The sequence below is a fragment of the Citrobacter sp. XY323 genome (assembly GCF_025106035.1).
Lineage (GTDB): Bacteria > Pseudomonadota > Gammaproteobacteria > Enterobacterales > Enterobacteriaceae > Citrobacter > Citrobacter braakii.
The window spans coordinates 114,457-170,419 of record NZ_JANYUK010000002.1 but is presented as its reverse complement, the minus strand read 5'-3'; the positions used below and the strand labels follow the sequence as shown (position 1 = coordinate 170,419).

The following is a 55,963-nucleotide window of genomic DNA, read 5'->3' as shown; positions in this document are numbered from 1 at the left end:
CTTGGATTAAACGGGGTCTTCGTTGGCACCTTGTCAGTGGAGTTCAGGTTGATCTGCATTGACGCAGTCGTGGTGGTTTTAGCCGCCATCAGCGTATTCGGGATAGTGATCGGCGCCGGGTTAGCACCTTGCTGTATCGTTGGCGGTGTACCGGTAGCCGGATAGCCCGTCAGCTGTAGCCCCTGCATGTTGACGATATTGCGGTTTTCATCGAGCTTGAACTGACCGTTACGGCTGTAGAAAACGGAACCGTTGCTGTCTACCATGCGGAAAAAACCGTTCTGGCTGATAGCGACATCCAGCCCGCGACCGGTGTTGGTCGTGGTACCGTCGGTAAAGTCCTGGGTAATGCCCGCAACTTTAACGCCCAGACCTACTTTAGAACCGGCGAACATATCGGCAAAAGAGGCCGTACCGGATTTAAAACCATAGGTGGCGGAGTTGGCGATGTTGTTACCAATGACATCGAGGTTGGTCGCTGCAGCGTTCAGACCGCTGACCGCTTGTGAAAAGGCCATGACTTACTCCTGATAAGTGTGAAGGCTTAAATGATCTGCCGTACTTCGTCGAGGGTGGTGGTTCCATAGGTGCCCAGATCCAGCGTATTACCGCCGTTGCTGCGAATAACGCCCTGCACCAGCGCAAACTGAAGCGGCTGAGCCACCAGTTGTGTTCCGCCATTACTGGCAGCAATTGACACGTTGTAAGAACCGCTTGGCGCATCCGTGCCATCGGTCATGGTGCCGTCCCAGGTAAAGGTATGAACGCCCGCTTTCAACCCACCAATATCAATGGTGCGTACCACCTTGCCGTCTTTATCGGTAATGGTTGCGGTAACCTTATCTGCCGGTTGCTGCAGTTCAACGCCAAACGGCGTAGTGGTGGTTTTTGCGCCCTCTTCCGTACCTTTACCGGTAAGGATGGTGGTACCTGGGATCATGACACCGTGGCCAATCAGCGTACTGGCCTGCAGCGACTGACTGTTGTCGATCTGCCCGGAGATCGATCCCAGCGTGGTGTTCAGTTTCTCAATTCCACTCACGGTACTGATTTGCGCCAACTGGGTGGTCAGTTCGTTGTTTTGCAGCGGGTTGGTTGGATCCTGGTTTTTCAGCTGTGCAACCAGCAGCGTAAGGAAGCTGCTTTGCAGGTCCGCGGCGTTGCTGCCCGTCAGCGAACTCTTCCCCGTTGCGTCATTCACACCCGTCGTGCTCGGGTCATTCATTTTTACAGCAATAGACATGTGCGCCTCCTTTTACTGGCCTAGCGTCAGCGTTTTGAGCATCAAGCTTTTCACCGTATTGAGCACTTCAACGTTTGCCTGGTAGCTACGCGAGGCTGACATGGTGTTGACCATTTCGCCGACGACGTCCACATTCGGCATTTTTACGTAACCGTTCGCATCGGCCAGCGGATTACCGGGTTCATAAACCAGCTTATCCGGCGCCTGGCTTTCAATGACGTCAGCGACTTTTACGCCACCGGTTGCCGCACCTGGCGCGGCATCAACCTGAAAAACAACCTGCTTCGCGCGATACGGCTGACCGTCAGGTCCGGTGACGCTATCCGCATTCGCCATGTTGCTGGCCGCCACGTTCAGGCGCTTAGACTGAGCCGTCAGCGCAGAGCCTGCGATATCAAAAATATTTAACAGCGCCACGAATTAGTTCCCTCCTTGCAGCACGTTCATCATGCCTTTGATTTGTCCACCCAACGCGGTCAGCCCCATTTGATACTTGAGGCTGTTGTCTGCAAATTGCGTACGCTCCCGGTCCATATCTACCGTGTTGCCATCGAGAGACGGCTGATCAGGAATGCGGTAGAGCAGTTCCGTAGAAGGAGCGGAAACGGTCTGGGCCGGAATGTGTTGTGCAGAGGTCAGCGTCAACGAGACACCGCCGGTTTCTTCCCGTCCTCGCACCATGACTTTTTTTAATTCACTGGCGAAATCCAGGTCGCGCGCCTGATACCCCGGCGTGTCGGCATTGGCTATGTTGGCCGCCAATACTTCCTGGCGTTGGGCGCGCAAATTCAGCGCTTCCTGTTGAAAACGTAAGGCGGCGTCGAGCTTATCGAGCATATCTCCTCCGCAAATGACAAAATTCAGCCGACAGCTTAAATCCCATTACGCGCGCGTTATCGCCGGAATAAACGCAAAATGCGTCGCTATTTGTTGCGTTGATGACTGCGTCACACAGGTAGAATCCTGTCACTACCTGAAAAAGCGCGAGGTTTTGATGCAAACGTTTAAACGTGGAGTCGTCGTGGCAGCACTGCTGTTCAGTCCTATGACGCTGGCGCAAGACCTGAATTCACAGTTGACGGCATGGTTTTCCCAGCGTCTGGCCGGATTTAGCGATGAGGTCGTCGTTACTATCCGAACGTCGCCAAATTTATTGCCGAGCTGCGAACAACCAGCATTAAGCGTGTCCGGGAGTGCAAAATTGTGGGGTAATGTGAACGTGCTGGCGCGCTGCGCCAACGAGAAACGTTATCTGCAGGTGAACGTGCAGGCCACGGGAAACTACGTTGTTGCCGCCGCGCCCGTCGCTCGGGGTAGCGCCCTGACTTCGGCCAGCGTAACGCTAAAACGAGGTCGACTGGACCAACTCCCTCCGCGCGCCGTGCTGGATATGAATCAGGTGCAGGATGCCGTAAGCTTGCGCGATCTGGTGCCAGGTCAGCCGATACAGCTTTCCATGTTGCGCCAGGCATGGCGAATCAAGGCCGGTCAGCGCGTCCTGGTTATCGCCAACGGAGATGGCTTTCGGGTGAATGCCGAAGGTAAAGCGCTGAACAATGCCGCCGTCGCCCAGAATGCCCGAGTACGGATGATTTCAGGCCAGGTGGTGAGCGGTGTCGTCGATTCTGATGGGAATATTCTTATTAACCTATAATAGGTTAAAGATTTTTTAGCGTGTGCCGATAGATAAACAACCAATGATTACAGCGGGCCGCTATAGCGTAACCCCTCGATGAGGATAAACAAAATGAGCATTGATCGTACCTCACCATTGAAGCCAGTAAGTACCGTTCAGCCACGTGAAACCAGCGATGCGCCGGTACAAAAAACGCGGAAGGAAAAAACCACCGCCACCACCAGCACCAGCGTCATGCTGAGCGACGCCCAGGCCAAACTGATGCAGCCCGGCACCAATGACATCAATATGGAACGCGTGGAAGCACTCAAAACCGCAATCCGTAATGGCGAGCTGAAAATGGACACCGGAAAAATTGCCGACTCGCTGATCCGCGAGGCGCAGAGCTACTTACAGAGTAAATAAAGTATGACTCGTTTGTCAGAAATACTTGACCAGATGACGACCGTCCTCAATGACCTGAAAACGGTAATGGATGCTGAACAGCAGCAGCTTTCCGCAGGATATATTAACGGCAGCCAGCTACAGCGTATTACAGAAGAAAAAAGCTCTTTGCTGGCAACCCTTGATTATCTGGAGCAGCAGCGCCGTCTGGAGCATGACGCCACACGCAGCGCCAATGATGAAATTGCCGAGCGTTGGCAGACCATTACCCGGAAAACGCAGGACCTACGCGAACTCAACCAGCACAACGGTTGGCTGCTGGAAGGGCAGATCGAGCGCAATCAACAAGCGATTCAAGTGCTGAAACCGCACCAGGAACCGGCGCTGTATGGCGCAAACGGTCAAACCTCTGCTGCGCACCGCGGCGGGAAAAAATTCTCTATCTGATGCTAGCCTGATAACGTTTTGCTTATCAGGCCTACGCGTTTGTAGGCCGGATACGGCGTCATGCCGCCATCCGGCATTAATCTGTTACGCCGTCCGGCGCACAAACTCTTTCACTTTAAAGCCCAGCACCGCGAGCGCAGCGAAGTAAGCAGCAATACCGGCCACCACAACGGCCATCAGACGCAGCAGACGCCATAACATCGTTCCCTGCGACCAGTCCGGCATGATGTATAGCATCCCAACCAGCGCCGCCGACATCACCAGCACAGAAATCACCAGTCGCGCCAGGAACCAGGCCCAACCCGGTTGTGGGGTAAAAATTTTCTGTTTACGCAGTTGCCAGTACAGCAGTGAGGCGTTCAGACACGCCGCCAGACCAATCGACAGCGACAGCCCGGCATGTTTCAGCGGTCCAATAAACGCCAGGTTCATTACCTGGGTCATAATCAGCGTGACAATGGCAATCTTGACTGGCGTTTTAATATCCTGGCGCGAATAAAAACCAGGGGCCAACACTTTCACCACGATCAAGCCAATCAAACCTACCGAGTATGCCACCAGCGCGCGCTGCGTCATCGCGGCGTCAAAGGCGGTAAATTTACCGTACTGGAACAGAGAAACCGTCAGCGGTTTGGCCAGAATCCCCAACGCCACGGCGCTCGGTAATGCCAACAGAAAACACAAACGCAGGCCCCAGTCCATCAGACGGCAATACTCATCATGATTACCGCTGGAAAAACTTTTGGACAGCGAGGGCAGCAGGATAGTCCCCAACGCGACGCCAAGTACGCCAGACGGAAACTCCATCAGACGGTCAGCATAATACATCCATGACACTGAGCCAGAGGCCAGAAATGAAGCGAAAATCGTATTGATGATCAGTGAAATCTGGCTGACAGATACCCCAAGGATCGCCGGGCCCATTTGCTTAACGACGCGCATCGCCCCCGCATCACGGAAGTTCACGCGCGGCAGCACCAGCATGCCAATTTTCTTCAGGTGCGGAAGCTGATAAATCAGCTGTAGCACGCCGCCAACGGTAACGGCCCACGCCAGCGCCAGCACCGGAGGGTGAAAATAAGGAGCAGCAAACAGCGCGAAACCGATCATGCTGATATTCAGAAAGGTCGGCGCAAACGCCGGAATGGAAAAGCGATTCCAGGTATTCAGGATCGCACCCACCAGCGAAGCCAGCGAGATCAGCAGAATATACGGAAAGGTGATCCGTAGCAGTTGAGTGGTCAGCGCAAATTTGTCCGCGGTGTCGGCAAACCCAGGCGCGGTGACTAAAATCACCCACGGGGCAGCCAGCATCCCGGCGACCGTCACCACGGCCAGCGCCAGGGTCAACAGCCCGGAAACGTAAGAGACAAAGACGCGGGTCGCATCCTCACCCTGCTTACTTTTATATTCGGCAAGAATAGGCACAAACGCCTGCGAAAAAGCGCCCTCAGCAAAGATTCGGCGCAGCAGGTTAGGAAGTTTGAACGCCACAAAAAAGGCATCAGTCGCCATCCCTGCGCCAAAGATTCTGGCGACAATCGCATCACGCGCAAAACCCAGCACACGTGAAAACATCGTCATCGAGCTGACGGCTGCCAGCGACTTTAATAAATTCATCTATGTTGTATTCCAGACTCTGAGGCAAAACCCCGACAAACCTGCTCGTAGGTCGGATAAGGCATGATCGCCGCCATCCGGCACTTTTGCTGTGCCTGATGGCGACGCCGTAGCGTCTTATCAGGCCGACAAACCAGCCTATGGTTGAAAAGAGGTGTTATTTTTGAGTTGGCATATAGTACCTGGATTACAATGAATTACTACCGCCAGATGTTACAGGGGGTTATTCAGCCATTGCCTCCCGCCACAGCTTTTCGACAACGCGCTGGGCCAGGAGCGCCTGCTCACCTGCCGTCTGGGGAACCGTCTGATTTTGCACGCACTCAATGAAATGACGTGCGCATCCGGCAAAACCACGCTGTTCCAGGGTAGTTTGCCAGCCTGCTACCGGCTTGTGCACCACACCTTGCCCGCGCTCTTCCCGCCATTCCCGCATATCCGTGACGTCAATCAGGCCACCATCCGTCACCGCCTGCACGCTCTCGCGCTGGCTACCGGCGCGGCGATGCATACTGGTCGTTATCTGCATTTGCCCGGCAGAAAAATGGTGCTCCGCATAGAGCATCGCGCCGGATTCATTGGTTAACAGCGTACCGTTATTTAACTGCACTTTCTCTCCCGCCAGCCACAATGCGGTATCGACAACGTGCAGGTAGTCGTCCAGCAGAGTGAAGCGCAGATCGTGCGGCCCGACGCTGTCCGTCCGGTGCTTATCCATGCGTACGGACGCCGCATTGCCCAACTGGGATTTGAGATCCTGATACAGCGGCGCAAATCGACGGTTAAACCCCACCATCAGCGTCAGCTTTTTCCTCTCGGCCAGCTCCACCAATTGTTCAGCTTCGTGCAGGTTTTCCGCCAGCGGTTTATCCACGCACACGTGAACCCCTGCATTCAGCAGTTCGCTGACCACCGCATAGTGCGTTGCGGTACTGGAATGGACGAAAACCGCATCGCAGGTTTGCGCCAGATTAACCAGTGAATCAACGTAGGGTATCCGCCAGGTATCACAGATACGCTGCGCTTTTTCACGCGAAGGTGAAAATGCCCCTTCCAGCGTCCAGTCTGCACTAGCGCCCAGCACGGGCAGCCAGGCCTTTTGCGCAATCCCGCCGAGCCCGACAACGCCGATACGTAATTTATTCACATTAGTCTCCCAGGTGCGCCAGCAAGGAATCAAGCCGCTGCTTAAGCTCCGCGACGTCTGTTTCCAGCGCTTCAACGCGCGCCTGTAGATCGCCCGAAGCTGCCGGAAGTTCATCTGTGGTGGCCATCGCTTCATCAACGTCACCGCAAAACAGGTGCATATAACGGCTTTCACGTTTGCCCGGCTCACGCGCCAGGCGAACGACATAAGGACCATCTTCCCGGGTTGCCAGTTTCTCCAGTGTCGACTCTACTTCGGCCATGTCGCTGAATTCGTACATCCGGGAGGCGCGGCTACGTAGCTCACCTGGTGTTTGAGCGCCGCGCAGCAACAGCGTGGTAATGAGCGCGACTTCCCCCGCGCTGAGCTTAAGATTGCCAAACTCAGAGTTGCAGAAACGCTGCTCATATTTCGTGACGCGATTACCAAAGCCACTCACCGTACGCAGGAAATGCCGTTTCACCAGGTTATCAAGCTGATCCTGCACGTCGGATTCCGACAGGTTCATCACGGGTTCACGATTCGTTTTTTGATTGCAGGCGGTTACGACTCCGTTAACGGAGAGCGGATACTGTTCAGGTGTAGTCACTTGTTTTTCTAATAAACAGCCAATCACCCGTGCTTCGGTGGCGGTTAATTCGTATTTCATCGTCTTCTCCATTAATCATGGCTGCATCTGAAACTTAGCGGCCGGGGGTCCATTCTGATGTGGTCAACGCCGTCAGCACGTGATCGCGCCACTGCCCGTCAATCAGCAGGTAGTCTTTGGCATACCCTTCTTTTTCAAAACCCAGTCGCGCCAGCAGGTCACCGCTGCGTTTATTATGTGGCATGTAGTTAGCCATAATGCGGTGAATATGCTGCGTGCGCTGCATATAGCGGATAGCCGAGGTTAAGGCTTCATACATCAGCCCCTGCCCCTGCCACTTCTGTGCAATGGAGTAACCGAGATAACAGGCGTGGAAAGATCCCCGCACGACGTTCGAGAAGTTCGCGACGCCAATAATCTCTTTTTCTTCCGGATCGAGCAGCGCAAAGTAATAAGCGGTGCCCTGTTTATGAAACTCAGAGATCATGCTCAGACGCGCCTGCCAGCCTGACGGATAACAGTGGCTTTCATCGCGAATAGGCTCCCAGGGTTTTAAGAAATGACGATTTTCTGCGTAATAATCTGCCAGACGCCAGGCATCACGCTCATGCACTAAACGCACGACCAGGCGGTCCGTGGTTAAGCGCACTTTTGGCACGTTACTGCGATAGCCAAACATTCTATACCTACTCCTTCCCGTAACGTCTTCAATACGCTATTCGCATTACTATACCTGCGCAAATACGCCCTGTGAAAAGAGCAAAATGCCATTTTTTGAATTATTCACACATTTTGATGAAAACTCTCTATCAAGACGGACTTTTGATAAAAAAATATTGTCCCGCGAAGGGTGGGAAAAGCGATGACGACACCGCAGAATAGGAGATGCTTATCTTTTAAACTCTATCCAGAGTGACGAGTTTTTCCCTGGAGGGGAAATGTCGCAAGTCTCGCAGGCAAGGAACCTGGGTAAATACTTCCTTCTTATCGATAACATGCTGGTCGTGCTGGGTTTCTTCGTCGTTTTCCCGCTGATCTCAATTCGTTTCGTCGATCAAATGGGCTGGGCCGCCGTGATGGTCGGTATCGCGCTAGGATTACGTCAATTTATCCAGCAAGGTTTAGGTATCTTCGGCGGTGCTATTGCTGACCGTTTCGGGGCAAAACCGATGATCGTCACCGGCATGCTGATGCGCGCTGCCGGATTCGCCACCATGGGCATTGCCCATGAACCGTGGCTGCTGTGGTTTTCCTGCTTTCTTTCCGGGCTGGGCGGCACGTTGTTCGACCCTCCCCGCTCGGCGCTGGTGGTCAAACTGATCCGTCCGGAAAAGCGCGGGCGTTTTTTCTCTATTCTGATGATGCAGGATAGCGCCGGGGCCGTGGTTGGCGCGTTGCTCGGCAGTTGGTTATTGCAATACGATTTCCGTCTGGTGTGTGCCACCGGCGCAATTTTGTTCGTTCTGTGCGCGGCGTTTAACGCCTGGCTACTTCCGGCATGGAAACTGTCAACGGTGAAAATTCCGGTGCGCGAAGGAATGAGCCACGTGATGCATGACAAGCGCTTTGTCACTTATGTGCTGACGCTGGCGGGCTATTACATGCTGGCGGTACAAGTGATGCTGATGCTGCCAATAATGGTAAACGACATCGCTGGCTCACCGGCCGCTGTGAAATGGATGTATGCCATCGAAGCGTGCCTATCTTTAACGTTGCTCTACCCGATTGCCCGCTGGAGTGAAAAACGCTTTCGCCTTGAGCATCGCCTGATGGCCGGTCTGCTGGTGATGTCTTTAAGCATGATGCCCATCGGCCTGGTCGGGAATTTACAGCAGTTGTTCACCCTGATTTGCACGTTCTATATTGGCTCAATCATCGCCGAACCGGCGCGTGAAACCCTGAGCGCCTCGCTGGCGAATGCACGGGCACGGGGAAGCTATATGGGTTTCAGCCGACTGGGACTCGCCATCGGCGGCGCCATTGGTTATATCGGCGGCGGCTGGCTGTTTGACATGGGTAAAGCCCTGGCACAACCGGAGCTGCCCTGGATGATGCTCGGTATTATCGGCTTCATCACTTTCCTGGCGCTGGGCTGGCAATTCAGTCTCAAACGCCCAACGCGTGGTATGCTGGAGCCTGACGCCTGATAGCCAATCTGGCGTACGCGCATTTTTCAGTTTTTTCTGCTGTTACCCGCAGCGCTGGTGCTCGATGATGCTTTGTGTCACGATTACACCACAAGCATCATGTTGAGGAACCCCATGAAAAAGTTTTTTTTTGCCGCTGCACTAATTGTCAGCGGCCTGTTGGTTGGTTGTAATCAACTCACGCAATACACGGTTAGCGAGCAAGAGATTAATCAGGCCCTGGCGAAGAATAATAACTTTTCAAAAGATATCGGTTTGCCTGGCGTCGCTGAAGCACATATCGTACTGAACAATCTCGCCAGCCAGATAGGCCGTGAAGAACCCAATAAAGTGACGCTGACCGGAGACGCCAACCTGGACATGAACTCCCTGTTTGGCAGTCAGAAAGCGACCATGAAGTTGAAGCTAAAAGCCTTACCGGTTTTCAATAAAGAAAAAGGCGCGATTTATCTGCAAGAAATGGAAGTCGTGGACGCTACCGTCACGCCGGAAAAAATGCAGTCGGTACTGCAAACGCTGATGCCTTATTTAAATCAGTCGCTGCGCAACTATTTCAACCAGCAGCCGGCATACATTCTGCGGGATGACAGCAGCCAGGGGGAAGCGCTGGCGAAAAAACTGGCGAAAGGCATTGAGGTGAAACCGGGAGAAATCATTATCCCGTTCACCGACTAATATGACAGAGGGCGCCGATGCGCCCTTTTTTTTTCGTGCAAACGAAAACGTTTCCGCTTATCCTTTGTTTCCGGCAAAAAAGACTATCCTCAGCCGGAGCATATTGATGACTGCACCATCCCAGGTTTTAAAGATCCGCCGCCCAGACGACTGGCATCTTCACTTTCGCGATGGCGACATGTTAAAAACTGTCGTGCCCTATACCAGCGAAGTTTATGGCCGCGCCATTGTCATGCCGAACCTGGCTCCGCCCGTCACCACGGTGGACGCGGCTATCGCTTACCGCCAGCGAATTCTTGACGCGGTACCTGCCGGACACGACTTCACGCCATTAATGACCTGCTACTTAACGGATACGCTGGATCCCAATGAGCTGGAACGTGGATTCAACGAAGGCGTGTTCACCGCCGCAAAACTCTATCCGGCCAATGCCACCACCAACTCGACGCATGGCGTAACCTCTATTGATGCCATCATGCCAGTGCTGGAACGGATGGAAAAATTGGGTATGCCTCTGCTGGTGCACGGCGAAGTGACGCATGCGGATATCGATATTTTCGATCGCGAGGCGCGCTTTATTGAAACGGTGATGGAACCACTGCGTCAGCGCTTAACTGCGCTGAAAGTGGTGTTCGAACATATCACGACTAAAGATGCTGCCGAATACGTGCGCGACGGCAACGACCTTCTGGCGGCGACCATTACGCCACAGCACCTGATGTTTAACCGCAACCACATGCTGGTCGGCGGGATTCGCCCACATCTGTACTGCCTGCCGATCCTCAAACGTAACGTCCATCAACAGGCGCTGCGTGAGCTGGTCGCCAGCGGGTTTAACCGCGCCTTCCTCGGTACCGACTCAGCGCCGCATGCGCGTCATCGTAAAGAGTCAAGCTGTGGCTGTGCGGGCTGCTTTAATGCGCCGACCGCACTGGGCAGTTATGCCACCGTGTTTGAAGAGATGAATGCACTGGACCATTTTGAAGCCTTCTGCTCACTCAATGGCCCACAGTTCTACGGTTTGCCGGTGAATGAAACCTTTATTGAGCTGGAACGCGTGGAGCACCAGGTCCCAGAGAGCATTGCGCTGCAAGATGATACGCTGGTGCCTTTCCTGGGTGGCGAAACGGTACACTGGTCCGTGAAAAGCTAAAAAAAAGTGTAGCCAACTGGCGAGAATAACTGTATAAATAAACAGTATATTCCACAGGGGGCTACTATGCGTATTGAAGTCACTATTGCCAAAACTTCACCTTTACCTGCTGGTGCAATTGACGCGCTGGCAGGTGAACTCTCCCGCCGTATTCAGCACCATTTTCCGGATAACGAAGGTAACGTTACCGTCCGTTATGCCGGCGCAAACAATCTGTCGGTTATTGGTGCCACCAAAGAGGATAAAGAACGCATCAGCGAGATCCTCCAGGAGACCTGGGAAAGCGCGGATGACTGGTTCATCAATGAATAAATAATGATATGCAGTGATGTTTGTTTGCCGGGTCGCCCCGGCTTTTTTATACACACCATCTTTTAATCAATAGTTCATTCCTTCTGGCAAACTGATATTTTAATAATAAATTCCTGGCTATCTTTTAACCACAACACCAAAATAATTGTGCAACATGCTTAAAAAAAATGAATAACATGTCGGTTTGTTAGTCAGATAACGCTGAAAACGAAAATTTTATGTGCTTACCTCTTTAAATTTTCAATGAATACCCTTATTTATTGATATACTGAAGTTGCTTCAGAAAAAACGCATTGAACCTCGAAAACCGTTGTCTAGTAACACGAATTAGGGGGCATGATGGAAAAGAATAATGAAGTCATTCAGACTCATCCGTTAGTAGGATGGGACATCAGCACTGTTGATAGCTATGATGCGCTGATGCTGCGTTTGCACTACCAGACCCCGAATCGTCCAGACCCGGATGGGACTGAAGTTGGTCAAACGCTCTGGTTAACCACTGATGTTGCCAGGCAATTTATTTCGATATTAGAAGCAGGAATCGCTAAAATTGAATCCGGCGATTACCAGGTAAATGAGTATCAGCGACATTAAATCTGATACATCCAACCATCAAAAGGCACCTTTCCGGTGCCTTTCTTATTTCCAGGTTGAATATTCCGGGTCACTTATTTACCCTGCTACTATCGCGATTGCAGAGAGAAGCGGATGAAATACGACTTAATCATAATTGGCAGCGGTTCCGTGGGTGCCGCAGCCGGATACTATGCCACTCGCGCCGGTCTGAAGGTTCTGATGATCGATGCGCATATGCCACCGCATCAGCAGGGCAGCCACCACGGCGACACTCGATTAATTCGTCATGCCTATGGCGAAGGTGAAAAATATGTTCCGCTGGTGCTGCGTGCGCAAACATTATGGGATGAATTATCCACCCAAAATGAAGAGCCGATTTTTGTGCGCTCTGGTGTCATCAACCTTGGTCCGGCAGATTCAACCTTCTTAGCGACCGCGGCGCAAAGCGCAAAACAGTGGCAACTCAATGTTGAACAACTGGATGCAGCAGCCATTATGGCGCGCTGGCCAGAGATTCGCGTACCTGAAAACTATATCGGTCTGTTTGAAGCGGAGTCTGGTTTTTTACGTAGTGAGTTAGCGATTAAAACCTGGATCCGTCTGGCGGAGGAAGCAGGCTGTGCGCAGCTATTTAAATGCCCGGTCAGCGCAATTCGTCATAGTGATGATGGCGTCACGGTAGAAACCGCCGATGGTGACTATCACGCGCAAAAAGCGGTGATCAGCGCCGGAACTTGGGTACAGGCATTAGTCCCTGAACTACCGATACAACCGGTACGCAAAGTGTTCGCCTGGTATCAAGCCGATGGGCGTTACAGCGTTAAGAATAACTTCCCTGCCTTCACCGGAGAGCTACCAAATGGCGATCAATTCTACGGTTTCCCGGCAGAAAACGACGAGCTAAAAATTGGTAAGCACAATGGCGGACAGGTAATTCATTCGGCAGAAGAGCGCAAGCCGTTTGCCGCTGTAGTCAGCGATGGTTCTGAAGCCTTCCCATTCCTGCGCACAATACTGCCAGGCGTGGGCTGCTGTCTGCACGGTGCGTCCTGCACCTATGATAACTCACCAGATGAAGACTTTATTATTGATACTCTACCGGAGCATGACAACACGCTGATCATCACCGGGCTGAGCGGACATGGCTTTAAGTTTGCCTCTGTCCTCGGAGAGATTGCGGCAGACTTCGCCCAGGACAAATCGTCTGACTTTGACCTGACGCCCTTCAGGCTAAATCGTTTTAAGCGATAATAAATGAATGGCCTCGTTGGTGAGGCCATTTTTAATGACAGGAATAACGTTGATGCGCCGCATCTTTCACTATCTGGTTAATAATATTCGCGAGCATCTTATGCTCTACATTATTTTATGGTCGCTGCTGGCAATTATGGATGTGATATATATTATGTTTTTCTGAACCCGCAACGCTGACACTAATTGACATAAACTGATATTAACTTAATTTTCATTGCAATTAACTGAACAAGAAAAATACCTTAACCCCCCAGAAACCACGCCTTAATGTCATCCATCCCTACTAATTCCTTGATGATTACTTCACAATTCAATCAATTTTATTGAATAAAAAACAAATATCATCATTATTGTTATTTATTAGTTGCATTAATGTCTTTTACGCGCCATTTTCATTCACTTCTGAAATATCTAACGGTGCACTTATGCAATTCAATAATACTCCACAACGCTATGGCGTGGTGTCTGCCGCTTTACACTGGCTGATTGCGATTGCTGTATATGGCATGTTTGCGCTGGGATTGTGGATGGTCACACTCAGCTATTACGACGGCTGGTATCACCAGGCCCCTGAACTGCATAAAAGCATCGGCGTTATGCTCATGATGGGGCTGGTTATCCGCGTCGTCTGGCGGTTGATCTCCCCTCCTCCTCCTGCGCTGGCAAGTTATTCCCGTTTCACCCGCATCGCGGCGGCACTGGGTCACCTCGCGCTATACACATTGCTCTTTTCAATTGTCATCAGCGGGTATTTGATTTCGACCGCTGATGGCAAAGCGATAAGCGTATTTGGTTGGTTCGACATTCCTGCCACCCTTGCCAATGCGGGCGCTCAGGCCGACCTCGCCGGTAGTCTGCACCTGTGGCTTGCGTGGACCGTGGTGGTTTTATCGCTTCTGCACGGAGTGATGGCCCTGAAACATCACTTTATCGATAACGACGATACCCTGAATCGCATGTTGGGAAAATCGTCATCTGACTATGGAGCTTAAAATGAAAAAAAACCTGCTGGGACTTACACTCGCCTCTCTGTTATTCACCACCGGGTCAGCCGTGGCGGCAGATTACAAAATTGACAAAGAAGGACAGCATGCCTTTGTTAATTTCCGTATTCAGCACCTGGGTTACAGTTGGCTGTACGGCACATTTAAAGATTTCGACGGGACTTTTACCTTTGATGAGAAAAATCCCGCAGCCGATAAGGTTAACGTCACCATCAACACCAACAGCGTTGACACCAATCACGCCGAACGCGACAAGCACCTGCGCAGCGCAGATTTCCTTAACGTGGCCAAATTCCCGCAGGCGACCTTTAGCTCTACCAGCGTGAAGAAAGAGGGGAACGACCTGGATATCACCGGTAATCTCACCCTGAACGGCGTCACTAAACCGGTTACGCTGGATGCGAAGCTGATCGGTCAGGGCGGCGATCCGTGGGGTGGCACGCGCGCAGGTTTTGAAGCAGAAGGTAAAATTAAGCTGAAGGACTTCAACATCACCACCGATCTCGGCCCGGCGGCTCAGGAAGTCGATCTGATCATCTCAGTGGAAGGCGTCCAACAGAAGTAACGTATGAGTTGCCGGATGGGGCTAAAGCCGCCATCCGGCATGATGACTATTGCGCAGGGTCCGGAATACCCAGTTTGGTATTCAGACGACCGCGTGACTTATTAAATATTTTGTTGCCATTTTCACGTCCGGCGCGAAGACGACGTTGCTCTTCTTCCGGCAACTTACTCTCTTCGCTACACAATTCGCTACAGCAGCCGTTATACTTCTGCGCGCAGGCCGGACACTGGATAAACAACAGATGGCAGCCATCATTTTTGCAATTAGTATGGCTGTCGCACGCCGTTCCGCACTGATGACAATGCGCAATAACATCTTCAGAAATCCTTTCGCCCATACGCTCATCAAAAACGAAGTTTTTACCGACAAATTGCACAGGAAGCCCCTGTTCACGCGCCTTGCGGGCATATTCAATAATACCGCCCTCAATGTGCCAGACTTTGCTAAATCCGTTGTGTTTCATCCAGGCGCTGGCTTTCTCACAACGGATCCCGCCCGTGCAATACATAACGATTTTTTTATCTTTATGCGCCTGCATCATTTCAACGGCTTTCGGTAACTGGTCGCGGAACGTGTCTGCCGGGATTTCTAGCGCATTCTCGAAATGGCCCACTTCGTATTCATAGTGGTTGCGCATATCAATGAATACCGCGTCAGGATCGTCCAGCATGGCGTTTACTTCCGCCGCCTTCAGGTAATCACCTACGTTGCTGGCGTCAAATTGCGGATCGTCAATCCCATCCGCCACGATGCGTTCACGCACTTTCATGCGCAGCACCCAGAACGATTTACCATCATCATCCAGCGCGATATTCAGACGTAACCCGGCGAATGCGGGATCAAACGCATAAAGCTGCTGGCGGAATGCCTCGACGTTGCTTTGCGGTACGCTGATTTGCGCATTGATTCCTTCATGGGCAAGATAAACGCGCCCGAAGACGTTCAATGCAGTGAACATCTGGTACAGCGCATCACGCGTGTGCTGAGGATTAGCGATGGTGAAATATTTATAGAATGAGATCGTCGTGCGCGGCTCGGTCTCAGCCAACATTTTGGCTTTGAGCGCATCGTTCGAAATGCGGTTGTGTAACACTGGCATGGTGTACGTATCCTGCAAATAGGGAGAAAATGAAAATCGGCGGCATAATAAAGCAAACACCGCCAATTTACATCCACACATTTTACGCTACATTTCTTACTCCAATATAAAAGTGCAACAACAATTGCTGGTTTAATCACCGTTCTCCCGTCACAAATTTTTGATATGCGCGAAAAAATGCGACAATACAGGCAATTGGTCGTTTGAAGACAGGATAGACATGACGAATTTACCCAAGTTTTCGGCTGCGTTACTGCATCCACGTTATTGGTTAACCTGGCTGGGCATTGGCATCCTTTGGTTAATCGTGCAGTTACCCTACCCGGTTCTTTACAAGTTGGGCTGCGCATTAGGTCGTCTGGCATTACGTTTGATGAAACGTCGGGCAAAAATTGTTTCCCGTAATCTGGAACTGTGCTTCCCGCAAATGAGCGAGCAGGAACGCCAGCAGATGGTAGTCAAGAACTTCGAGTCCGTGGGCATGGGCGTGATGGAAACCGGAATGGCCTGGTTTTGGTCTGACAAGCGCATTTCACGCTGGACGGAAGTTATCGGGATGGAACATATCCGCGACGTTCAGGCGCAAAAACGGGGAATTTTGTTAGTGGGTCTGCACTTTCTGACCCTTGAACTGGGTGCGCGTCAGTTTGGTTTGCAGGAGCCGGGGATAGGCGTATATCGCCCTAACGACAACCCACTGCTCGACTGGCTACAAACCTGGGGCCGTATGCGCTCTAATAAATCCATGCTCGATCGTAAAGACCTGAAAGGAATGATTAAAGCGTTGAAAAAAGGCGAAGTGGTCTGGTACGCGCCGGATCATGACTACGGTCCCCGCGCCAGCGTATTTGTCCCGCTTTTTGCTGTTGAACAGGCCGCAACAACCTCCGGGACCTGGATGCTTTCACGCATGTCGAATGCCTGCCTGGTACCGTTTGTTCCCCGCCGCAAACCTGACGGTAAAGGTTATCAATTGATTATGCTGCCTCCGGAGTGTTCACCGCCGTTAGACAACGCGGAGACTACGGCAGCGTGGATGAATAAGATTGTTGAGCAATGCATCATGATGGCCCCAGAGCAGTACATGTGGCTACACCGTCGTTTCAAGACGCGTCCTGAAGGTTCACCTTCCCTGTACTAAAGCACGGTTGCAGTCCTGTGGACTGCAACACCTTCCCTGCCCGCTTTAGGTTTAACTGCTATCCGCATTGCAGCAACTATCAACCAGGCGCATAATTAGCCTGCTTCCTTATATTCAATCGATAGCGCAAACAGCGCGCCACACTGCGGAACGCTATGTCACCCTCAGATGCTCCCATAAACTGGAAACGTAACCTCACCGTTGCCTGGTTGGGTTGTTTTTTAACCGGTGCAGCATTTAGCCTGGTTATGCCCTTTTTGCCCCTCTATGTCGAGAGTCTCGGCGTCACGGGTCATAGCGCCCTGAATATGTGGTCAGGTCTGGTCTTCAGCATCACTTTTCTCTTTTCCGCCATCGCCTCTCCTTTCTGGGGTGGCCTTGCCGATCGCAAAGGGCGAAAAATCATGCTGCTGCGTTCCGCATTGGGTATGGCGATTGTGATGCTGCTGATGGGGCTGGCGCAAAATATCTGGCAGTTCCTGGTCCTGCGTGCCCTGTTGGGTCTGCTCGGCGGTTTCATTCCCAACGCCAATGCACTCATCGCCACCCAGGTTCCGCGCAATAAAAGCGGCTGGGCGCTGGGAACGCTTTCCACCGGCGGCGTCAGCGGCGCACTGCTCGGACCGTTGGCAGGCGGGCTGCTCGCGGATCAGTACGGACTACGCCCGGTATTTTTCATCACCGCCAGCGTACTGCTGCTCTGTTTTATCCTGACGCTATTTTTTATTCGCGAACGTTTCCAACCGGTGAGCAAGAAAGAGATGCTACACATTCGCGAAGTCGTGGCCTCGTTAAAAAATCCCAAACTGGTGCTGAGCCTGTTTGTCACAACGCTGATAATCCAGGTGGCAACCGGGTCCATCGCGCCAATTCTGACGCTGTACGTTCGAGAGCTGGCTGGCAACGTCAGTAACATCGCCTTTATCAGCGGGATGATTGCTTCCGTACCAGGCGTGGCTGCGTTAATCAGCGCCCCGCGACTTGGCAAATTAGGTGATCGAATTGGCCCGGAGAAGATCCTGATTGTTGCTCTGGTCATCTCCGTGCTGCTGCTTATTCCAATGTCGTTTGTACAATCGCCCTGGCAACTTGCCGTTCTGCGCTTTTTATTGGGGGCCGCTGACGGGGCTCTGCTCCCGGCTGTGCAAACGCTGCTGGTCTATAACTCGACCAATCAGATCGCCGGGCGTATTTTCAGTTATAACCAGTCATTTCGCGATATCGGTAACGTAACGGGACCGTTAATGGGGGCGGCAATATCCGCCAACTACGGTTTTCGCGCCGTCTTCTGCGTGACCGCGGGCGTCGTACTGTTTAACGCTTTCTACTCGTGGAATAGTCTGCGCCGTCGCCGGAACACTGAGGCCACTGGATGATTTTTGTGCATTCATACTTGCAATATCGGAGAATCAACTATTATTTCCCTGAATACTTCATTAAATCAAAGGGAGACTCTGATGACCATGTATGCCACGCTGGAAGAAGCCATTGATGCCGCTCGTGAAGAATTTCTGGCTGATAACCCTGACCTTGAGCCCGACGAAGCCAGCGTTCAACAGCTAAGCGTACAAAAATACGTGCTACAGGATGGTGACATTATGTGGCAGGCGGAATTCTTTGCTGATGAGGATGAGGGCGAGGGTGAATGCCTGCCAATGCTGAGTGGTGAAGCGGCCCAAAGCGTTTTTGATGGCGACTATGATGAAATTGAAATCCGTCAGGAGTGGCAGGAAGAAAACACGCTTCACGAATGGGATGAAGGTGAATTCCAGCTGGAACCTCCCCTGGATACCGAAGAGGGTCAGACCGCGGCCGATGAATGGGATGAGCGATAGCTACTCGTAAGGTCCGTGGTGAATGTCGAGCGGGAGCAGCAAGGTATCAAACACCAGCGAAAATGGCAGGTCTAGGATGGTGACGTAGCGCCACGCGGAGTCCCGGACATCCCATTGCACGCCAGGATAGTATTGGTTTCCGTGCCCTTGCCCTGGGATAGTTCGGCTAATAATACTGCCGCATCCGCTCAGCAAGCACACCATGATTGCCACTGCCAATATTCGCACCTGATACCTCACGGCTCTTTTATTTAGTATAAAAAAATACCGGCACCAGGCCGGTATTTTCACGTTACATAACGCTTACTTTTTCCTGAGCGCCAGCGGATTCAGGGTCAGTCCCTGGTAGTAATTCACCCACGAAGAATACTTATCAGGTGAATTCCAGACGCGATAGTGCAAACGCGCCATCGTCACCGGATCGCTCAACAGCACCAGACGGCGGTCACGGTTTAGTTTCTCCGGCGTTTCGTTCAGCGCCTGCTCCACATGGCGGTCACGGGCAATCTCAAGCACGTTACTCGCGCGGTGACGTGCAGTCGCCATTGCCGTTGCCAGTGCGTTAAATGACGGGTTAAACACCGCATGCATAAAGCCGTCGTCCAGTGTACGATTGCGGTTCATCACCAGATAGGTATCCGTATCCACCAGCACCTGCGGCGGAGAATACTCTTCCGGGATCAGGAACAGCTTCCAGCGCTTGGTACGTAACCCAACCGTGGAACGGCTGGAAATCACGGAAACAAACGGCGACAGGATCAGCGAGAAGACAATCGGCGCCAGCCAGAACAGGAAACGCAGATCCAGCCAGGCCATACCTACCGCCCACACCAGCCCCAGCAGTAACTGAGAACCGTGACGCATAAATGCTTCACCCCACGGGGTGGAATCGTCATCACGCTGTGGCGAATTCCACACCACTTCCCAACCGAGGAAGGCGCTCACGACAAAGACGGTATGGAACAGCATACGTACCGGCGCCAGCAGCACGGAGAACAGAACCTCCAGCAGCAGCGACAGCGTGACGCGGATAAACCCGCCGTACTCTTTCGTCCCTTTACACCAGATGAGCAAAATACTCAGCAGCTTCGGCAGGAACAGCAGCACCATCGTAGAAGCAAACAGCGCGATCGCCAGTTCAGGACGCCACTGCGGCCATACCGGGAACAGCTGGCGCGGTTGCAGGAAGTACTGTGGTTCCGTCAACGCATGCACCACCTGCAATGCGGTCGATAACGCGAGGAACATAAACCACAGCGGCGCGGACAGATAGGACATAACGCCGGTCAGGAACACTGCACGGTGAACCGGGTGCATCCCCTTCACCAGGAACAGACGGAAGTTCATCAGGTTGCCATGACACCAGCGACGGTCACGCTTGAGTTCATCCAGCAGGTTCGGCGGTAGCTCTTCATAAGAGCCCGGCAGATCGTAAGCAATCCACACGCCCCAGCCGGCACGACGCATCAACGCCGCTTCGACGAAGTCATGGGAGAGGATCGAACCCGCAAACGAGCCTTCGCCCGGTAACGGCGCAAGCGCACAGTGTTCGATAAACGGCTTCACGCGAATAATCGCGTTATGGCCCCAGTAGTGCGATTCCCCCAATTGCCAGAAGTGAAGTCCAGCGGTAAACAACGGACCATAAACACGGGTCGCAAACTGCTGACAGCGTGCATACAGCGTATCCATACCGGAAGCCTTCGGTGAAGACTGGATAATCCCGGCATTTGGATTCGCTTCCATCAGGCGCACCAGACCGCTCAGACAGTCACCGCTCATCACGGAGTCAGCGTCCAGCACCACCATGTAGCTGTACTGATTTCCCCAGCGACGGCAGAAGTCATCAATGTTACCGCTTTTACGCTTCACGCGACGACGACGACGACGGTAGAAAATCTGCCCTTCGCCTTGCACTTCGGCAATCAGCTCCATCCACGCTTTTTGTTCTGCTACGCAGATATCGGGGTTGTAGCTGTCGCTCAGGATGTAAACATCAAAATGCTCGGCGTTGCCCGTCGCTTTGACCGACTCCCACGTGGCGCGAAGTCCCGCGAATACGCGGTCAACGTCCTCGTTACAGATCGGCATAATCAACGCGGTCCGGTGTTCGGGATTTAACGGTTCGTCCCCAACCGTTGAGGCGGAGATACTGTACTTATCTCGCCCAATCAACAGTTGCAGGAAGCCCATCAGCGCGGTCCAGAATCCTGCTGAAACCCAACAGAAAAGCACGGCAAACAAAATGAGAATGCCGGTCTGGAGCATGTAGGGCAGCAGTTGCATAAAGGAGACCCATAAATCCTGCCCCATCATGTCAACAGGATTAATGAATGCCCAACCCTGATAAGGAAGGATCGTCTTCATATACCAGGTTGCGACGACCGTTTGCGCCAGCGTTAAGATTAACAACGTATAGCGGCGGATGGTGCCAACCGTACGCCATTTTTGCTCGCTCTCCTGTTCTTCTTTCGTCAAACGCGAAAGATAACGCGGAGTCACATCGCGCCCGCGCAGGCGATCCCAAAAGCGGCCAACCGGGTTGGTACGCCAGGGATCGGGGAACATAGAGGTACGCGTTGCTTTTGGCATCGCCTGCAGCTGATCGCGCCCCTCATCGTCCTTAACCAACTGCTCTTTGGCCAGAGAATCCGGCCACGCCTGCTCCAGGCGAGCTTTCACCGAACCCTGCGGTGAATCATCTTCGCGCGAGTACGTACGATGCTCGGCATCCAGCGCCTGATGAACGGCGCGGATGTCAGTTTTCGGCAGTGCCGCTTTTTCGATATCCGAAAGCGGCATTGCGTCAATATACTCAGTTGTCTTATTCATTGGCAGGTAACTGGTAGCTCCAGGTTTCACTCAGCGTCTGATCGGCATTGACCAAGGCAGCACGCATTTCAGTGGTTTTCTTCACGTCTTTCACTTTCACGCGCAATACCAAACGCCAACCTTTAGTTACCGGGTTGTAGCGCACAGTACTTTCAACGATCTCGCCGTTGTCGCCAATACTGGTTTGTGCGGTAACCGGGGTATCCTGCGGCAGCTTTTTCATATCCGTGCCGGTAAAGTCCACCACAAACGCGATGGTGCCATCAGGCTGACGAATGAGGTTAGACTGTTTTACATCACCGGTAGAACGACGAGTCTGCTGGACCCAGGCGCTATCAGGGGCATGAAGCTTGTCTTCGTCACGCGTGAACGTCAGGGTGTACTTGAAGTTCATCTCTTTGCCGGCTTCAGGCAGTTGATCCGGCGTCCAGTACGCAACGATGTTATCGTTCGTTTCATCGTTAGTTGGGATTTCAACTAACTCAATCTTACCTTTACCCCAATCACCTTTTGGCGTGATCCAGGCGCTTGGGCGCAGATCGTAACGATCGTCGATATCTTCAAAACGCGAGAACTGACGGCCACGCTGCAGCAGGCCGAAACCTTGCGGGTTTTCCATCGCAAAGCTGCTCACCGCCAGATGTTTCGGGTTATTCAGCGGACGCCAAATCCACTCGCCGTTGCCAGCGTGGATCGACAAACCGTTAGAGTCATGCAGTTCCGGACGATAGTTGGTCGCCGGAGAAGGCTGGTTTGGTCCGTACAGGAACATACTGGTTAACGGTGCCACACCCAGCTTGCCCACTTTGTCGCGCAGATAAACTTTGGACTGAACATCGACTACCGTGTCACGACCCGGAATGATGACAAAGCGATACGCTCCGGTTGCGCGCGGAGAATCCAGCAAGGCATAAATGGTCAAACGTTTGTCAGTCGGTTTCGGACGCTCGATCCAAAACTCACGGAAGCGGGGAAATTCTTCGCCAGAAGGCAGAGCGGTATCAATCGCGAGACCGCGCGCAGACAGACCGTAGACCTGCCCTGCCCCCAGAACACGGAAATAGCTGGCACCGAGCATGCTGACGATTTCGTCGTTTTTATCTTTGCTGTTGATCGGATACAGCACTTTGAACCCGGCGAAACCGAGATCTTTTACCGTGTCTTTATCATGCTGAACATCGCCAAAATTAAAATAATCCGGGCTGTATTTGATTCTTTTCACCGCTGTAGCGGTAACTTCGTTGATTTTGACCGGCGTGTCGAAGTACATACCCTGGTGGTAGAACTCGAGCTTAAATGGGGTCTTGAGATTGCTCCAGTAGGCTTTATCGCGGTTAAACTGGATCTGCTGATAATCCGCATATTTCATGTCGCGGAAAACGGAGGGCAAGTTACTTTTTGGCGCCTCATAGCCTTTACCGGCTAAGGATTGAGCTTGTTTTGCAACATCATCGATGCTGAACGCCCAGCTCGATGATGTGTACAGCGTTAACATAACTGCTGCACCCAACCAACGCATTTTCATCATTTGTAGTTTATGTTTCATAATTAGTAAGCACTTCCCCCTTTGTGTGCTTATATTGATCCGATCCATTTTAATGGATAATCGGGTATTCCGACAACTGAATCCCTGTATTGTTCGCGCGCTGGCTCATGGTTTAATCAGGTTCAACTACCTGTTTTCACTTTGCGTGCTTATCCTGGAGACAGGTTGTTGGACTTCGTGTAGGGTTGCCCTCGAATGTAACCATTATTCGTCTTAGGGATAAGACGAAAAGTCTGAGAATACATAACTGTCTATGAGCTCTGTATCACCACCACGCGAATATTTTCTTGACTCCATCCGTGCCTGGCTAATGTTGTTAGGGATCCCATTCCATATTTCATTGATTTACTCGACCCACACCTGGCACGTGAACAGCGCGGAACCGTCGTGGTGGTTGACCCTGTTTAACGACTTTATCCATGCTTTTCGCATGCAAGTCTTCTTTGTCATTTCGGGTTATTTTTCCTACATGCTATTTTTGCGCTATCCACTAAAGCGCTGGTGGAAGGTGCGTGTAGAACGCGTGGGGATCCCGATGCTGACCGCGATTCCATTACTTACGCTGCCGCAATTTATCATGCTGCAATACGTAAAGGGAAAAGCAGACAGTTGGCATACTCTCAGCGGCTACGATAAATACAATGCGCTGGCCTGGGAGCTGATTTCCCATCTGTGGTTTTTACTGGTTCTGGTCGTATTAACGACCGTGAGCATGTGGGTGTTCACCCAGATGAAAAACAGACTGACGCGTAGTGACGCCGCCAGCGCCCCGGCGGTGTCGATGACTAAATTATCGCTGATCTTCATCTTGTTAGGTGTCGGTTACGCTGCCGTCAGAAGGACAATTTTCATCCTCTACCCTTCGATTCTCAGCGATGGCATGTTCAATTTTATCGTTATGCAAACGCTGTTCTATGCGCCGTTCTTTATCCTCGGCGCACTGGCGTTTATCAACCCGAATCTGAAAGCGCTGTTTACCACACCGTCACGCGGTTGCACGCTCGGTGCTGCATTCGCATTTGTGGCATACCTGCTCAATCAGCGTTATGGCAACGGCGATGCCTGGATGTATGAAACCGAATATGTCATTACCATGGTCATGGGACTGTGGATGGTGAACGTCGTCTTTTCGTTGGGTCACCGTTTGCTTAATTTCCAGTCTGCCCGCGTGACCTATTTTGTCAACGCGTCGCTGTTTATCTATCTGGTGCACCACCCGTTAACGCTGTTTTTTGGCGCTTACATCACACCGCATATCACGTCGAATCTGCTGGGTTTTCTCTGCGGTCTACTGTTTGTGGTTGGGATTGCGGTAATACTGTACGAAATCCATTTACGCATACCGGTGCTGAAGTTTCTCTTTTCGGGTAAACCGCCCGTTAAGCAGGATAAAAACAAGGCCGTAGCCGGCTAGTTTTTCCCTCAATCATTGTGTGGTTCAAAGCAGCCATTCAATGGGTAACACGGACGCCAGCTTTACCAGAATCCGCTTCCAGAATCCTGTGGCGGGTTCTTTTTTCAGGACCTGTTCACTGCCAGAAAGTCGGTCGACCCAATTAATTCTCCCCCAACGGTCAAGGCGTAGCTGCCAGGCCATATCACGCTGGCTTTGCATAAACCGTTTATGAATCAATTCGGCCAGCACTTCACTCTCAATCACAAATCCCATTTCTGTATTGAGCAGCGTCGAACGAGGATCAAAATTAAGCGAGCCGATAAACACTTTGCGATCATCAATACTGAACGTTTTCGCATGCAGGCTGGACCCTGAATTCCCGGTTAATCCACGATCGTGAACGACCGAGACGCGATCGCGGGTCGGTTTAAGTTCGTATAATTCTACACCGTAGCGCAGTAGTTTTTTTCGCCAGCGCGCATAGCCCGCATGGACGATCGCCACATCATTCGCCGCCAGTGAATTGGTTAAAATGGCAATCTTGACGCCTTTTCTTACCAGTCTCAGGAGCTGCGCCACACCGGCACGCGTCGGCACAAAGTAGGCAGAAATAATATCAATACGTTCGGTCGGCGAGCCCATTACATCAAACAAACGCTGCGGTAATAGCGAGTGGCGCGGCGCTTTCCCTTCTCCTTTTGCAGGATCATCGCTCAGCAAACGCGTTTTGGCCCAAATCAGCGGCAGCGATCTTTGATCGAGACTGGACATAAACTGGCTGGTTTCCAGCTTATGCAGATAGCGGCGGGTAATATCATCGTTATACCAGGATTCGGGTAGCTCAATACGCTGCACAGAATCTGGCTCGGACATCTCAAGCACATTTTGTAACGTTGAAACCGAGCGGCAGTGCCAGTAACGCTCAAAATCATCCGCCACATCTTTGACAACCGGCCCGATAGCCATGACGTCCAGGTCGGAAAATAGCGGTTGCTCACCCGCGCCAAAATAGGCATCGCCAATATTACGCCCACCAACGAGAGTCACCACGCCGTCAGCGGTATAACTTTTATTGTGCATGCGCCGATTAAGCCGGGCAAAATCGGTTAAATAGCCCAGCGCGCGCAGGATGCGAAAGGAAAACGGATTGAAGAGGCGAACTTCTATATTGGGGTGCTTATCCAGCAGACGCAGCGTGTCGTCCAGACCCGGCGTGTTGTTATCATCCAGCAGCAAACGCACCCGTACGCCTCGCTTCGCTGCGGCCAGCAGTACGGAAAATAGCAATAACCCGGACATGTCGTTTTCCCAGATGTAATACTGCACATCCAGGGTACGTTCCGCCATTTCCGTTAACCGATAGCGAGCAGCAAACGCATCCAGGCTGTCATCCAACGCAAGAATGCCGCATTCTCCCGGGTGGTCTTCGCAAAGGGGCGTGATGGCACGCTCAAGTCGCGTCATATCAGTCCGAGTGATCATCACCTTGTTGTGTTAGCAATCTCTTATAAAGTTGAGCGTTTTCGTCATCAAAGCACACGAAGTATATCTGATCAGGAAGTGCGCGGCGGGTAATAAATTTCAGCACCGTTTTCACCGCTATTTCTGCCGCTGCGGCGCGTGGATAGCCATAAGCCCCAGTGCTAATCGCCGGAAAAGCAATGGAGTGATAACCATTGGCCAGGGCCAGTTGCAGGGTGTTTAAGTAAGCTTCTTCGAGGCGTTCGGCCTCATGATGACCTCCCCCTTGCCAGACGGGTCCTACGGTATGAATGACCGCTTTTGCCGCAAGCGCCCCCGCCAGAGTGATCACCGCATGCCCTGTCGGGCATTCTCCTTGTTGCTGGATAACCTGTTTGCAGGCCTCCAGCAATGCTGGTCCGGCAGCGCGATGGATTGCGCCATCGACGCCACCTCCCCCCAGCAGCGATGAATTCGCCGCATTGACAATCACATCAACAGCGACAGTCGTAATATCGCCATGTAACACATGAACACGTGATTGCATAAGTTCCCCCTGACAAAACACCATTCGTTAAGTGTACAGCAGGGTTTTCCCTTAAATCTCTCTTTTTAACCGTAAGTGTGCATATCTACGCCACAGCGAGTCATTTATATTCAATATTAAGAATCGCCATGTTTTTCTGTTCATTGAGGTAGTGCATTTTGACTGTGGCAATTTCCTGCACATTCTGAGGGGCTGTCGCGAGCTGTTGCGGGTTGTAAAGACTATTCTGGTTGGTGCCGTTGCGGATACATGACAATTCAATTTGCTGCTGCTGTCTGTTAACGTCGCAAGGTGATTCAACTATCGCTCCGCGAAAATGAATAACCCCGCCGGTTGTGATTTGCTGCGCAATTGCAGGGAGGGTTAAAAGAGAAAAAGAACATAAACTGGTACTTAAAATACGCTTTAATAATGTACACATAAGGGTTCCTCAATGATTAGCCATCTTTGAGGGATCGAAATGATCCTTCACCGCTACGATTAACGATCAAATACAAACGCTCACACGCTTCTATATTCATAGAACAGCAGCGCATTCCCAGCCACACCCTTAATGCAAATACAGCAAAAAATTATGGGTGACTGTTTGAGTCAGGCCATTGTTGCGACAGATGCAGAGACTGCCCATCTGAAACGGTAACGATAATTTTGACCGAGTCCTCAGATGAAATATTAAAGCTCAGTTTGGTTAATTCAATCGGTCGATTAGCAGGGACCGAAAGGCTTATTTTCTGCTGCGACTGGCTTTGTCCCCCCTGCCCTTTACGTATGGCAAGGACTTGTACCTCACATACGCACGGTTGGGTTAACGTCACCTGAGGAATAATGGTGTACATATCACCTTGCTGAGTTGTATTGAATGTTATTTGATTTGCCAGCGCGGCAATGAGTAATAGCGTATGCATCATATTCTCCCGAAAAAAAAACAGGGCTCACGCCCTGTTTATTATCAGTCAGAAAACTGAATTAGTGTTGGTTAGCTGTAGCGTTGTTGCCAAAGCCAACTTGCTGAATCAGCACATTGGAGTCAGAAGCGGTCTGATTAACCAACGCACCGTTACGGCCACCGAACTGGGTTACACTAATATCAGCATTTTTAGCATTCCACTGATCGATAGTGGCATTGTTCTGGAAGCCAGTCTGTTTCAGGCTAATGGTACTGTCATCAGCGCCCTGACCAACTACAGCCCCGTTACCGCGCCCCTGTTGTGTGATGGTGACATCTGATTTACGCGCATCACTTTGCAGAGCATTCGCAGCGTTGTTTGACCCATATTGGTAGATACTCAGTGAAGAGTCCGGGCCATAGTTACTACCGCCACCATGATGATTGCCGCCCCATTGCGGAACAACACCAGCCAGAGCACTGCCAGAAACTACGATTGCTGCGAATGCTGCCACTTTTAAAAGTTTCATGGTAAACCCCCATCGGATTGATTTAATCGTCGTTAATGGATTAGCGTTGAGTAACGCGAATTGCCATTTGCGACTGTCTCTGCACCACAACTGCTGTTTTTTGTGTACCGTACTGAGTAATATTGGCTTTATTACCAGAGCCTTTCTGGATAATTACCGCCGTATTACCGTATGAACCTTGTTTAATACTCGCGTCATTGGAACTACCCGTTTGATCAATATATGCAAAGTTATATGATCCCGTCTGGTCTGTTTTCGCTCGGTTACCAGAACCTTCTTGCGAAATAACCGACAATAACTTCGAGCCCCCCTGCCGAGTATTTGCACTGTTCGCAGTGCCAACCTGACCAATAATGGCTGCCTGATTAAATGAAGACTTACTTAATTCATTTACCGCAAAGTTATATTCTGAGTTAGCTAAATCATAACTTGTAGCGGATGCAATCCCAGGCACACCCAGCATTGTAAACATCATAAATAACAACTTGTTTTTCATGTTGTCACCCTGGACCTGGTCGTACATAAGGTTAAATTATTTACCACTCAAATTATTGTTAACGTGACTTACATTTGTTAACGCCACGTTACGATGAAGAGTATGTCCGTTGAAACATTTTAAATAACTCACCCACCAGTTGTATTTTTATATCCAGATTCACCCCAAAGTACTAATTAACCGCAATTAACACCGTTATAGCTCTGGATTTTATTTCTTTTGTAACCCAATGACTGAATTTCTATGCAGTAACAAAAAAACGCGTTTCCCGCGTTTTCTGGGCCTTGCAGACGGTAGTGGGATTGTCCTCGGTACAAGTCGTGACAAGTGTCATTTTTTTCTATCTAAAATTGTTCAACTTAAAGTGAGACCATAAAATCAAAATTCATTAGAAATCTAAAACCATCTAATTATAATTTTATCCCTTAAAATTCAATAAGATATTATAATTTGTATGATTTTTTAAATCTATGCAATAACGCTAAAATGTACAACTTTACTATCAAATCTAAACTCCACAAAAACGCAAAAATCACATTTTAATATATAAATTTACATTATGTAACATGTTTAACACTTGCTTTAAGATTTGTAATAGCTAGATTGAAATCAGTTGAAGTCCATTTATTTTAATATTTTCACCCCGTTGGGTTGAAGTTTTATTTCTACACAGCAGTGCAACATCTGTCAGTACTTCTGGTGCCTCTATTTTAGTAGAGGCAACTGTCAGGTGTGCGACTAAAAAAGTGGAGTTTCATCATGTTTAATGAAGTCCATAGTATTCATGGTCATACATTATTGTTGATCACTAAACCATCCCTGCAGGCAACTGCGTTATTACAGCATTTAAAGCAATCGCTGGCGTTAACCGGAAAACTACATAATATTCAACGTTCTCTGGATGATATATCCTCCAGCTGCATTGTTTTACTGGATATGATGGAGGCAGATAAAAAACTGATCCATTACTGGCAAGATAATTTGAGCAGAAAAAACAACAATATAAAAACTTTATTGTTGAATACCCCAGAGGATTATCCTTACCGGGATATTGAAAACTGGCCGCATATCAATGGCGTATTTTACGCAACTGAAGATGAGCAGCGTGTAGTCAGCGGTTTGCAGGGTGTGTTGCGGGGCGAATGTTACTTTTCGCAAAAGCTCGCCAGCTACCTGATCACGCATTCCGGGAACTACCGCTATAACAGCACGGAGTCGGCATTACTTACGCACCGTGAAAAAGAGATCCTTAATAAACTGCGTATCGGCGCCTCAAATATTGAAATCGCGCGTTCACTATTTATTAGTGAAAATACGGTGAAAACACATCTTTATAATCTTTTCAAAAAGATAGCTGTCAAAAATCGTACGCAGGCGGTCTCGTGGGCCAATGATAACCTCAGGCGATAAAGCCATGAAACGCTATTTGACCTGGATTGTGGCAGCAAATTTGTTCCTTGCTGCCGGGAATCTACACGCGGCTGTAGAGGTGGAGGTTCCCGGACTGTTAACCGATCACACTGTCTCTTCCATTGGCCATGATTTTTACCGGGCCTTTAGTGACAAGTGGGAAAGTAAGTACACAGGAAACTTAACCATTAATGAAAGACCCAGTGCACGTTGGGGAAGTTGGATCACCATAACGGTCAATCAGGACGTTATCTTCCAGACTTTTTTATTCCCGACGAAAAGAGACTTCGACAAAATTGTGGTCTTTGCATTGGCAGAAACAGAGGAAGCATTAAATCGTCGGCAAATAGATCAAACACTATTAAGCACGAGCGATTTAGCGCGCGATGAATTCTAAAACATGATTTTGTCCGGAGGCTTTCATGCGTGTCAAACATGCAGTGGTTTTGCTCATGCTGATTTCACCATTAAGTTGGGCCGGAAATATGACGTTCCAGTTCCGAAATCCTAACTTTGGTGGTAACCCAAATAACGGCTCTTTTTTACTGAACAGCGCCCAGGCGCAAAACTCGTATAAAGATCCGAGTGCCGGCGACTACGGGATTGAAACCCCAACAGCGCTGGATAACTTTACCCAGGCGATACAGTCACAAATACTCGGTGGCTTACTTACCAATATCAATACCGGTAAGCCGGGAAGGATGGTAACCAGCGATTTTATCGTTGATATCGCCAACCGGGATGGACAACTGCAACTGAATGTCACGGACAGGAAAACGGGGAGAACGTCGACTATTGAAGTGTCGGGTTTACAAAATCAGTCGACCGATTTCTAAATTATAGCCACGAAAGGAAAAAATCATGCAGCGCTTACTTATCATGGTGGCAGTAATTTTACTCAGCGGATGTTTAACAGCCCCGCCGCAAGAAGCCGCTAAGCCGACATTAATGCCCCGAGCCCAAAGCTATAAAGACTTGACGCACCTGCCCATGCCTACAGGTAAGATATTTGTCTCGGTATACAATATTCAGGATGAGACTGGCCAGTTTAAACCTTATCCGGCAAGTAACTTCTCAACCGCCGTCCCGCAAAGCGCCACGGCGATGCTTGTCACCGCATTGAAGGATTCTCGTTGGTTCGTCCCGCTGGAACGTCAGGGATTGCAGAACTTGCTTAACGAACGAAAAATCATTCGTGCGGCTCAGGAAAACGGCACAGTTGCCATTAATAACCGGATCCCTCTGCAGTCTCTGACCGCGGCAAACATCATGGTAGAAGGGTCAATTATTGGTTATGAAAGCAACGTTAAATCGGGTGGCGTTGGTGCGCGCTATTTCGGTATTGGCGCCGATACGCAGTACCAGCTCGACCAGATAGCGGTCAACCTGCGTGTGGTTAACGTTAGTACCGGTGAAATCCTCTCATCGGTGAATACCAGCAAAACTATTTTGTCTTATGAAGTGCAGGCTGGGGTATTCCGCTTCATTGACTACCAGCGACTGTTGGAAGGTGAAATTGGCTACACCTCTAACGAACCGGTTATGCTTTGTCTGATGTCAGCAATTGAAACCGGTGTTATCTTCCTGATTAATGACGGGATTGATCGCGGATTGTGGGATTTGCAGGATAAGAAACAAGTTGATAATGACATCCTGGTTAAATACCGCCATTTGTCGGTACCTCCGGAATCCTGAGTGGTCTGATACAGCATAAAAAGCGTGAGGAAAACCCTCACGCTTTTTTTATTTACTGGTCAGCGTCGACGATAGCCGATTCTCACGACGAGATGCCAGCCACAATCCGCTGTTTTTCATCGCATAGCCGAATACCAGCCCCAGCGCCAGAGAAGGCACGACCAACTGCCAGTCACCCTGCCCTGCAAACGTTGCGCATGCGCCAATAAAGGTACCCGGCACAAATGAAAGCAACCATTGCTTTGCCTGAATACACATTAGAAACGCGACAATTCCCGTCATGACATAACCAATAATGTCCATATGCGGGGCAAGCGCGCTACCGTTAATAATCACCAACGCCCACACCACACCGCTTAGCAGCGTACACGCCGAGATCCACAGCCCTTTCAGCCCACCCTGCGGACAGGCAAAATAGGCCGTGCAGCCCAGAAAGCCAGCCCAACTGAGTAAACCAAGAGATACGGCCACCCATCCCCAAATCCCAGAGAGAATGCCCGTTGTGATTGCAATTGAGAGAAGTATGTTCATGCCGCGTATCTTAGCAGAAAAACGGCATGGGAATGAGATCGTGCACACAATTCATGCAATGATGTAATTTGAGTTGCAGTTTAAAGTGATCTAAATCACATTTACTCTTCAGTATCTTCCTGCAATTCGTCCCACATCGCGCCAATGGCATCACGCGTTAACGGTGCCATGGTACGCCAGAACTGTGTGTTTGCATGCGCTTCAACTTTGCCAAGGAACGTGCCGCACCAGGGCAACAGGTATTCCACAAACAAGGTTTCGAGTGCTTCACTTTCATCTTCCGCAGACTGGTCTTCAAGCCATGAAGCCGCCAGCAACAGCGTGCCAATATGATCTGCAGGCGTATCTGCCAGCGGCATTCCGCGGGCAGAAAGAAAAGCACGAACATCGGATTCTTTCGCCCCTTCTACCCAGGCGCTACGATAAGGCGGCACCGCACACTCGTCGCCGACAAACAGCGCGTTGTAATCCGCAGCCAACTGAGGCATATCGCAGCTTTTCTGCAGACGAGTGAGCAGTTCGTCCTGTTCCAGCGGCCAATTGGCGGACAGTTTACCTTCACTAATCAGGGTAAACAGAGGAACCAGTAAAGGGTCTTGCGGTTGGCGGTAAAACAGCGAGCCCAGTACACGACACAGGATAGAAAACTCGTTCATTGATATATTCCAGTTAGTAACAATTACAGTTCAGCAAATTCCGCGATCGGCTCCATGCCTCGCGATTCCAGAAACGCCAGCAGGCGTTTAGGGGTGACGTTTAAAATTCTGTCTTCCGGGAAATTTACATCATCCAGAATTTTACGGCATTCACCAAATTCACCCAGTGTGAAAGCGGTATGTGAATCCGATCCTAACGCCACCCAGCCTCCGGCATCACGCACCGCCGCAGCGACCGCGCGACAATTGTCCTCACTCCCCTTACGCGAATGCAAAAACGAGGAGTTATTGATTTCCAGCGCGACCTGGTATTTTGCCGCCGCCTGCGCAATCGCTGTGATATCAACGGGATATTTAGGATTCCCCGGATGGCTGATGATATGCACGTGACCGCTGGCCATCGTGGCTATCATTGCCTGGGTATTGGTGTCTTTATCGTGAGGTGCAAAAACCGGCTCATGGAAGCCCGCAATGATGAGATCCAGGGAAGTAAACATCGGACCTGAACAGTCGATTTCGCCTTCAATATTCTTAATATTCGCCTCGATACCGCGCAGGATCCCTACGCCATCGACGATACGAGGCCAAATGCGCATATTAATAAAGTGCCAGTGATGAGGCGCATCCGCCATGTCCGGTCCATGATCGGTTATGGCAAACAGCTTGATGCCTTTGCGATGGGCTTCGGCGATGTAATCACTTAAGGTGCTGTAGGCGTGGGTACTGGCGACGGTATGCATATGCAGGTCAACGGGATACATAACTCTCTCCTGTAGTCATTTTCCGTCAAGGATAGCAGGTATCGTCGCCATTTATTAGCTCAAACCCGGCACTTGCCGGGTTACCATCAATATCCCCGAACGCGATCGACCTGACCCGTTACGGATTTCCCACTTTCCAGGTCCAAAATCGTACGGGAGATGTAGTCCACCGCCTCTGCCGGGCGTGTTACCGCGGCGATATGCGGCGTCATTGCCACACGCGGATGTTTCCATAGCGAGCTGGTTTCCGGCAGCGGTTCACGGCTATAGACATCCAGCATGGCACCTTTTACTTTGCCGCTGTCCAGCGATGCCAGAAGATCGTCTTCATTGAGATGAACGCCGCGCGCCAGGTTCAGCACGTAAGCGCCATCCTGCAATTGGCTGAGTAAATCAGCGTTAATAATGCCTACGGTTTCTGCCGTATTAGGCAGGAGGTTGATCAGCACGCGAGTTTGACTCAAAAACGCGCCCAGTTCCTCGGTACCGGCGAAGCTTTCCACACCAGACCAGGATTTACGCGTACGACTCCAGCAGCGTAGCGGGAGCCCCCATGCTTGCAGACTTTCTGCAACTTTTGCGCCTAAAACACCAGCGCCCATGATCCCGACGCTAAACTCATCGCGGGTATATTCTGGCAACGGTTGCCATTTCGCCTGGTTTTTTAATGCCTGGTAGTCATCAAAGCGACGGAACCAGTGCAATACCTGACTAACCGCATATTCCTGCATTTGCAGGCCCATCCCCGTATCTTCCAGACGGAAAAGCGGGATCGACGCATCCAACATTTCCGGATGAGCGTTTAGTTTACTGAGAATAGAATCGACGCCCGCACCCAGCGCAAATACGGCTTTTAATTTTCGTCCGGCGAGCATTTCAACCGGAGGATGCCAGACCAGCGCGTAGTCAGCATGCGCATTATCACCTGCCTTCCACTCACGGACCCGCGCGCCAGGTATGGCCTTTGTCAGCGCATTAAGCCACCAGGTTGTATCGAATGTTGGGTGATAGAAAATTATATCCATAGTGTCTCCTGAACATTGTTATGCGGAACGTACTCGCACTTATAATCATCATTTTTCGAGGGAACATCAGAGTAGCAAATTTTAGGGTGCTGGCAAAAAAAACAATTCCCGCTTATTTAAGCTGCATATTGATTGAAGTTTGTGTAAATGCACGTTTTTTTCAAAAAGTTGATTGACGCAGGAGCGGTATTTCCCTAAATTAGCGCCCGTTCCGGTAGCACAGGAACAACAATATGGTGAGGTGTCCGAGTGGCTGAAGGAGCACGCCTGGAAAGTGTGTATACGGCAACGTATCGGGGGTTCGAATCCCCCCCTCACCGCCATATTCGAGAAAGAGCTCGTACGTAAGTACGGGCTTTTTTTTTCGCATGTAAGCCGTTCTGAATAGCGTTAACCTGTAGGTCTGATAAGCAACGTGCTATCAGGCATCATCCCCCGCCCCGTTGCACATTATCTAAACCACTCTTATGCTGTAACTACCGCTTTCTCAAGCAATCAGGAAAATAACGGCATGTTAAACATAGAAGGAACTTTGCTTGATGAGATCATGTCGCAGGCAGACGAAGCAGGATTTATTCCGTTGAAGGTTTTCTCGCGAAAAATCCTCAAACGTACACCGAATGAAATAAATACGTTTTTCGATCCTGACAGCCGATTCTACGAAGAGTATCAGCGAACGGTTATTTGCAACGTCAGGCATAACGTCACCATTAAAAAAACCTACACCAGCAATGGGATCTTACGAAAAGAAACTACGGAAGGTGGGATTTATAAGGATGACCTACTGACCTTTCTGGCACAAGCGCTAAAGAAAATAGACCAAAATAATCAGTTGTTTGACCAGGCCTGCGCCAACTACTGGAGCAGCAAAAGAAAGTAATCTGCTGACGTCAAATAACAAAGCCCGGTTTCCCGGGCCTTGAAGACGGAGTACTTATCAGTTGTAAGCATTGAGCGCCCGCTGACAGAGTGCCGAACGGACGCAATCGTCTTTATTGAAACGAACAATCCCAACCATATCATCTTCTTCGAAACGGGCCAGCGCATCGCTTAGCCCTGAGCGAACGTGGGCGGGTAGATCGCACTGGGTCACATCCCCGTTCACAATCACCGTCACATTCTCCCCGAGGCGAGTCAAAAACATCTTCATCTGTGCTGCAGTAACATTCTGAGCCTCGTCAAGAATGACCACTGCATTTTCAAATGTGCGTCCACGCATATAGGCGAATGGCGCGATTTCCACCTTACCAATCTCAGGCCGCAGGCAATATTGCATGAAGGAGGCCCCCAGACGTTTCACCAGCACGTCATACACTGGACGAAAATAAGGCGCAAACTTCTCGGAAACATCTCCAGGTAAGAAGCCGAGGTCTTCATCAGCTTGCAGAACTGGACGGGTTACAATGATCCTGTCCACGTCTTTGTGGATCAGGGCCTCTGCTGCTTTTGCCGCGCTGATCCAGGTTTTACCACACCCGGCTTCACCGGTAGCGAAGATCAGCTGTTTACTCTCGATAGCATTCAGGTACTGGGCCTGAGCTTCATTCCGCGCCGTGATTGGCGTGGCGTCGCGACTATCACGCGCCATACCAATCGCTTCTACGCCGCCCATCTGCACAAGCGAGGTGACCGATTCATCTTCACGTTGTTTATGGCTACGCGAATCCCGCCTCAGCACACGTTTTGCTTCACGACGAGCTTTGATCACTGCTTTTTGTCTTCCCATGGATAGCACCTTGAGTTGTAGGTATACATCACACGCGCCGTTGGCGGCACGATTATGCGCACGAACATCTGAGGGTTGGCTTCCTTGTAAGCCATTGCTTGCTTTCGGATAAGACGCCACACACGGCTACGCGCACCGTACAAGGTGTCAGTTACGAAGATAAGAAGTGAAAGGGAGAGAGATTTAGCGGTGACGAGGTGGCTACCGGAAGAGAAACGTCCGCGTAACGTACTGCAGCTACTGTGAAAAATGTGTCCAATACAGGACTTTTCCATCGCGATCTCCATAGTGAACGACTATCACCGCCGGGAACTACCGCTGTTTCTTATAATTACATCATAATCTTTCGTTAATGCAACAATATTTTTACTTGTCGTTAACTTAAATTCTATCTAATCACCAAAGACAGTCTCTTGCAGAGAGATGACAGAATTATTTCAGTCTCGTACCGATCATAAAAAATAATTTGTTCATTCATACAGATGTCAGGAAAAGCCCCGCTGTACAACGGGGCGTAATCATCAGGCTTCGAGTAGAGACTGTCCCAGATATTGATCTGCGGTTTTGACACCCGGCAAAGCAAAGAAGTAGCCCCCACCAATTGGTTTGACATACTCTTCCAGCGCTTCACCGTTGAGGCGTTTCTGCACAGTCAAAAAGCCTTTTTCCAGATCGTGTTGATAGCAGACAAACAACAGTCCCATATCCAGTTGACCGGATGGGGTCACACCGAGCGAATAGCTGTAGCCACGTCGCATCATCAGGCTGGTCTCGGTCTCTTTCGTGCGCGGATTCGCCAGGCGGATATGACTGTCGAGCGCAATCACCTCACCCTCGGGATCGCTGACATAGTCAGGCACATCGTGCTCGTGCTGCATACCCAGCGGCGCGCCGGTGTGTTTATCTCGACCAAATATCGTTTGCTGCTCTTTCAGCGGCGTACGATCCCAGAACTCGACGCGAAACTGAATGAGCCTGACGGCCTGATAACTACCACCTTGCGCCCAGACTGGTTCGCCCTGTCCGTCCGTAACCCACACCACATCCTGCATCAACTTCGTATCCGTCGCGTCCGGATTCGCAGTGCCGTCCTTAAAGCCAAGCAAGTTGACCGGGGTCTCTTTGCCTTTGCTGCGCGCGGCATGGTCGGAAATAAACCCTTCACGTTTCCAGCGCACGCTAAGGAGATCGGGCGTATGTTTAATGATATCGCGCAGCGCATGGATAACGGTGTCCTGCGTGTTGGCACAAATCTGCAGCAGCAAATCACCATGGCACAGCGCCGCATCCAGCGAATCATTCGGGAAGCGGGTCATTTTTTGCAGCTTTTTCGGCATCTGCGATTTCAGGCCATAACGTTCATCAAATAGCGAGGCGCCGACTGACAACGTCATCGTCAGGTTGTCTGGCGCAATGTATGCGCCGAGGATACCGGAATCCATAGGGGGCAAACGCGGATTCGGCGTATCCGGCGCCGGCCCGCCCGTGGTCAGAAACGCAAATCGGGCGGTCAGCAAGCGGAACAAGCGTTCCAGATCAGCCTTATCGCTGGCGAGAACATCGAACGCCACCAGCATCATCGATGCCTGCTGCGGCGTCAGGATCCCTGCCTGATGCTGACCATAAAACGGCTGCGCTTCACTACGCGCATCGGGGGACAGCGTTCCCGGCGCGCTTTGTGGTTTTTGCGCGTGGGCAACCGGACATCCACCCGCCAGCGCCAGCGCCCCACCCAGGGCGCCCATCCCTTTCAGTAAACGTCGGCGTGAAGGTTCGCTCACGCCGTTTTCATTATCTTGCTGCATTTTGCTTAATCCAGACCCAGAACACCGCGTAATTGCGACAAGTCTTCCGCCAGCGTCGTGATTGGCCCTTTCAGCGCATTGCGATCGGCGTCGGTCAGTTTGTCATAGGTTTCAAAACCGTCTTTGGTACGGTACTTGCTCAGAATGGTATCGACTTTTTTGAAGTTCGCATCCACCTTCGCCAACAGCTCAGCATTGGATTTTTGTAACTGAGGGCGCAGGAGATCGACGATTTTCTGCGCGCCATCGATATTGGCCTGGAAATCCCACAGATCGGTATGGCTGTAGCGATCCTCTTCTCCGCTGATTTTGCTGGCAGCGACTTCTTCAATCAGTCCTGCTGCCCCGCCAACCACTTTTGACGGTGGGAAGGCCAGTTCGCTAATACGCGTTTGCAGGTCAAGAACATCGCGGTTTAATTGGTCGGCATACTTGTCCATGCCTTTGGTGGTGTTGTCGCCGAACAACGCTTTCTCCAGGCGGTGGAAGCCGGTGAATTTAGGATCGGCGGCTTTTTGCTCATAATCATCTTCACGCGCATCGATGCTGCCGTCGAGATCGGAGAACAGTTCAGCAATCGGTTCAATACGCTCATAATGCTGACGGGTTGGCGCATACAGCGATTTCGCTTTTTCCAGATCGCCAGCTTTAATCGCATCGGTGAATGCTTTGGTGCCCGCAACCAGTTGTGCAGTTTCGGCTGTCACATAGGCTTTGTATTCGGTAATTGCGCCACTTAGGCTCAGCAGAGCATCGCCCTGCGCGGCATCCGCCGTTGCGCTACCTTTTACAATGAGTTTGCCTTTCGGGTTAGTCAACAGACCGCAGGTCATATCATATTCACCTGGCTGCAGGTTAGCTGTCATTTTCTGGCTAAAGCCCGGCGCAATGTTTTCACGTTCTTCAACCACCATAACCCCTTTAAGGATCTCCCACTCCAGCGCTTTCTGGCTGTGGTTCTGGATGATGAACTGCGTTTTCCCAGCGTTAACCGTGATCGTCATCGGCTCACACTGTTTGTCGTTAACCGTGACTTTCACCTGCGGAATATCGGCGGCTTGTGCAGAAAAAGCGGAGGCAAACAGCGCGGCAATACCCAACTGCAGCGCACTACGGCGAAAATTAAACGTCATAACCTATCCCTATAAATAAGTATGTTGTAACTAAGGAGTGTTCTGCATCGCGTTTTTATCAGGGTGCGGTACGCGATGCCGTAGTGCCTGAACGCGGCGGCAGTGCAAACATAATCAATGCCGGAATCAGGTAGATAAACCAAATGGCGACTTCACTGACGCTCGGCGCTTCCTGATAGCCGAAAATACCTTCCATCAATGTGCCAAACAGCGAATGCGTTGAAAGCACGCTGCTCATGTCAAACGCCACATCCTGAAAATGATTCCATAACCCGGCTTCGTGGAACGCGCGGATGGCCCCAGCGGCAAGACCAGCGGCCACCAGCAAAATGAACAGGCTGGTCCATTTGAAGAATGCCCCAAGATTGAGGCGAATGCCGCCGAGGTAAATCAGGTAACCCAGTACCACCGCGGTGGCCAGCCCCAGCATCGCACCTAACGGTGGCCAAATGCCTACATCTTGCTGGAATGCCGCCAGCAGGAAGAACACCGATTCCAGCCCTTCACGGGCAACGGCAAAAAAGACCATCATCACCAGCGCCCAGCCGTGATGATTGCCGCGTTGCAACGCGTTATCGACAGCCTGTTCAAGCTGGACTTTGACGTTGCGCGAAACTTTACGCATCCAGAACACCATCCAGGTGAGGATCACCACGGCAATGACCGCCACGATGCCTTCAAACAGCTCCTGTTCCTTTTGCGGAAATTCACCGGTGGTTTCATTGATGAAAACGCCTAACGCCAGGCATAACGCCGCCGCCAGCAGAACACCAATCCACATCACACCAATCCATCGACCACGCTGAGTCCGTTTCAGGTAGCTGGCAATCAGGCTGACTATCAGCGCGGCCTCTAACCCTTCGCGCAACATAATAAGAAATGGAACAAACATGCGAAGAACCCTTAAACGTTATTCTCAGTCAATTGATGAAAAGAAAAGTAAATTACAGTGATAGTGATTATCATTACAGTAAAGAAAAACTCAAGCAGAATGTTTTGAGAATGATGACTTAATGTAAACAGTTAGGCGGGTAACGATTAGGGCGGTTTTGCAGCGGGGACAAATAAAAAAGCCCGCACGCGGCGGGCTTAAGGAGCGAGGCGGATTACTCTGCCTGTAAACGCGATGGCGGAGCTGTGTGATAATGTGCATCAGCCTCGGCAAAACGTTGCTGCATAGCGGCTGAAGGCGCTTTACCCAACAGGCTGAAGACCACAATACCGATGCTGCCGAAAATAAAGCCCGGGATGATTTCATACAGACCCAACCAGGCAAACTGCTTCCAGACGATTACCGTCACCGCACCGATGAGCATCCCGGCCAGCGCGCCGTTACGCGTCATACGCGACCACATTACGGAGAACAGAACCACCGGACCAAACGCCGCGCCAAAGCCGGCCCAGGCGTAGCTTACCAGACCAAGCACACGGTTCTCCGGGTTCGCCGCCAGCGCGATAGACACCAGCGCCACAACCAGCACCATGATGCGACCAATCCATACCAGCTCTTTCTGGCTGGCATTTTTACGCAGGAACGCTTTATACAAGTCTTCGGTAATTGCGCTGGAACACACCAGCAGCTGGCAGCTCAGGGTCGACATCACCGCTGCGAGGATCGCAGACAGCAGAATACCGGCAATCCACGGGTTGAACAGGATTTGCGCCAGTTCAATAAACACGCGTTCGGCGTTCTGGTTAACGGCACCGGCAAGCTGTGGGTTGTTGTTAAAGTAAGCGATACCAAAGAAGCCAACGGCAACTGCACCTGCCAGACACAGGATCATCCAGGTCATACTGATGCGGCGAGCATGAACAATGCTATGGTGAGAATCAGCCGCCATAAAGCGCGCCAGAATATGCGGCTGCCCGAAATAGCCCAGACCCCAGCCCATCAGGGAAATAATGGCAACAAAATTCAGCCCTTTGAACATGTCCACGTTCTCAATGCTCTTTTGTTTAATCACTTCCAGCGAATCGTCAAACCCACCCACGCCAATGACTACCATCACCGGCGTCAGGATCAGGGCGAAGATCATCAGGCTGGCCTGGACGGTATCGGTCCAGCTTACCGCCAGGAAACCACCGATAAAGGTATAAATAATCGTCGCGGCCGCCCCCGCCCACAGCGCTGTTTCGTAGCTCATGCCAAAGGTGCTTTCAAACAGACGCGCCCCTGCCACAATACCGGAAGCACAGTAGATGGTGAAAAACAGCAGAATAACCAGCGCGGAGATAATACGCAGAATTCGGCTTTTATCTTCAAAGCGACCGGTAAAGTAATCCGGTAACGTCAGCGCATTGTTATTGTATTCGGTATGCACGCGTAAACGTCCGGCCACCAGTTTCCAGTTGATCCACGCGCCTAAAATAAGGCCAATAGCGATCCAGCTTTCTGAAATCCCCGACAGGAAAATCGCGCCAGGCAGGCCCATCAGCAACCAGCCGCTCATATCAGATGCCCCGGCGGATAACGCGGTCACGAATGGACCCAGACTGCGTCCACCCAGAATGTAATCGTCAAAGTTTTTGGTTGAACGCCATGCAATAAACCCTATCAATATCATGCCGAAAATATAGACACAGAATGTCACTAACATCGGTGTGCTAATAGCCATCAAAACTCTCCAAAATTATGTATCAGCAATGCCGTGGCTTGCCGTTTTATTACCCTGCCGGAACGTGGCAAAGATATCTATGTTTACCAGGGCGACCGTATCCTGCCGGAAGCGATGGTCATTCACAATCGATTTAACACACCATTTACATCAAATTTGATCCAGAGTAGATAGCATTTTTCTGTAGGTTGCACTCTCTCACACTTTTTTCGGTTGCACCTTTTAAAAGTGTTAACTACCGCAGAGAAAAAGATTCGGCAACTTTTATAGCCCCCGTCAAAACACTCACGTTTATTAACATTTCATTCATTTCCAAGCTTGCAAACCAAGTCACATTTAACACGGTTGCACAAAGTTGCAACATAGTGGATATTTCTCGGTAACTATCAGACCCGTATTTCAGTACAACAGGAGTAAACGGCATGGGAACCACCACGATGGGGGTTAAGCTGGATGACGCCACTCGCGAGCGTATTAAAACAGCAGCATCACGAATCGATCGCACGCCACATTGGCTGATCAAACAAGCTATTTTTAATTATCTCGAAAGGCTGGAAAATGACGATGCGCTTCCAGAACTACCGGCCCTGCTGGCGGGTGCTGCGAATGAGGGCGATGAGTCGACCACGTTGCAAAATGAAGCGCATCAGCCTTTCCTGGAATTTGCCGAACAGATCCTGCCGCAGTCAGTTTCTCGCGCGGCAATCACTGCCGCATACCGCCGCGCCGAAACCGACGCCGTACCGATGCTGATGGAGCAAGCTCGTCTGCCGCAGCCTATCGCCGAGCAGGCGCATAAGCTGGCATACGATCTGGCAGACAAACTGCGTAACCAGAAGACCGCCAGCGGCCGCGCCGGGATGGTACAAGGTTTATTGCAGGAATTCTCCCTTTCTTCACAGGAAGGCGTCGCGCTGATGTGTCTGGCCGAAGCCTTGCTGCGTATTCCAGATAAAGCGACCCGCGATGCGTTAATCCGCGACAAGATCAGCAACGGTAACTGGCAGTCGCACATTGGCCGCAGCCCGTCTCTGTTCGTCAACGCGGCGACCTGGGGGCTGTTGTTTACCGGTCGTCTGGTTTCAACGCATAACGAAGCCAGCCTCTCACGCTCACTCAACCGTATTATCGGCAAGAGCGGTGAGCCGCTGGTGCGTAAAGGCGTCGACATGGCCATGCGCTTGATGGGCGAGCAGTTTGTCACCGGGGAGACCATCGCTGAAGCGCTGGCTAACGCGCGTAAACTGGAAGAAAAAGGCTTCCGTTACTCCTATGACATGCTGGGCGAAGCGGCCCTGACCGCCGCCGATGCACAGGCTTATATGGTTTCGTACCAGCAGGCGATCCACGCCATTGGTAAGGCCTCTAACGGGCGCGGTATCTACGAAGGGCCAGGCATTTCTATCAAGCTGTCGGCACTGCATCCGCGTTACAGCCGTGCGCAGTACGATCGCGTGATGGATGAACTCTATCCTCGTCTGAAATCGCTTACTCTGCTGGCACGTCAGTACGACATCGGCATTAATATCGACGCCGAAGAGGCTGACCGACTGGAGATCTCCCTCGATCTGCTGGAAAAACTGTGCTTTGAACCCGAACTGGCAGGCTGGAACGGGATCGGTTTTGTTATCCAGGCCTACCAGAAGCGCTGCCCGTATGTTATCGACTATCTGATTGACCTCGCCACGCGCAGCCGCCGCCGCCTGATGATCCGTCTGGTTAAGGGTGCCTACTGGGATAGCGAAATTAAACGTGCCCAGATGGACGGTCTGGAAGGTTATCCGGTCTACACCCGTAAGGTGTACACCGACGTTTCTTACCTGGCCTGTGCGAAAAAACTGCTTGCCGTACCGAATCTGATCTACCCACAGTTCGCCACCCACAACGCCCATACGCTGGCGGCGATTTATCAGTTAGCCGGTCAAAACTACTATCCGGGTCAGTACGAATTCCAGTGCCTGCACGGCATGGGCGAACCGCTGTATGAGCAGGTCACCGGCAAAGTTGCGGATGGCAAACTGAACCGTCCATGCCGCATTTATGCACCGGTCGGCACGCACGAAACGCTGCTGGCGTACCTGGTGCGTCGTCTGCTGGAAAACGGCGCCAACACCTCGTTCGTCAACCGCATTGCCGACACGACCCTGCCGCTGGATGAACTGGTTGCCGATCCGGTCGAGGCTGTTGAAAAACTGGCGCAGCAAGAAGGTCAGGCCGGTTTGCCGCATCCGAAGATTGCCCTGCCGCGTGATCTGTACGGTAAAGGCCGCGAAAACTCAGGCGGGCTGGATTTAGCTAACGAACATCGTCTGGCCTCGCTGTCCTCTGCCCTGCTCAACAGCGCGCTACAAAAATGGCACGCTAAACCCATTCTGGAGCACCCGGTTGCTGACGGCGAAATGACGCCAGTCGTTAACCCAGCCGAGCCGAAAGACATTGTCGGTTACGTGCGTGAGGCGACTCACGCTGAAGTAGAACAGGCGTTACAGAACGCAGCGAATAACGCGCCGATCTGGTTCGCCACACCGCCACAAGAGCGCGCCGCCATTTTGCATCGTGCCGCCGTTCTGATGGAAGGTCAGATGCAGCAGTTGATTGGCATCCTGGTACGCGAAGCGGGTAAAACCTTCAGCAACGCCATTGCGGAAGTACGCGAAGCGGTAGACTTCCTGCATTATTATGCCGGTCAGGTTCGCGATGATTTCGATAATGAAACCCATCGACCATTAGGACCGGTGGTTTGTATCAGCCCATGGAACTTCCCGCTGGCCATTTTCACCGGGCAGATTGCCGCCGCGCTGGCGGCGGGTAACAGCGTGCTGGCGAAACCGGCGGAACAAACCCCGTTAATTGCCGCCCAGGGCATCGCTATTTTGCTCGAAGCGGGTGTACCGCCGGGCGTGGTGCAACTGTTGCCTGGTCAGGGTGAAACCGTCGGGGCGCAGCTCACTTCCGATGAGCGCGTACGCGGCGTCATGTTTACCGGCTCAACGGAAGTCGCCACGCTGTTGCAACGCAATATTGCCACCCGCCTTGATGCTCAGGGGCGTCCAATCCCGCTTATCGCCGAAACCGGTGGGATGAACGCAATGATTGTCGACTCCTCCGCGTTGACGGAACAGGTCGTGGTCGACGTTCTGGCTTCAGCGTTTGACAGCGCCGGACAGCGCTGCTCCGCGCTGCGCGTCCTGTGTCTGCAGGATGATGTAGCCGACCATACGCTGAAAATGCTGCGCGGCGCGATGGCGGAATGTCGCATGGGTAATCCAGGTCGCCTGACCACGGATATTGGGCCGGTAATTGATGAAGAAGCCAAAACCAATATTGAGCGCCATATTCAGGCCATGCGCGCCAAAGGACGCCCGGTGTTTCAGGCCGTGCGCGAAAACAGCGACGATGCGCGTGAATGGCAAACCGGTACCTTTATTGCTCCGACGCTGATCGAGCTGGAAAGCTTCGACGAATTACAAAAAGAGGTGTTTGGTCCGGTACTGCACGTCGTGCGCTACACCCGTAACAATCTGGGCAACCTGATTGAGCAAATTAATGCCTCCGGCTACGGCCTGACGCTGGGCGTACACACTCGTATCGATGAAACCATCGCCCAGGTCACAGGATCGGCACACGTGGGGAACCTGTACGTTAACCGCAATATGGTCGGTGCCGTTGTCGGCGTGCAGCCATTCGGTGGCGAAGGCTTGTCTGGTACAGGGCCAAAAGCAGGTGGACCGCTGTATCTGTATCGCCTGCTGGCTAACCGCCCGGAAAATGCGTTAGGCATTACGCTTGCCCGTCAGGATGCAGACTACCCGGTCGATGCGCAGCTTAAAGCTGCACTCGTTCAGCCGCTGGAAGCACTCAGCGAATGGGCAACCGATCGACCCTCGCTGCATGCGCTCTGCCAGCAGTTTGGCGAACTGGCGCAGGCCGGTACTCAGCGTCTGCTGCCAGGACCCACTGGCGAGCGCAATACCTGGACGCTGTTGCCGCGTGAACGCGTACTGTGTATCGCCGATGATGAACAGGACGCGCTGGTACAGGTTGCCGCCGTGGCTTCCGTTGGTAGCTTAATCCTGTGGCCAGATGATGCGTTCCATCGTGAACTGGCAAAACGTCTGCCAACCGCCGTCTCCGGGCGCATTCAGTTTGCCAAAGCGGACAACATCACTACACAGCCGTTTGATGCCGTTATTTTCCACGGCGATTCCGATCAACTGCGTTCACTGTGCGAAGCGGTAGCTGCCCGCGAAGGGGCGATTGTATCAGTCCAGGGCTTTGCCCGTGGCGAAAGCAATATTCTGCTGGAGAGGCTGTACATTGAACGCTCCCTGAGCGTCAATACCGCCGCTGCCGGGGGGAACGCCAGCCTGATGACAATCGGCTAAGGCTGTGGTTAATTAAGGCTCCGGTTAGGGGGTAATGCCTGTCAATTAAGCATTACGGCGAACATGTGATTTCGGCTCAGGGTTCCGTTCACCTCAGCAATATCAATTCTATGAGGCTCAGACACCCGTGAACGTGCAAGAGAGGCTCACCGCCGCCTCCCTTGCATCCCTGGCTCCCGGCGGGAAAATCGTCGCTGCGCGATTCATTCGTCTTATGCCGTCTGCCTTCGGGTCGGGGCCGGGCCTGCGTCCCTGCAGGCCGCCCCCTCTGCCCGCATCCCTGCGGGCAGACCCGGTCAGCCGTCAACGCCTCATCGATTTTCAGCCGGAACGAGGTCATCGCTGCAACGCACTGACTTCCAGTTAACTCTGTTTTGCTGTTCAGATAAAAAACGCAGGGGGTCAGGTGTGGGCTGGTCCGGCTGAAAATTGCCGACGTGTTTCCGTAAGGCCGGGAGAACCCGCAGGGATGCGGGTTCAGGGCGCGTTTTGCAGGGACGCTTCCTCGCGCCCGGCCCGGTAGCCTGGAGGAATAAACGGAGGGGACCGCGGAGCGGCAATTTTCCCGCCGGGAGCCGGGATTGTTAAGGGTACGGCGATAGTACCCTTAACACGTTCACAGCTCGTATTGCCTCAGAGAAGTGACAAACATAAGGTGAACGTAGCAATATACCGGAGGCAACAGATTCATTACCTCCGTATGTGCCACTCATCCTCGTTAACTGACAAGCATGACTCCGGTAACGGGGCCTTTTTTTATGGAGCCAGAGGGAAGCATGAAACGAATCGTACTGACATGTGCAGCGCTGCTGTTGAGCGGCCAGGCGCTGGCGGATGACTGCGCCAACGCGAACACTCAGATTGAGATGAACACCTGTGCGGCAGAGCAGTTTAAGGCGGCCGACACCAAACTTAATGACACTTATCAGAATGCGCTTAAGCGCGCCGCCCCAACCCAGCGCGATTTACTGAAAAAAGCGCAAATCTCGTGGATAACCCTGCGCGATGCGGACTGCGCGTTAATCAGTTCCGGCACCGAAGGCGGTAGCGTCCAGGCGATGATTTCCAGCCAGTGTCTGACGGATAAAACCAACGAGCGTGAAGCGTTTCTCGCCTCACTCTTACAGTGCGAAGAGGGCGATTTAAGCTGTCCGTTACCGCCTGCCAGTTAACGCACGCGGATCCCTTCAATAATCATCCGCTGCACGCTCTCCACCGTTTGGTTAAAAAAGGCTTCATCACGCAGCGTTGCGCCCGTTACCGCCTCTACCTGTGGGGCAAAGTCGGCGTAGTGCTGGGTTGAAGCCCAAATCATAAAAATCAGATGATGCGGATCGACCGGAGCCAGTTTCCCACTTTTGATCCAACCGGCAATCAGCGCCGATTTCTCATCAATTAGCGTTTTGAGATCGCCCGTTAATTCAGCCATCAATAAAGGCGCACCTGCCAGCATCTCCATACAAAATAGCCGTGAAGCCTGAGGGTAATCGCGCGACACTTCCAGCTTAAGGCGAATGTATTCTTTAATGGCCGCTAGCGGCGCAAAGTCTTCGCGAAAAGCCTTCAACGGAGCCAGCCAGACGTCGAGGATTTGCCGCAAAACGGCAATATAGAGCACCTCTTTTGACGGGTAGTAATAAAGCAGATTCGTTTTTGACACACCCGCCTGCTCAGCGACCTGTTCGAGACGCGTGCCGTGGATCCCATATTGGGAGAAGATATTTAATGCCGCGGTTAATATGGCCTGGCGTTTTGCACTGACGGCCTGCGAGCGCTTACCTGTTTTTTTCTCTGCGCGTTGGACCATGCGCCCTCTCCTTCTTGTGAGGGCGTCAGCATACCAAATCACGCGGTGAATGGTTAAATTAAAGCGACTCCGGCGGCGCCTCTTGCACTCCCCCTTTTTTCTTTTTGAACTTCAGTTCGCTGACCAGCACGCCAACAATAATGAATGCTGCGCCGAGCAAAGCCAGTAGCGGTAAGCGTTCCCCCGCAAGGCGACCAAAGATCCCCGCCCACACCGGCTCACCGGTATAAATGACCGTCGCGCGCGTCGGCGAAACGCTGCGCTGTGCCCAGTTCATGGTGACCTGAATAATCGCACTGAAAATCCCTAACCCCAGCGCCACCACCAGCAATCCCGTAGACATCGGCGGCACGGACTCTCCTGCTGGGGCCATGGCAATAAATGCCACTATCGAAGCGGTTGCCAGTTGTACCACCGTTACCCGCCGCACATCCACTTTTCCCGCCCACGCGCTAATCAGGATAATTTCTGCCGCAATCGCCACCGCGCCGGCGAGTGTGATCCACTCTCCTTCGCCTAAAGCCAGCAAATTGCCTCCCGGTCCGGCGAGAAAAATCAACCCGATAAAGGCCAGCACAATGCCGACACACGGCATCAGGCCGGGCATACGCCCCAGACATAGCCATTGTAAAAGCGGGACCAACGGCACATACATCGCGGTAATAAACGCCGATTTACTGCTGGGAATAAACTGTAGCCCCCAGGTTTGCAGACTATAGCCCAACGCAATTGCGATACCGATCGCAACGCCTGCTTTGACTTCCAGCCAAGTCAGTTTATGCAATGTGCGTAGTGACAAAAGCGCGACCGCCAGCGCAGCGGTGGCAAAACGCACGCCGACAAAGAAAAAAGGTCCACTCAGGGTAACGGCATATTGCACGGCCAAAAACGTGCCACCCCAGAACATAGTGATCACAATGAGGATCGCTTCCTGAGGTTTAACAGAGAAGGAATAACGAGAAAGTAATGACATGAGACACCCGATTAACTGAATGTCGTTAGTCTGCGTTGCGTTTTGTTACAGTTCAACCTTGCAGACAAAAAAACCGCCGGAAGAAACCGGCGGCGGTGGGTGGCTACGTAACGTCTGACTCTGATCCTCAGCCGTCACGGCATATCTGACAGCTAGCCCGGCAATTACGATTTGTTGTTGCCGTGGCTATTTTTGCCCCCTTTTTTGCCTGCCTCTGAAGCGCGTTGCGGGTCATTCTTAAAGTTGCCCCCGCTGTGCTGGCCACCTTTTCGACCTGCTTCTGATGCTCTTTCGCGATCTTCCGCAAAGTTGCCGGAACCGCCTCGATGGTTTGCCATTACTGACCTCCGTCATTGATTAGACATCATATTGCATAGGTACTGAGGAGTGATACCTCACGCAGCGTTACGGGCGATACCCTGAAAATAACTGCGTGGGATTAAGCATAGTGAAGCGTGGCCTGAGCAGCCGCTAACTGTAATATCCTGCAACAGGATTGGCGGTGATAGAGAAATAATCACAGCGAGAAATCAATAAGTCTTTCTTATGACTACCAAATTCCACCCGGTTAAATATGTATCATTTTGCAACAAGAGAAGTTGTTATAAAAATTGTTATAAATCAAAGAAGTGATTGTGAAATTTGCACTCCTGACAGTACGTCATATCTTTAAAGGTAGGTAGCGAGTCGCTACGGACACGGTTAACTCGAGGAGTAGTGTAAAATGGCAAAAGTTCTGGTGCTTTATTATTCCATGTACGGACACATTGAAACTATGGCCCATGCAGTCGCAGAAGGCGCAAATAAGGTTGATGGCGCGGAAGTGATTATTAAACGCGTACCAGAGACCATGCAGCCGGAGATTTTCCTCAAAGCTGGCGGCAAAACACAAAACGCACCAGTCGCAACCCCGCAAGAACTGGCAGATTACGATGCCATAATTTTTGGTACCCCCACACGCTTTGGCAATATGTCCGGTCAGATGCGCACCTTCCTCGACCAGACTGGCGGGCTGTGGGCTTCAGGCGGCCTGTACGGCAAACTCGCCAGCGTATTCAGCTCGACAGGAACCGGCGGCGGTCAGGAACAAACCATTACATCAACCTGGACTACGCTTGCTCACCATGGGATGGTGATTGTGCCTATCGGTTACGCGGCGCAAGAGCTGTTTGATGTTTCTCAAGTTCGCGGCGGTACCCCTTACGGCGCAACCACCATCGCCGGAGGCGACGGCTCACGCCAGCCAAGTCAGGAAGAATTATCTATCGCCCGCTATCAGGGTGAATATGTCGCAGGTCTGGCAGTAAAACTCAACGGCTAATCTTCAACAGGAGGATTCGAATGCCAACTCAAGAAGCGAAAGCCCATCGCGTCGGCGAATGGGCAAGTCTGCGCAATACATCGCCGGAAATAGCCGAAGCCATTTTTGAAGTCGCGCATTATGACGAGAAACTGGCGGAAAAAATTTGGGAAGAAGGTAGCGACGAGGTGCTCATCAAAGCCTTTAAGAAAACAGACAAAGATTCGCTCTTTTGGGGTGAACAGACTATCGAACGCAAAAACGTCTAGCGCTCAGACTCCCCCGCGAACACGGGGGAGTTTTTCTTTTACTTAGCCGCCTCATTCAACACGCTGTCGAACTTATCTATCGGGCAAAAGCCATCCGCATCTATCGGACACCCTTTCAGCTCCAGCGTTACGCGCTGCGCCGGGGATTTCAGGGTCAGAACGTCTGCATTACGCAACTGCTGCGAGCTCTGATACACGTACTCGATTTTCATCAGATCACGATTTGCGTTGCTGTCATGCCAGCGCTGGAAGACAATCTTCCCGCCAATCGGCGTACGCTCGTTCTGATCGTGAAGCTGGTACGGTTTGAAATCCAGCGCGGTGAGCAGCGATGCGATGTTTGAGTCATGCCCCACCAGCACGGTTATTTTTGGCGCTTTTACGCGTTCAGTAACCAGCGCATTATCAATATACTTCACCAGCGGTTTGGCGACATTCTGCGCCACTTCCGGGGAGGTGAACAGGCTGTCCTGATAGCCATTTTTCAGCTTCGACAGAACCTTCCACTGTTGATCGGATTTAATCTCGCCCCAGGCGACCTTATCCATCGGGAAGCCTTCGTAATATTGCAGCGTGAAGGCATCAACCAGCGAATTCCCGACCTTCAGCGGCCCCGAAACCCCAGGCTCCTGCTGGTATTTCGCGCTAAACGTATCTTTGGCATCGGTCAGGGAACACTGCTGTTTTTCTTTGCAGGATGGAGAGTCTTTGTAGTCGGTCATTTGCTCAAGCAACTGATAGCTGTCGTTGAGCTGCATTTGGCTACGCTCTTTCTCCATTGCCTGAACCGCCTGCTGGCTGAAGGCGGCGGAATCATCGGTGATCACCGGGTTAAAGGTGGGATCCATGGTGCCCATTTTTTCCTGATGATGGACCGGGACGTCGCAACCCGGGAAAGCACCGGTGACAAAGAACTGCGCCGTCGCGACCGTACGCTGCAGGCTGTTAGCATAGGTATAGACCGTACCCGGCACCGGGCATTCGCCCGATTTCACCATCCCCTGCTCTGCCAGCCACTCTCGCATATAGTGGCCCATATAGATTTCCAGCACGCCGCCTTTGGTGGTGAGTTGCCCGCCGGGGACATCCCATTCTGGCCATTGTTTGGGGGTGGACTGCTCAAGAACACTGCCATTATTGGCTAAAGGTGCGCGTAAGTTATGCCGACTCATCATCAATACTTGCTGAAGCTGATAGCCTTCCGGCGCGGTCTGCGCCTGCGCGGCGGTTGACATTAATACAGCCCCTGCCACGGCTGCGGCGATTAACGATTTATTCATCCCTACGACCTCTTGTTGTTATCAATCACAACAGAGTGTGACAGAAATATGACATATTTCCCGGAACGCTTTCGCAAAACGAACCATCTACGGTGTCGTTTTAATACCGAACTCGGTTTCTAATTTGCGAATGCCAAGCGGGGTGAAGGTGACGCGGCGACCACTCAGCTCCGTTTTTATCCATCGTTTTTCAATCAGCCAGCGTAGCAGCGATGCGCCAAGCACGCCGCCGGGATGGTAACGTCGTTCACTCCAGTCCAGACAACCGCAGGTTAATTTCCGCCGCGATGCGCCCGCAGCAAGGACAATCCCCATTTGTGCCAGTTTTTCCTGCCCAAGAGACGTCAGCGTTTCACCATCCGGCGTTAACCACTGACGGGAAACCAGCGTATCGAACAGCCTCACCGCCACCTCGCCAGCGAGATGATCGTAGCAGGTTCGGGCATGTCGTAAGCCTGGCGGCGTCGTGATTTTTCGTGGCGTTGATGTAGCCCACGCCACGCCCATCAGACGCTCCAGCAGTTCAGCGATATCGGAGCCTGCAAGGCGAAAATAACGATGCCTGCCCTGCGCGAGCGCCACAACAAAACGTTGTTCGCACAGACGCGCCAGATGCGCACTGGCGGTCGACGCTGACACATCCGCCACTGCGCTGAGCTCGGTCGCGGTCCAGGCGCGGCCATCCATCAGGGCGCACAACATTCGCGAGCGCGATTTATCGGCCATCGCCGCCGCGGTGAGCGCCATTCGCGACTCCAGAGCGCCCTCTTCCTCACTTAACATCACTGATGCCATAGCGACCTCTTTGACCCTGAATGTCTGAATTAACGATGCCATGAATGCGTTCTAAAGTCACCGCACAGGTCACACCGCACGCAGCATCATCTCGATACCCAACCCGACCAAACAAAACAGAAAACAACGTTTAAACACGAGCGGAGAAATAACCCGTCGTACACGGGTTCCTAACCACTGACCAATCAGCGCAGGAACAATGGCCAAAGCCGATATGCTCAACGACTGTACGGGCAGCGCGTTGTGCCACCACAGACCAAGCGCCAAAGCCAATGTCGAAAACGTAAAAGAGATCCCGAGCGCCTGAACCAGCTCATCTTTCTCAAAACCCAATGACTGGATCCAGGGCACTGCGGGCATCACAAATACACCGGTTCCGCCAGTCAATAAGCCAGTAACAAATCCTATGACGAGGGAGTACGGTTTTTCATGCTGCGGAGCCACTGCGATTTTCTTTCCGGCCAGCGTCCAGATAGCGTAAGCCACCAGCGCCACGCCGAGCGCAAACTGGGTACGGGTGGTGTCGCCGCCGGTAATCCAGGCGCTGGCAAGCAATGTCGCCACCACCACCGTCAATAACATCGGCCACAGTCGTTTGACTAATTGACGCGTATTTCCGCCACCGCCAAACTGAAACAGATTGCTAATCAGCGAAGGCAACAGCAGCATGGCCGCCGCCGCAACCGGCGAAATAAGCGATCCGAGGATCCCCATAGCCACGGTGGGCAATCCCATACCAGTGACGCCTTTTACCATCCCGGCGAGGACAAACGTGGCGGCAATCATCATCACCAGAGCGGGCCCAAACGCTAACGAACTCGTCATGTTGCACTTTCCTGAAAAAGAGAAGATGACCCATTCTGGACGTTAATCGCGGTGCTCGCTTCGCCAGGCAACGAAATATGTCTTCCCGCTTACGGGTAATAATATAAAAAATGCCGGGTTTCCCCGGCACATTATCAGAACGTTTTTGCCCACCACAGCCGAAGCTTCATGCCCCAGTAGCTGGTCCAGCCGCTGGTTGTTGACACCACCCGACCTTGTGACATCACCACCAGCGTGGGCGTGACGCTAATCGCCCAACTGCGGGAGATTGCCCCGTTCGCATCATTGATGACCGGAAAGTCCACGCCTTTACGCGACAGCCAACGAGACACCTCAGCTTCACTGCCGGAGCGAAACGCAATGGTCATCACGTTTTCCCCTTCCGAACGCAGCCTGGCGACTTCCGGCGTCGTGAAGCGACAAACGCCGCACCAGCTCGCCCAGAAATAAAGCAGCACCGGCTCGTCTTTGCTGAGCGCCGCCAGCGTGACGGTTTCACCATCCAGCGTTTGCAAAGGCGTACTGTCAAAAGAGCCAGGGAGCTGCGGCGCACGCCAGACATCCATCAGCAGCATCGCCCCTGCCAACAGCGCCAGTAAGATCAGCCCTTCGCGCAGCCAGCGGCGCAGTTTACTGAGCATTGGCCGCCGCCAGCTTTTCTTTGACCACTTCCTCAAGGGTTTCCCACGGCACCGCACCGGGAATAAGCTCATCACCAATAATCGTTGCGGGGGTGCCCTGCACGCCCACCAGTCGCGCCAGTTGCAGGTTAGTGCTTAGCGTTTCAGCACTTTGGGCACCCAACGTCACCGGACTGGCTCCCGATTTTTCCTGCGCCTGTTTGATACTGACATCGGTATGGTAACCCTTTTTCTGCATCAGTTTTTCATGTAGCGCCAGAAACTGCTGCGGATGCTCAAGCCAGGTGGTCAGCACGGTCCGCGCCGCCAGTTCCGAACTTTCCCCTTTAAACGGCAGCGGTTTAATCACTACCGCCACGTCAGGATATTTCTGCACAATTTTTTCCAGCATGGGATCCAGTTGCTTGCAGTACGGGCAGTTGTAATCGGTGAAGTTTATCAGGGTCAGTTTCGCCTGCTTAGCGCCAATCCGCGGGCTGTTGGGATCGTTAAACAGGGCCTCCTGGATTAATGCTTCAATTTGCTTTTCCTGTTCCGGTGTAAACGGTGCAGGCTCTTTCGCTACGCTGACGGCAGAAAACAGGGTTAACAGCAGAACAATCATTATTTTCATGGGGTTACTCCTTTGGCGTCGGTCAACGTTTGCAATACCGCATCGCGGGTTAACAACGTTGGTAACGCCTGGCCTTCCGGCAGACCGGGGCCATAAATTTGGTTATACGGCACAGCAACCTGGCCGCGTTTTTTCAGAAATTCGGTGATGGCTTCAGAAGGGAGCGTCCAGTCGCCGCGCAGCGCCACTACATCCGGCTGTTGCAACGCGGCCTGTACGTCATCTTTATGCAACACGTTGTATTTGTTGACCTTACAAGTGATGCACCAGTCGGCAGTGACGTCAATGAACACTCGCTTATGTTGCGCCAGCGCATCCTCAATCGCCTGCTCGCTAAGCGGTTGCCAGTTCACGCTTTCTTTAGCGCTAGCGTGTCCGGCCAGCCCTAAATGCGGGAGCAGCAACGTCGCAAGCCAGATAGCCGAACCCAGCATCATGACACCGAGAAGACGCCGCAAAATATTCATCCAGCGTCCCGGACGCGGCAAACGCAGCGCCAGACCGGGACGCAGAGCCACCAGCAGCCACGGCAAGCTCATCCCCAGGCCAAGTGCGATAAACAGTCCCCACAACGTTGGTAACGAAGCGGTCAATGCCACCGCTACCGCTGTTCCCAGAAACGGGGCGCTGCACGGCGTGGCGAGCAGGGTCGCAAATGCGCCTTGCCAGAAATGTCCCGACAAGCCGTTGCCACCGCGAGTCGCCAGCGTGGTGGTCATCGCCGAAGGCAGGCGGAATTCAAACCACCCGAACAGGCTGGCGCTGAATGTCAGCATCACCACGACCATGACGCCAATGAACCACGGGTTCTGAAACTGGATCCCCCAGCCAAGCGCCTGATTGGTTAAACGTAGCACTGTCATCAATAACGCCAGGGCCATAAAGGAGACCAGGATCCCAGCTACCGATGCGAGGAACTGACGGCGGATCTGGTGACGGCTTTTTTCCTCAACCAGCAAAATAGAGCCCAGTTTCATGCCGAGAACCGGTAACACACAGGGCATCAGGTTGAGGATCAAACCGCCCAGCAGCGCCATTAGCACCACCTGCCACAATGGGAGTGAGGCGTTCTCAATAACCGGGGCTTCGCCAATCGCAAGACGACTTTCCTGGGCAACACCGTTATCTGCCAGCACCAGCGTGACCGACTTACCGCGTAAATCCGGCGCGCCTTCCCCCCAACCATCATGAACGGGC

At 52.0% G+C, this 55,963-nt stretch carries 62 protein-coding genes and 1 tRNA gene (2 of these 63 running past the window's edge); 26 read left to right on the top strand and 37 right to left on the bottom strand.

All coding sequences use genetic code 11. The annotated features are described in order from the left end of the window. The 4 genes in view from flgE to flgB are tightly spaced (at most 26 nt apart) and all read right to left on the bottom strand, a layout consistent with a single transcriptional unit that may run on beyond the window. Window positions 1-518 carry the start of a flagellar hook protein FlgE gene (gene flgE / locus N0B36_RS04315; RefSeq protein WP_153690524.1) on the bottom strand. Its footprint begins 736 nt before the window's first position, so only the first 518 of its 1,254 coding nucleotides appear in the window; the start codon lies at window positions 516-518; its stop codon lies off the left edge, out of view. A gap of 26 nt (window positions 519-544) precedes the next feature. After that, window positions 545-1,243: a flagellar hook assembly protein FlgD gene (gene flgD / locus N0B36_RS04310; RefSeq protein WP_016152627.1), complete on the bottom strand. Its 699-nt coding sequence runs from the start codon at window positions 1,241-1,243 to the stop codon at window positions 545-547. Window positions 1,244-1,255: 12 nt separating this feature from the next. After that, window positions 1,256-1,660: a flagellar basal body rod protein FlgC gene (gene flgC, locus N0B36_RS04305; RefSeq protein ID WP_006685091.1), complete on the bottom strand. Its 405-nt coding sequence runs from the start codon at window positions 1,658-1,660 to the stop codon at window positions 1,256-1,258. A gap of 3 nt (window positions 1,661-1,663) precedes the next feature. Further along, window positions 1,664-2,080, bottom strand: coding sequence for a flagellar basal body rod protein FlgB (gene flgB / locus N0B36_RS04300; RefSeq protein ID WP_016152626.1), 417 nt, complete (start codon window positions 2,078-2,080; stop codon window positions 1,664-1,666). Between the two features lie 157 nt (window positions 2,081-2,237). Here flgB and flgA point away from each other — a divergent pair, with 157 nt between their 5' ends. The 3 genes from flgA to flgN all read left to right on the top strand — a co-directional run bounded on the left by flgA (window position 2,238) and on the right by flgN (window position 3,710). Further along, entirely contained in the window at window positions 2,238-2,897 is a 660-nt protein-coding gene (flgA, locus tag N0B36_RS04295) for a flagellar basal body P-ring formation chaperone FlgA (protein WP_016156187.1), read from the top strand. 93 nt (window positions 2,898-2,990) lie between these two features. Next, window positions 2,991-3,284 carry a flagellar biosynthesis anti-sigma factor FlgM gene (flgM, locus tag N0B36_RS04290; protein ID WP_016152624.1) on the top strand — a complete coding sequence of 98 codons (294 nt, stop codon included), beginning with the start codon at window positions 2,991-2,993 and terminating at the stop codon, window positions 3,282-3,284. 3 nt (window positions 3,285-3,287) lie between these two features. Further along, a complete protein-coding gene (gene flgN, locus N0B36_RS04285; RefSeq protein WP_016152623.1) occupies window positions 3,288-3,710 on the top strand; it encodes a flagella biosynthesis chaperone FlgN in 423 nt (140 codons plus the stop codon). Window positions 3,711-3,794: 84 nt separating this feature from the next. On the opposite strand, the gene murJ is transcribed toward flgN, so the two are convergent. From murJ to rimJ, 4 genes are all read right to left on the bottom strand, one after another. Beyond that, complete coding sequence (murJ, locus tag N0B36_RS04280; RefSeq protein WP_016152622.1) at window positions 3,795-5,330, bottom strand: murein biosynthesis integral membrane protein MurJ; 1,536 nt, start codon at window positions 5,328-5,330, stop codon at window positions 3,795-3,797. 223 nt (window positions 5,331-5,553) lie between these two features. After that, on the bottom strand, window positions 5,554-6,477 hold the full coding sequence (locus N0B36_RS04275) for a Gfo/Idh/MocA family protein (RefSeq protein WP_259686113.1): 924 nt from the start codon (window positions 6,475-6,477) through the stop codon (window positions 5,554-5,556). Window position 6,478: 1 nt separating this feature from the next. After that, window positions 6,479-7,126 carry a YceH family protein gene (locus N0B36_RS04270; protein WP_046274762.1) on the bottom strand — a complete coding sequence of 216 codons (648 nt, stop codon included), beginning with the start codon at window positions 7,124-7,126 and terminating at the stop codon, window positions 6,479-6,481. A gap of 34 nt (window positions 7,127-7,160) precedes the next feature. Continuing rightward, a complete protein-coding gene (gene rimJ, locus N0B36_RS04265) occupies window positions 7,161-7,745 on the bottom strand; it encodes a ribosomal protein S5-alanine N-acetyltransferase (RefSeq protein ID WP_006685101.1) in 585 nt (194 codons plus the stop codon). Between the two features lie 259 nt (window positions 7,746-8,004). Between rimJ and mdtH the strand changes: the two genes are divergently transcribed. From mdtH to N0B36_RS04220, 9 genes are all read left to right on the top strand, one after another. Then, the gene (gene mdtH / locus N0B36_RS04260; RefSeq protein ID WP_016156184.1) at window positions 8,005-9,213 is read left to right on the top strand and encodes a multidrug efflux MFS transporter MdtH; all 1,209 of its coding nucleotides are present in this window, start codon (window positions 8,005-8,007) and stop codon (window positions 9,211-9,213) included. A 114-nt stretch (window positions 9,214-9,327) separates the two neighbouring features. Beyond that, window positions 9,328-9,888 carry a lipoprotein gene (locus N0B36_RS04255; protein ID WP_016152618.1) on the top strand — a complete coding sequence of 187 codons (561 nt, stop codon included), beginning with the start codon at window positions 9,328-9,330 and terminating at the stop codon, window positions 9,886-9,888. Between the two features lie 106 nt (window positions 9,889-9,994). Then, window positions 9,995-11,041, top strand: coding sequence for a dihydroorotase (gene pyrC, locus N0B36_RS04250; RefSeq protein WP_049259720.1), 1,047 nt, complete (start codon window positions 9,995-9,997; stop codon window positions 11,039-11,041). A gap of 66 nt (window positions 11,042-11,107) precedes the next feature. Next, window positions 11,108-11,353: a DNA damage-inducible protein I gene (dinI, locus tag N0B36_RS04245; protein ID WP_003036157.1), complete on the top strand. Its 246-nt coding sequence runs from the start codon at window positions 11,108-11,110 to the stop codon at window positions 11,351-11,353. Window positions 11,354-11,692: 339 nt separating this feature from the next. Further along, complete coding sequence (gene bssS / locus N0B36_RS04240) at window positions 11,693-11,947, top strand: biofilm formation regulator BssS (RefSeq protein WP_003036154.1); 255 nt, start codon at window positions 11,693-11,695, stop codon at window positions 11,945-11,947. Between the two features lie 114 nt (window positions 11,948-12,061). Then, window positions 12,062-13,180 carry an N-methyl-L-tryptophan oxidase gene (gene solA, locus N0B36_RS04235; RefSeq protein WP_259686112.1) on the top strand — a complete coding sequence of 373 codons (1,119 nt, stop codon included), beginning with the start codon at window positions 12,062-12,064 and terminating at the stop codon, window positions 13,178-13,180. 52 nt (window positions 13,181-13,232) lie between these two features. Continuing rightward, window positions 13,233-13,346, top strand: a complete 114-nt coding sequence (locus N0B36_RS04230; protein WP_003036148.1) for a YceO family protein — start codon at window positions 13,233-13,235, stop codon at window positions 13,344-13,346. 262 nt (window positions 13,347-13,608) lie between these two features. Next, a complete protein-coding gene (locus N0B36_RS04225; RefSeq protein WP_259686111.1) occupies window positions 13,609-14,175 on the top strand; it encodes a cytochrome b in 567 nt (188 codons plus the stop codon). Between the two features lies 1 nt (window position 14,176). Beyond that, on the top strand, window positions 14,177-14,752 hold the full coding sequence (locus N0B36_RS04220) for a YceI family protein (RefSeq protein WP_047501078.1): 576 nt from the start codon (window positions 14,177-14,179) through the stop codon (window positions 14,750-14,752). A 46-nt stretch (window positions 14,753-14,798) separates the two neighbouring features. Here N0B36_RS04220 and N0B36_RS04215 read toward each other — a convergent pair whose 3' ends face one another. Next, the gene (locus N0B36_RS04215) at window positions 14,799-15,851 is read right to left on the bottom strand and encodes a rhodanese-related sulfurtransferase (protein ID WP_259686109.1); all 1,053 of its coding nucleotides are present in this window, start codon (window positions 15,849-15,851) and stop codon (window positions 14,799-14,801) included. A gap of 220 nt (window positions 15,852-16,071) precedes the next feature. On the opposite strand from N0B36_RS04215, the gene N0B36_RS04210 reads away from it, so the two are divergent. From N0B36_RS04210 to N0B36_RS04200, 3 genes are all read left to right on the top strand, one after another. After that, window positions 16,072-16,992, top strand: coding sequence for a Kdo(2)-lipid IV(A) acyltransferase (locus N0B36_RS04210; protein ID WP_115190709.1), 921 nt, complete (start codon window positions 16,072-16,074; stop codon window positions 16,990-16,992). 155 nt (window positions 16,993-17,147) lie between these two features. Continuing rightward, window positions 17,148-18,368: a multidrug efflux MFS transporter MdtG gene (mdtG, locus tag N0B36_RS04205; RefSeq protein ID WP_016156180.1), complete on the top strand. Its 1,221-nt coding sequence runs from the start codon at window positions 17,148-17,150 to the stop codon at window positions 18,366-18,368. Between the two features lie 81 nt (window positions 18,369-18,449). Continuing rightward, window positions 18,450-18,827: a MysB family protein gene (locus N0B36_RS04200; protein ID WP_016152610.1), complete on the top strand. Its 378-nt coding sequence runs from the start codon at window positions 18,450-18,452 to the stop codon at window positions 18,825-18,827. Here the strand turns inward: N0B36_RS04200 and N0B36_RS04195 are convergent, their stop codons facing one another. The 3 genes from N0B36_RS04195 to mdoG form a co-directional block, all read right to left on the bottom strand. Further along, window positions 18,828-19,055: a YceK/YidQ family lipoprotein gene (locus N0B36_RS04195; RefSeq protein WP_016152609.1), complete on the bottom strand. Its 228-nt coding sequence runs from the start codon at window positions 19,053-19,055 to the stop codon at window positions 18,828-18,830. 75 nt (window positions 19,056-19,130) lie between these two features. Next, a complete protein-coding gene (gene mdoH, locus N0B36_RS04190; protein ID WP_019076449.1) occupies window positions 19,131-21,659 on the bottom strand; it encodes a glucans biosynthesis glucosyltransferase MdoH in 2,529 nt (842 codons plus the stop codon). Continuing rightward, entirely contained in the window at window positions 21,652-23,187 is a 1,536-nt protein-coding gene (gene mdoG / locus N0B36_RS04185) for a glucans biosynthesis protein MdoG (protein WP_085951042.1), read from the bottom strand. The genes mdoH and mdoG overlap by 8 nt, the downstream gene beginning before the upstream one ends. Window positions 23,188-23,458: 271 nt before the next feature. Here mdoG and mdoC point away from each other — a divergent pair, with 271 nt between their 5' ends. Beyond that, window positions 23,459-24,619, top strand: a complete 1,161-nt coding sequence (mdoC, locus tag N0B36_RS04180) for a glucans biosynthesis protein MdoC (protein WP_016152606.1) — start codon at window positions 23,459-23,461, stop codon at window positions 24,617-24,619. A gap of 24 nt (window positions 24,620-24,643) precedes the next feature. Here the strand turns inward: mdoC and N0B36_RS04175 are convergent, their stop codons facing one another. From N0B36_RS04175 to csgB, 6 genes are all read right to left on the bottom strand, one after another. Then, window positions 24,644-26,083, bottom strand: coding sequence for a phospholipase D family protein (locus tag N0B36_RS04175; protein WP_087121833.1), 1,440 nt, complete (start codon window positions 26,081-26,083; stop codon window positions 24,644-24,646). Beyond that, window positions 26,067-26,609, bottom strand: a complete 543-nt coding sequence (ymdB, locus tag N0B36_RS04170) for an O-acetyl-ADP-ribose deacetylase (RefSeq protein WP_049282345.1) — start codon at window positions 26,607-26,609, stop codon at window positions 26,067-26,069. Before ymdB ends, N0B36_RS04175 begins: the two co-directional genes overlap by 17 nt. Before the next feature lie 100 nt (window positions 26,610-26,709). Continuing rightward, entirely contained in the window at window positions 26,710-27,030 is a 321-nt protein-coding gene (locus N0B36_RS04165) for a type 1 fimbrial protein (protein ID WP_049282346.1), read from the bottom strand. Window positions 27,031-27,181: 151 nt separating this feature from the next. Further along, the gene (csgC, locus tag N0B36_RS04160; RefSeq protein WP_016152602.1) at window positions 27,182-27,514 is read right to left on the bottom strand and encodes a curli assembly chaperone CsgC; all 333 of its coding nucleotides are present in this window, start codon (window positions 27,512-27,514) and stop codon (window positions 27,182-27,184) included. Between the two features lie 61 nt (window positions 27,515-27,575). Beyond that, window positions 27,576-28,025 carry a curli major subunit CsgA gene (gene csgA, locus N0B36_RS04155; RefSeq protein ID WP_016156176.1) on the bottom strand — a complete coding sequence of 150 codons (450 nt, stop codon included), beginning with the start codon at window positions 28,023-28,025 and terminating at the stop codon, window positions 27,576-27,578. Window positions 28,026-28,065: 40 nt separating this feature from the next. Next, on the bottom strand, window positions 28,066-28,521 hold the full coding sequence (gene csgB, locus N0B36_RS04150) for a curli minor subunit CsgB (protein ID WP_019076446.1): 456 nt from the start codon (window positions 28,519-28,521) through the stop codon (window positions 28,066-28,068). A 759-nt stretch (window positions 28,522-29,280) separates the two neighbouring features. Between csgB and csgD the strand changes: the two genes are divergently transcribed. From csgD to csgG, 4 genes are read left to right on the top strand one after another with little or no spacing between them, the layout of a single operon-like run. Beyond that, window positions 29,281-29,931 (top strand): biofilm master transcriptional regulator CsgD, encoded by a 651-nt coding sequence (gene csgD / locus N0B36_RS04145; RefSeq protein ID WP_181220568.1) that lies wholly within the window; start codon window positions 29,281-29,283, stop codon window positions 29,929-29,931. A gap of 4 nt (window positions 29,932-29,935) precedes the next feature. Further along, entirely contained in the window at window positions 29,936-30,328 is a 393-nt protein-coding gene (gene csgE, locus N0B36_RS04140; protein ID WP_016152600.1) for a curli production assembly/transport protein CsgE, read from the top strand. 25 nt (window positions 30,329-30,353) lie between these two features. Beyond that, a complete protein-coding gene (csgF, locus tag N0B36_RS04135) occupies window positions 30,354-30,767 on the top strand; it encodes a curli production assembly/transport protein CsgF (RefSeq protein ID WP_016152599.1) in 414 nt (137 codons plus the stop codon). Between the two features lie 25 nt (window positions 30,768-30,792). Then, on the top strand, window positions 30,793-31,626 hold the full coding sequence (gene csgG, locus N0B36_RS04130) for a curli production assembly/transport protein CsgG (RefSeq protein WP_016152598.1): 834 nt from the start codon (window positions 30,793-30,795) through the stop codon (window positions 31,624-31,626). A gap of 48 nt (window positions 31,627-31,674) precedes the next feature. Here the strand turns inward: csgG and N0B36_RS04125 are convergent, their stop codons facing one another. The 4 genes from N0B36_RS04125 to ghrA all read right to left on the bottom strand — a co-directional run bounded on the left by N0B36_RS04125 (window position 31,675) and on the right by ghrA (window position 34,599). Then, window positions 31,675-32,157, bottom strand: coding sequence for a DUF1097 domain-containing protein (locus N0B36_RS04125; RefSeq protein WP_016156175.1), 483 nt, complete (start codon window positions 32,155-32,157; stop codon window positions 31,675-31,677). 101 nt (window positions 32,158-32,258) lie between these two features. Further along, entirely contained in the window at window positions 32,259-32,813 is a 555-nt protein-coding gene (locus N0B36_RS04120; protein ID WP_016152596.1) for a molecular chaperone, read from the bottom strand. 23 nt (window positions 32,814-32,836) lie between these two features. Then, window positions 32,837-33,574 carry a phosphatase gene (locus tag N0B36_RS04115; protein ID WP_016156173.1) on the bottom strand — a complete coding sequence of 246 codons (738 nt, stop codon included), beginning with the start codon at window positions 33,572-33,574 and terminating at the stop codon, window positions 32,837-32,839. A gap of 86 nt (window positions 33,575-33,660) precedes the next feature. After that, window positions 33,661-34,599 carry a glyoxylate/hydroxypyruvate reductase GhrA gene (gene ghrA / locus N0B36_RS04110; protein WP_259686107.1) on the bottom strand — a complete coding sequence of 313 codons (939 nt, stop codon included), beginning with the start codon at window positions 34,597-34,599 and terminating at the stop codon, window positions 33,661-33,663. Between the two features lie 235 nt (window positions 34,600-34,834). Here ghrA and N0B36_RS04105 point away from each other — a divergent pair. Both N0B36_RS04105 and N0B36_RS04100 read left to right on the top strand, forming a co-directional pair. Next, window positions 34,835-34,922: transfer RNA gene (locus tag N0B36_RS04105), tRNA-Ser, on the top strand. A 188-nt stretch (window positions 34,923-35,110) separates the two neighbouring features. Further along, window positions 35,111-35,479, top strand: coding sequence for a hypothetical protein (locus N0B36_RS04100; protein ID WP_049283245.1), 369 nt, complete (start codon window positions 35,111-35,113; stop codon window positions 35,477-35,479). 57 nt (window positions 35,480-35,536) lie between these two features. On the opposite strand, the gene phoH is transcribed toward N0B36_RS04100, so the two are convergent. The 6 genes from phoH to putP form a co-directional block, all read right to left on the bottom strand. After that, window positions 35,537-36,325 (bottom strand): phosphate starvation-inducible protein PhoH, encoded by a 789-nt coding sequence (phoH, locus tag N0B36_RS04095; RefSeq protein WP_259686105.1) that lies wholly within the window; start codon window positions 36,323-36,325, stop codon window positions 35,537-35,539. Next, entirely contained in the window at window positions 36,304-36,600 is a 297-nt protein-coding gene (locus N0B36_RS04090) for a hypothetical protein (RefSeq protein ID WP_016152591.1), read from the bottom strand. Before N0B36_RS04090 ends, phoH begins: the two co-directional genes overlap by 22 nt. A gap of 246 nt (window positions 36,601-36,846) precedes the next feature. Further along, a complete protein-coding gene (gene efeB, locus N0B36_RS04085) occupies window positions 36,847-38,130 on the bottom strand; it encodes an iron uptake transporter deferrochelatase/peroxidase subunit (RefSeq protein WP_259686103.1) in 1,284 nt (427 codons plus the stop codon). A gap of 5 nt (window positions 38,131-38,135) precedes the next feature. Beyond that, window positions 38,136-39,263 carry an iron uptake system protein EfeO gene (gene efeO, locus N0B36_RS04080; RefSeq protein WP_016156169.1) on the bottom strand — a complete coding sequence of 376 codons (1,128 nt, stop codon included), beginning with the start codon at window positions 39,261-39,263 and terminating at the stop codon, window positions 38,136-38,138. A gap of 58 nt (window positions 39,264-39,321) precedes the next feature. Continuing rightward, window positions 39,322-40,155: an iron uptake transporter permease EfeU gene (efeU, locus tag N0B36_RS04075; RefSeq protein ID WP_019076441.1), complete on the bottom strand. Its 834-nt coding sequence runs from the start codon at window positions 40,153-40,155 to the stop codon at window positions 39,322-39,324. 214 nt (window positions 40,156-40,369) lie between these two features. Next, window positions 40,370-41,878, bottom strand: a complete 1,509-nt coding sequence (gene putP, locus N0B36_RS04070; RefSeq protein WP_016152586.1) for a sodium/proline symporter PutP — start codon at window positions 41,876-41,878, stop codon at window positions 40,370-40,372. Between the two features lie 422 nt (window positions 41,879-42,300). Between putP and putA the strand changes: the two genes are divergently transcribed. Further along, on the top strand, window positions 42,301-46,263 hold the full coding sequence (gene putA, locus N0B36_RS04065) for a trifunctional transcriptional regulator/proline dehydrogenase/L-glutamate gamma-semialdehyde dehydrogenase (RefSeq protein ID WP_259686102.1): 3,963 nt from the start codon (window positions 42,301-42,303) through the stop codon (window positions 46,261-46,263). A gap of 776 nt (window positions 46,264-47,039) precedes the next feature. Next, window positions 47,040-47,435, top strand: coding sequence for a lysozyme inhibitor LprI family protein (locus tag N0B36_RS04060; RefSeq protein ID WP_016152584.1), 396 nt, complete (start codon window positions 47,040-47,042; stop codon window positions 47,433-47,435). On the opposite strand, the gene rutR is transcribed toward N0B36_RS04060, so the two are convergent. The 3 genes from rutR to N0B36_RS04045 all read right to left on the bottom strand — a co-directional run bounded on the left by rutR (window position 47,432) and on the right by N0B36_RS04045 (window position 49,381). After that, on the bottom strand, window positions 47,432-48,070 hold the full coding sequence (rutR, locus tag N0B36_RS04055; RefSeq protein WP_053389923.1) for an HTH-type transcriptional regulator RutR: 639 nt from the start codon (window positions 48,068-48,070) through the stop codon (window positions 47,432-47,434). The two genes, N0B36_RS04060 and rutR, sit on opposite strands and share 4 nt — an antisense overlap. 58 nt (window positions 48,071-48,128) lie before the next feature. Next, on the bottom strand, window positions 48,129-49,043 hold the full coding sequence (locus tag N0B36_RS04050) for a DMT family transporter (RefSeq protein ID WP_016156164.1): 915 nt from the start codon (window positions 49,041-49,043) through the stop codon (window positions 48,129-48,131). Window positions 49,044-49,207: 164 nt separating this feature from the next. Further along, the gene (locus tag N0B36_RS04045; protein ID WP_003036022.1) at window positions 49,208-49,381 is read right to left on the bottom strand and encodes a general stress protein; all 174 of its coding nucleotides are present in this window, start codon (window positions 49,379-49,381) and stop codon (window positions 49,208-49,210) included. Window positions 49,382-49,767: 386 nt separating this feature from the next. Here N0B36_RS04045 and wrbA point away from each other — a divergent pair, with 386 nt between their 5' ends. After that, complete coding sequence (wrbA, locus tag N0B36_RS04040; RefSeq protein WP_003832057.1) at window positions 49,768-50,364, top strand: NAD(P)H:quinone oxidoreductase; 597 nt, start codon at window positions 49,768-49,770, stop codon at window positions 50,362-50,364. Window positions 50,365-50,384: 20 nt separating this feature from the next. Then, complete coding sequence (locus N0B36_RS04035; protein WP_016152581.1) at window positions 50,385-50,612, top strand: YccJ family protein; 228 nt, start codon at window positions 50,385-50,387, stop codon at window positions 50,610-50,612. A 38-nt stretch (window positions 50,613-50,650) separates the two neighbouring features. On the opposite strand, the gene agp is transcribed toward N0B36_RS04035, so the two are convergent. From agp to N0B36_RS04005, 6 genes are all read right to left on the bottom strand, one after another. Beyond that, window positions 50,651-51,892: a bifunctional glucose-1-phosphatase/inositol phosphatase gene (gene agp, locus N0B36_RS04030; RefSeq protein WP_200046475.1), complete on the bottom strand. Its 1,242-nt coding sequence runs from the start codon at window positions 51,890-51,892 to the stop codon at window positions 50,651-50,653. An 87-nt stretch (window positions 51,893-51,979) separates the two neighbouring features. Then, window positions 51,980-52,687: a helix-turn-helix transcriptional regulator gene (locus N0B36_RS04025; protein ID WP_103766125.1), complete on the bottom strand. Its 708-nt coding sequence runs from the start codon at window positions 52,685-52,687 to the stop codon at window positions 51,980-51,982. A gap of 69 nt (window positions 52,688-52,756) precedes the next feature. Then, window positions 52,757-53,512 carry a sulfite exporter TauE/SafE family protein gene (locus N0B36_RS04020; protein WP_047501101.1) on the bottom strand — a complete coding sequence of 252 codons (756 nt, stop codon included), beginning with the start codon at window positions 53,510-53,512 and terminating at the stop codon, window positions 52,757-52,759. A 134-nt stretch (window positions 53,513-53,646) separates the two neighbouring features. Beyond that, a complete protein-coding gene (locus N0B36_RS04015) occupies window positions 53,647-54,153 on the bottom strand; it encodes a protein disulfide oxidoreductase (RefSeq protein WP_259686100.1) in 507 nt (168 codons plus the stop codon). Then, window positions 54,143-54,766, bottom strand: coding sequence for a DsbA family protein (locus N0B36_RS04010; protein WP_016152576.1), 624 nt, complete (start codon window positions 54,764-54,766; stop codon window positions 54,143-54,145). Before N0B36_RS04010 ends, N0B36_RS04015 begins: the two co-directional genes overlap by 11 nt. Next, window positions 54,763-55,963 carry the 3' portion of a protein-disulfide reductase DsbD gene (locus tag N0B36_RS04005; protein ID WP_259686099.1) on the bottom strand. It continues 680 nt past the right edge of the window, so the window shows 1,201 of its 1,881 coding nt (coding positions 681-1,881); the start codon falls outside the window, past its right edge; its stop codon occupies window positions 54,763-54,765. The genes N0B36_RS04010 and N0B36_RS04005 overlap by 4 nt, the downstream gene beginning before the upstream one ends.

Coding starts and splice junctions, on each gene's coding strand:
- flgD (WP_016152627.1), bottom strand. CDS start 1,243: ATGTCTATTGCTGTAAAAATGAATGACCCGAGCACGACGGGTGTGAAT.
- flgB (WP_016152626.1), bottom strand. CDS start 2,080: ATGCTCGATAAGCTCGACGCCGCCTTACGTTTTCAACAGGAAGCGCTG.
- flgA (WP_016156187.1), top strand. CDS start 2,238: ATGCAAACGTTTAAACGTGGAGTCGTCGTGGCAGCACTGCTGTTCAGT.
- flgM (WP_016152624.1), top strand. CDS start 2,991: ATGAGCATTGATCGTACCTCACCATTGAAGCCAGTAAGTACCGTTCAG.
- flgN (WP_016152623.1), top strand. CDS start 3,288: ATGACTCGTTTGTCAGAAATACTTGACCAGATGACGACCGTCCTCAAT.
- murJ (WP_016152622.1), bottom strand. CDS start 5,330: ATGAATTTATTAAAGTCGCTGGCAGCCGTCAGCTCGATGACGATGTTT.
- N0B36_RS04270 (WP_046274762.1), bottom strand. CDS start 7,126: ATGAAATACGAATTAACCGCCACCGAAGCACGGGTGATTGGCTGTTTA.
- rimJ (WP_006685101.1), bottom strand. CDS start 7,745: ATGTTTGGCTATCGCAGTAACGTGCCAAAAGTGCGCTTAACCACGGAC.
- mdtH (WP_016156184.1), top strand. CDS start 8,005: ATGTCGCAAGTCTCGCAGGCAAGGAACCTGGGTAAATACTTCCTTCTT.
- N0B36_RS04255 (WP_016152618.1), top strand. CDS start 9,328: ATGAAAAAGTTTTTTTTTGCCGCTGCACTAATTGTCAGCGGCCTGTTG.
- pyrC (WP_049259720.1), top strand. CDS start 9,995: ATGACTGCACCATCCCAGGTTTTAAAGATCCGCCGCCCAGACGACTGG.
- dinI (WP_003036157.1), top strand. CDS start 11,108: ATGCGTATTGAAGTCACTATTGCCAAAACTTCACCTTTACCTGCTGGT.
- bssS (WP_003036154.1), top strand. CDS start 11,693: ATGGAAAAGAATAATGAAGTCATTCAGACTCATCCGTTAGTAGGATGG.
- solA (WP_259686112.1), top strand. CDS start 12,062: ATGAAATACGACTTAATCATAATTGGCAGCGGTTCCGTGGGTGCCGCA.
- N0B36_RS04230 (WP_003036148.1), top strand. CDS start 13,233: ATGCGCCGCATCTTTCACTATCTGGTTAATAATATTCGCGAGCATCTT.
- N0B36_RS04225 (WP_259686111.1), top strand. CDS start 13,609: ATGCAATTCAATAATACTCCACAACGCTATGGCGTGGTGTCTGCCGCT.
- N0B36_RS04220 (WP_047501078.1), top strand. CDS start 14,177: ATGAAAAAAAACCTGCTGGGACTTACACTCGCCTCTCTGTTATTCACC.
- N0B36_RS04215 (WP_259686109.1), bottom strand. CDS start 15,851: ATGCCAGTGTTACACAACCGCATTTCGAACGATGCGCTCAAAGCCAAA.
- N0B36_RS04210 (WP_115190709.1), top strand. CDS start 16,072: ATGACGAATTTACCCAAGTTTTCGGCTGCGTTACTGCATCCACGTTAT.
- mdtG (WP_016156180.1), top strand. CDS start 17,148: ATGTCACCCTCAGATGCTCCCATAAACTGGAAACGTAACCTCACCGTT.
- N0B36_RS04200 (WP_016152610.1), top strand. CDS start 18,450: ATGACCATGTATGCCACGCTGGAAGAAGCCATTGATGCCGCTCGTGAA.
- mdoH (WP_019076449.1), bottom strand. CDS start 21,659: ATGAATAAGACAACTGAGTATATTGACGCAATGCCGCTTTCGGATATC.
- mdoG (WP_085951042.1), bottom strand. CDS start 23,187: ATGATGAAAATGCGTTGGTTGGGTGCAGCAGTTATGTTAACGCTGTAC.
- mdoC (WP_016152606.1), top strand. CDS start 23,459: ATGAGCTCTGTATCACCACCACGCGAATATTTTCTTGACTCCATCCGT.
- N0B36_RS04175 (WP_087121833.1), bottom strand. CDS start 26,083: ATGATCACTCGGACTGATATGACGCGACTTGAGCGTGCCATCACGCCC.
- ymdB (WP_049282345.1), bottom strand. CDS start 26,609: ATGCAATCACGTGTTCATGTGTTACATGGCGATATTACGACTGTCGCT.
- N0B36_RS04165 (WP_049282346.1), bottom strand. CDS start 27,030: ATGTGTACATTATTAAAGCGTATTTTAAGTACCAGTTTATGTTCTTTT.
- csgC (WP_016152602.1), bottom strand. CDS start 27,514: ATGCATACGCTATTACTCATTGCCGCGCTGGCAAATCAAATAACATTC.
- csgA (WP_016156176.1), bottom strand. CDS start 28,025: ATGAAACTTTTAAAAGTGGCAGCATTCGCAGCAATCGTAGTTTCTGGC.
- csgB (WP_019076446.1), bottom strand. CDS start 28,521: ATGAAAAACAAGTTGTTATTTATGATGTTTACAATGCTGGGTGTGCCT.
- csgD (WP_181220568.1), top strand. CDS start 29,281: ATGTTTAATGAAGTCCATAGTATTCATGGTCATACATTATTGTTGATC.
- csgE (WP_016152600.1), top strand. CDS start 29,936: ATGAAACGCTATTTGACCTGGATTGTGGCAGCAAATTTGTTCCTTGCT.
- csgF (WP_016152599.1), top strand. CDS start 30,354: ATGCGTGTCAAACATGCAGTGGTTTTGCTCATGCTGATTTCACCATTA.
- csgG (WP_016152598.1), top strand. CDS start 30,793: ATGCAGCGCTTACTTATCATGGTGGCAGTAATTTTACTCAGCGGATGT.
- N0B36_RS04125 (WP_016156175.1), bottom strand. CDS start 32,157: ATGAACATACTTCTCTCAATTGCAATCACAACGGGCATTCTCTCTGGG.
- N0B36_RS04120 (WP_016152596.1), bottom strand. CDS start 32,813: ATGAACGAGTTTTCTATCCTGTGTCGTGTACTGGGCTCGCTGTTTTAC.
- N0B36_RS04115 (WP_016156173.1), bottom strand. CDS start 33,574: ATGTATCCCGTTGACCTGCATATGCATACCGTCGCCAGTACCCACGCC.
- ghrA (WP_259686107.1), bottom strand. CDS start 34,599: ATGGATATAATTTTCTATCACCCAACATTCGATACAACCTGGTGGCTT.
- N0B36_RS04100 (WP_049283245.1), top strand. CDS start 35,111: ATGTTAAACATAGAAGGAACTTTGCTTGATGAGATCATGTCGCAGGCA.
- phoH (WP_259686105.1), bottom strand. CDS start 36,325: ATGGGAAGACAAAAAGCAGTGATCAAAGCTCGTCGTGAAGCAAAACGT.
- N0B36_RS04090 (WP_016152591.1), bottom strand. CDS start 36,600: ATGGAAAAGTCCTGTATTGGACACATTTTTCACAGTAGCTGCAGTACG.
- efeB (WP_259686103.1), bottom strand. CDS start 38,130: ATGCAGCAAGATAATGAAAACGGCGTGAGCGAACCTTCACGCCGACGT.
- efeO (WP_016156169.1), bottom strand. CDS start 39,263: ATGACGTTTAATTTTCGCCGTAGTGCGCTGCAGTTGGGTATTGCCGCG.
- efeU (WP_019076441.1), bottom strand. CDS start 40,155: ATGTTTGTTCCATTTCTTATTATGTTGCGCGAAGGGTTAGAGGCCGCG.
- putP (WP_016152586.1), bottom strand. CDS start 41,878: ATGGCTATTAGCACACCGATGTTAGTGACATTCTGTGTCTATATTTTC.
- putA (WP_259686102.1), top strand. CDS start 42,301: ATGGGAACCACCACGATGGGGGTTAAGCTGGATGACGCCACTCGCGAG.
- N0B36_RS04060 (WP_016152584.1), top strand. CDS start 47,040: ATGAAACGAATCGTACTGACATGTGCAGCGCTGCTGTTGAGCGGCCAG.
- rutR (WP_053389923.1), bottom strand. CDS start 48,070: ATGGTCCAACGCGCAGAGAAAAAAACAGGTAAGCGCTCGCAGGCCGTC.
- N0B36_RS04050 (WP_016156164.1), bottom strand. CDS start 49,043: ATGTCATTACTTTCTCGTTATTCCTTCTCTGTTAAACCTCAGGAAGCG.
- N0B36_RS04045 (WP_003036022.1), bottom strand. CDS start 49,381: ATGGCAAACCATCGAGGCGGTTCCGGCAACTTTGCGGAAGATCGCGAA.
- wrbA (WP_003832057.1), top strand. CDS start 49,768: ATGGCAAAAGTTCTGGTGCTTTATTATTCCATGTACGGACACATTGAA.
- N0B36_RS04035 (WP_016152581.1), top strand. CDS start 50,385: ATGCCAACTCAAGAAGCGAAAGCCCATCGCGTCGGCGAATGGGCAAGT.
- agp (WP_200046475.1), bottom strand. CDS start 51,892: ATGAATAAATCGTTAATCGCCGCAGCCGTGGCAGGGGCTGTATTAATG.
- N0B36_RS04025 (WP_103766125.1), bottom strand. CDS start 52,687: ATGGCATCAGTGATGTTAAGTGAGGAAGAGGGCGCTCTGGAGTCGCGA.
- N0B36_RS04020 (WP_047501101.1), bottom strand. CDS start 53,512: ATGACGAGTTCGTTAGCGTTTGGGCCCGCTCTGGTGATGATGATTGCC.
- N0B36_RS04015 (WP_259686100.1), bottom strand. CDS start 54,153: ATGCTCAGTAAACTGCGCCGCTGGCTGCGCGAAGGGCTGATCTTACTG.
- N0B36_RS04010 (WP_016152576.1), bottom strand. CDS start 54,766: ATGAAAATAATGATTGTTCTGCTGTTAACCCTGTTTTCTGCCGTCAGC.